The sequence below is a fragment of the Bacillus sp. SRB_331 genome, assembly GCF_003264175.1.
GTDB lineage: Bacteria > Bacillota > Bacilli > Bacillales > Bacillaceae_G > Bacillus_A > Bacillus_A mycoides.
This window is the reverse complement of sequence record NZ_NADV01000031.1, coordinates 1-57671: the sequence shown is the minus strand read 5'-3', so window position 1 is coordinate 57671 and position 57671 is coordinate 1. Positions and strand designations below refer to the sequence as shown.

The window sequence follows — 57671 nt, the reverse complement described above, 5'->3', positions numbered from 1 at the left end:
CGAACGATAATGTCTCTTTTTTCTGCTAGTTGCTTTCGTAAAGGAACTATATGAGACTGAAATGGTATAGTTTCGAAAAATTGCTGCATAAGCCACTGCGGGAATATACTCATTCCTAATTCCATTTGGTGACGCGCATCTGATAATCGCTCGACTACAGACTGCGGAGCGACAAGCCAGCCAACTCGTAAACCTGGCGCAATCATTTTTGATAAGGAATGTACATAAATGACAGTTCCGTTTTCATCAATCGATTTTAAAGTAGGGCAAGGTTGTTTCTTTTCTAGCGTAAGTAAACTGGACGGATCATCTTCCACAATCGCAATTCGTAAGTCTGCGCAAAGTGATAACAGTTTTTTTCTACGGTTTGGATGCAGCATTGTTCCCGTAGGGTTTTGGAAATTTGGATTTAAAAAGATCATTTTAATACGATGCTTTCTATATAACTCTTGCACATCGTCTGGATTAATACCGTGTTCATCGACAGGTAATGGAAAAATACGAATACCTGCCGATTGGAATAACGGTAATGAATAACAGTGTGAAGGGCTTTCGAAAGCGACTGCGTCACCTGGATTTAATAAACATTGTACGATAAGGTGAAGTGCTTGTTGGGCGCCAGATGTAATCATAATCGATTGTTCGGTCGCTTCAACTTTTAAATATTCCCTCATATATTTTACGACCGCTTGCCTTAGCGGGAGATAGCCCTGCGGATGATCGTAACTTAATGACTGCGTTAACGGCTGCTCTCGTAAAATCGTTTGTAGTTGATCGTGAGGATAGAGGTTACAACCGAGCTCTCCATTTGCGAAGTCAATCATGTTTTCATTTTGTTGTACTTCTGCCCGAATATGACGAAGTAGCGGTAAGTTTGGTAAAAACGTACCACCTTCTACGAAACCTCTCCAGTTCGGTGTTAATGTTGGAGAAACACCCCACATATGTGTACTCACACGTGTACCTTTACCGGTCGTACTTTCTACGATTCCCATTGCGCGAAGTTCATTATAAGCAGTCGTTACCGTACTGCGGTTTACATTTAACTGCGTAGCTAATTTTCGTTCTGAAGGGAGGAAGCTACCTGGGGGAAGCTCTCCGTATGTAATACGTCTTTCAATAAAATCAACAACTTGCTGATAAATAGGGATTTTACTGTCGTTATCTAGCTTCCATTCCATACAAACGCCTCCGCATCTCTTATATACATTAAGTATAACAAATTGGCTGGGTAAAAAAACAGCCAATTGGACGGTGTTTTATCCAGCCAATTTTACTATGCTAAATAGGGAAGGGGAGATTCGGATGAAACGATGGCAAATGGAGTGGCTCCTAGTATCAGTTGCATTAGTATGGGGAGCAAATTATACAATTGGAAAGTATGGCGTGGCATTTATGTCATCCATTCAATTTAATAGTTTACGATTTTTAGTAGCATCACCGGTATTATTACTTATTACATTTTTAATGGAACGCTCATTACGTATTGAAAGAAAAGATTGGTTACGATTAGTAGCAGTCGGTATCGTTGGTACGGCAATGTATCAAACGATGTTTATGCTATCTGTAAAATATACTTCAGCAACGAACGCCTCATTATTAATTGCGATGTCACCTATTTTTACAGGAATATTAGCAGTATTGCACAAACAAGAACGTTTTTCGATGAAAGTACAAATTGGTTCAATAGTAGCATTTATTGGTGCAGCATTCGTTTTATTAACAGGGCATACAGGAGGAGCTACATACGAGTATGCATGGCTCGGAAATGTAATTGGATTAGTTGCAGCAATTGCGTGGGGATGGTATCCAATATTAGCACAACCCCTTATTACAAAATACTCCGCAATGAGAGTCACATCATGGTCTACTTTAATTGGAATTGTACCGCTTGTTGTATATTGTTTATTCAACGTAAATACGTTAACGTGGCCAGTAGATATGCCAAGCTGGGGATCACTAGCATATTCAATCGTCTTTGCGACAATCTTCGGACTTGCAATGTGGTATGTCGGTATTAGTAAAATAGGCTCAACGAAAGTAATGGTTTATATGTATCTCGTACCATTGTTCGCAGTTATCTTTGCGGCAGTAACAATCGGAGAGCAAATCAATATGATGCAACTCGTTGGCGGATTTATTATCTTTATCGGCTTATATGTTGTAAAAAAAGGCGGAATGAAAAAGCCTGCTCTCAATTTGAAAAAAGTAAGCTAACAGTAAAAAGGATCTCTTTCATATAGAAGGAGATCCTTTTTTATTTCGAAATAAAAGTGCTTGTTCAATGGCCCATTTTTGATGATCATGAATGAGAAGCTCTACGGCGTGTAATGGAGACATCCACTTTAAAACATGATCCTCTTCACAGTTATCAGTTTGCTGATGTATCATATTTGCGATATAAAAGAAACCATCATTTAAATAATATGTATCTTCCTTTTCCGCATAAAAATATCGTGCTGCATTACCGATATATTGATCAATTTCAATTGCCCAACCTAACTCCTCTAGTAATTCACGATGTAAACATTCTTCTTTGGTTTCTTTACCTTCCATACCGCCACCTGGTAAAAAGAAGCGTTCTCCTTTTTGGATAATAGCTATGTTTGAAGCAGATGAATTAAAAATAACCGCATAGCAACTCGGCCGTAATACATAATGAACGGTGGGATTTTTAGAACCAAATGTGGGTTTTGAAATCATAAAACACGACCTTTCTCTATAAAATACATAAAAGGGATAATAAGGTAAATGTCGAATTATATTAAGATAATCATAGTTGATTGGAGTGATATCAAAATGATAAATCGAAAATGTTCAAGGTGTAAAGAAATAACAGGTACAATACATGGTGGTAAAAAAATTAAGGAAGAATTTTTGTGTGAAGATTGTCTTCAAAAAGGAATTGCGAGCGGGGAAATCGAATTATCACAAGTGGAGAAAGAACAAACTTCGTATCTTTCTATAAAAATATTAAAAATAATGAGTGTTATTTATTTAATCGTATCTATTATAACAGCTTTTTCTGCTGAATCACTTATACAGGATCCAGGGTTTGGTGGCGTATCATTTTCAATATCAGGTGCGATTGGTGTTATGATACTTGGATCGATATTCCAATCTGTTCTTGTATTTTGTGGTATTTGGGTATTCATTCTTTTAGTAGAAACGGTTATTAAAATTTATGAGAAAATGAAGTGAGTGAGAGGGAGAAACACATGCGAGTAAGAAACATCCAAGGGGAAGATTATGTAAAGGTTCATTCTGTTTTAGATGATTGGTGGGGCGGAAGAGACATGGCTAGTATGTTGCCAAAGTTGTTTTTCGTTCACTTTCAAGAAACGAGTTTTATCATTGAAGAAGAGGGAGAAACGTTAGGTTTCTTATGCGGATTCTTTTCGCAAACACATAAAGATGAAGCGTATGTTCATTTTATAGGTGTAAATCCGAAATATAGAAGAAGCGGAATCGCATCGACACTGTATTCTTATTTCTTTGATGTCGCTCGTGCAAACAACCGTAAAGTTGTAAAAGCAATCACGTCACCGGTGAATAAAAAGTCGATACGATTTCATCAAGAAATTGGTTTTAAAATTGAAGCTGGGGATGATGAGATAGATGGTGTATCCGTACATACAAATTACGATGGTAATGGCGGGAGTAGAGTTTTATTTTTAAAAAATATGTAAAGTAGGCTAACGTGAAGTTAGCCTTTTTGTTGTGAGGAGGGATAAGTATGGAGAGTTCTCAAAGTAGAAATGAGTATTTACAGCGCATATATAAAGTTCAAGATTATATAGAATCAAACATAAATGATTCGCTTTCCATTGAGGAGCTAGCTAATGTGGCAGGCTTTTCGAAATTTCATTTTCATAGAATTTTTAAAGGGATGATGGATGAGCCGTTATCTCGGTATGTGAATCGTTTGAAATTAGAGAGGGCAACACACCTTCTTACTTATCGTACAGATATGACGATTACAGATATTGCGTATTACTTCGGGTTCACAGATTCAGCAGTTTTCTCCCGGACATTTAAAAGTCAGTACGGAGTAAGTCCATCTCAATATCGAAGCCACAATAGCAAGAATTGCAAAGACGTAAGTGAAACTTCTCAATACAATGAATGTAAGAAGGTTCGAGGAGAGGTTGAAATTATAACAGCGGATACCGTAAACGTTGCATACATACGACATGTAGGTACATATAAAGACTTAGCTATAGCTTTTCCAAAAATGATAGAAAAATTATTTCATTACGCATCGGAGCAAAACTATTATGTATTCGAGGATACGAAGGTATTAACAATTTACCACGATCATCATGAATTTACTGAGGACTATCATTTAAGAACAAGTTTATGTATAACAATTCCGGATGAGTCCGCAGTAGGAACGAGCGAAATTGGAATAATGGTAATACCTTCAGGGAAATATGCGGTAGGTCATTTTGAGATACGCCAAGATGAATATAAAGGAGCATGGGATTTCTTATACGGTGAATGGTTGCCAAATAGCGGATATAAACCGAGAGATTCATATCCTTTTGAAGTGTATAAAAATGACCCAAGGCAGCACCCAGAACATAAACATATAGTCGATATATATGTACCTATCGAACCTTTTTAATCATAGATTAAGGGGGAAGAAGAATGAAAACGGCTGAACAGTTAGATTGTGTTGTAAAAGAAGAATATAAAAATATTAATGGTATGTTAGTAGTGCAGAAAGGTAATGTTGTTTTTGAAAACTATTATAATGGTTACGGTCCAGGTGATGCATTTCATGTAGCATCGGTCACAAAAACGATAATCTCTGCGTTAATTGGGATATGTATAGATAAAGGATATATCAAAAGTGTTAATCAAAAAGTAATAGAGTTTTTTCCTGAATATAATCTTAAGGTATCTGAAGTAACAGTGCGGCATCTACTTACAATGACAGCTCCATATCCTTATGTGGATTGGCAGGAACCGTTAGAAGAATTATGTACACAACAGGATTGGGTAAAGTATACGTTAAATAGAATTGGGAACGGTGGGCAAATTGGAGCTTTTAAATATTCATCTGCAGGAGCTCATTTACTATCAGCAATTATTACGAGGGTAACAGGGAAAAGTGCTCGTGAGTTTGCGAATGAATACTTATTTCAACCAATCGGTATGAGAGAAATTCCAAACTACAATATGAAAGCATTTGGATTCGATGACTTATTCGGAAAAGATGTGAAAGGATGGGTTCACGATCCAAATGGTATTTCGACGGGCGGCTGGGGACTAACGTTAACAGTTAAAGATATGGCTAAGTTTGGAAAGATGTATTTGAATGAAGGTATTCATAATGGAAAGAAAATTCTTTCAAAATCATGGGTAAAAGAATCAACAGCAATGAATCCGAATCAATATGGCTACTTATGGTGGTTACGAGAAGAGGATGCGATCTATTCATACTGTGCAATGGGCGATGGTGGGAATATGGTTTGCTGTATACCGGAGAAGGAATTGGTGGTGGTGATTGCGTCTGAAATTGTACCGGAAGCGGTGGATAGATGGGAGCTAATTTCGAAATATATTCTTTCTTGTATACAGATAAATAATTAAATTTAGTAAAAAAGATGATGTTAATTGGGATTTCACACCATATTTTTCGCTATTATGAATAAGTAAGAGATAGAAAGAGAGTTTTCTAGATGGATTAAAGACGTTGTGTGAAAGGTGAGGGTATGATGTTCAAGTCTAATATTGTAGAAATTATTTCAGCATTAGTATCTATTATCGGCGTGTATATTCTTATAAATGCAACAGAAATGGGGAGTAATGCAGCCGGTGCATCTGTTACAGAGCAAGGCGGTCATATGGATACAAGTACATATTTAGCTTTATTACAGGGGTATGGAAATTCGTATACAATTCTAGGTGCGATTTGTTTATTTATGGGATTGCTCAGTTTAATTTCGATAATTTCAATTCAAGTATATAAAAGTAAATAGAGGTTAAAAAAGCAATGCTTCTGTCAATTTGGCAGGAGCATTGCTCGTATAACTAAGTATTTTCATAGATGTGTATTTACCACTATGACTTAGTTGAAATATTTTTCAATCCCTCTTTATCGTCTTCATTACTGTCGAATTCGATAAAAAGTTATGTCACAAGTTGCAAATTTGGATGACGTTATATTAACTATAGAAAAAAATGAAAAATACCCGTAACTTTTTACAAGGAAAAATCGTTTAACAAAAGAAAATGTTTTTAATCATGCGCTTGATTGAATGGGGGAAAAAGAATGAAGATTCTAATACTAGGTGGTACACGTTTTTTAGGAAGAGCTTTCGTAGAAGAGGCTTTAAAAAGAGGTCATGAAGTTACATTATTCAACCGTGGAACAAATAAAGAAATTTTTCCTGACGTAGAGCAGTTAATCGGTGACAGAAATGATGATGTTTCAAGTTTAGAAAATCGAAAATGGGATATGGTCATAGACACGTGTGGATTTTCTCCGCATCACATTAGGAATGTAGGAGAAGTACTTAAAGATAATATAAAGCATTATACATTCATCTCAAGCCTTTCCGTATATAAAGATTGGATTCCGCATCACATAAAAGAAGAATATATATTACAACCTGAACCACCAAGTGATAAGGTAAAAGCTGTAGAGAATGGTGAAATATCTCCTTACGAGTATTACGGTGCGCTCAAAGTATTATGTGAAAAAGAGGCAGAGAAGTATTGGCCGGGGCGTGTTTTCCACGTAAGAGCAGGACTTCTTTCGGGAATGTTTGATTATACAGATCGGCTTCCATACTGGGTTCAGCGCGTAGCAAAGGGCGGGAATGTGTTAGTGCCAGGAAGAAAAGACCGTCCAGTACAGTTAGTGGATATAAAAGATGTCGCAAGCTTTGGACTAAGCATGGCAGAAAATAATAAAGCAGGTACATTCAATATAACAGGTCCGGATTATAAATTAACGATGGAAGAGCTATTAAATACGTGTAAAAAGGTTACGAATAGCGATGCTGAATTCGTTTGGGTTGATGAGTCGTTTATGCATGAGAATAAAGTGCAGCCATGGACAGAGATGCCATTATGGCTTCCTGAAACTTTTTCATTAGAAGATGAAACAGATCCGTGGAAAGGTGGATTCTCTATTAATATAGAGAGCGCAGTTAAAGAGGGTCTTACTTTTAGAAGGTTAGAAGATACAGTTAAAGACGTGTATGAGTGGATGAGAGAAACGAAAGATAGGGAATTAAAGGCAGGTATTTCAATTGAAAGAGAAAAGGTGCTGTTAGATAAGTGGTATGAAATAAAGAGAGGTTAAATAAGAATCCTATGAAAAAAGGACTCTGTCCATTGGTTAAACAGAGTCCTAATATTCATCTACCACTCAATCGGATCTTCCCCGTACACTTCCCATAACTTAGGAAACATATTTTTTAATCCTTCCTCGTCATCTTCATCCCAATCTAATTCGATGTCAACTTCCTCAAATTCTTCATTTGATAAGACATGGTATAGTGTAAAGTATGTATCATCTTCATCCCCAGTCTTCTCCATATATACTTCTTGTCCGAAGTATAGCGTAAGTTCTTCAATTTCTGGAACATCATACTCACTCAAATTTTCTAATACAGGAATTAACCGTTCTGGATCTTCAATACATGCTTCGTATGTTTCTTTTCCTTGATATAATAACCATCCGCGGAAGTAATCAAAACAATCATCCGAACAACCGCCTAAAATAATATAAGCAGCTGCCCATAAACGAGACGTATAGGAATCTTTCAAAATACGGTGCATATGTGTATCAAAAGCTACAATTTCATGTACTGTACGTTTAGCAAGGTGAGAAGTAAGCCATTCTATTTGTTCTTCTTGGTCTTCACCTTTCGTTTTTGCACGATTAAGTAGTTCCCAAAATTCTTCTTCTGTTATCGTTTTTTCCTTTATGTAATCTTCCTCAAGGCACGGGTCTGTATATCCTTTTTTTCGTTTAGAAGCGATTAGTTTGTTAGCTTCTTTTATACATTCTTCTTCTGTTTCAAACTCTTTCGCTTTTACACTACCAGCTGTGCCAATTTTTCCGTAAAACACAACGTAGTCTCTATCTTTCACAATGATTTTCCAAAACTTATTTGATTTCTCATTTTGCTGGATTAATAACGTTTCCATTCGTACCCCCATATTGCTTTTCTAGTGTGCATTGTGATTGTAACATATGTATATATATTTATAATGACAGAAAGTTGAATTTAATTTTTGGAAAGTTCGAAAATCATTGAACGGAATAGAAAAATTTAGTAATCTTATTTGTACAGTATATACATAATAGTTTAGTAATAATTCGATATTTAATATATAGGGGGCATTGGGATGGATCTTACATTTAAAGTAGAGGAAACATGTTTTAATTACCGAGTCGGAGCAATTTGTAAACAGGGTAATAAGATTCTCATTCTTCAAAATGAAGGCGAAGATTATTGGTACGTACCAGGCGGGCGCGTGAAAATGCTAGAAAATAGTGAAGATGCATTAAAACGAGAGCTTGCAGAAGAACTAGCTGTTCCTATTGAAGTGAATAGATTAATATGGTCAGTTGAAAATTTCTTTACACTTTCTGAACGAAAGTTTCATGAAATTAGTTTTTATTATGAAGTAGAGCTACATGAATTACCTGCGAATGGAGCGGATCAATATATTTTGGAAGAAGAAGGTAGAAGGTATATATTTAAGTGGGTGCCGATAGAAAAATTAGATACATATAACTTACAACCAGCATTTATAAAAGAAAAGGTAATGGATATATCAGTTCATACAGAACATATCGTTTTACAAAAGTAAACATGTCCGGAGGGGAAAACGGTGAAGGGGACTAAAAAGGAAATACATATAGACGACAAAGTCATTCGTTACACACATATCGAAAGGGGTTCCAGTGCGGTTTGTTTTATGTTCTCAGGTTCAGGCTACAATTATGACAAGCCGTTATTTTATTATGCAACGATGCTAATGCTTGAAAATAAAATAGATGTAGTACATATTCATTATTCCTACGATGGACAGTTAATGGAAAAACCAATGGAAGAAGTAACGAAAGTAATGATGGATGATATTAATCCTATCATTAATAAATTGCTAAGAAGTGGACAATACAACGATTCGATGTTTTTAGGAAAATCACTTGGAACGATCCCAGTGGCGAATGATTTAATGAAGAGAGAAGAGTTTTTACAATCAAAAATGATATTATTGACACCTTTACTGACGTTTGAGTCGATTTTTGATTCTATCTTACATAGTCATCACGACGGGATTTTAGTAATGGGAGACAAAGATCATCAATACAATGCAAGTCAAATTGAGCAATTAGATCAATCGAATCTAAAGATTGAGGTTGTCAAAAATGCAAACCATTCTTTAAATGTTGGGGAATTTGAAACAGAGAATTCAATTACAGTTATAGCAAAAATGATAGGGAAACTTGAAGAAATAATAAAAGATTGAATGAATAATAATTATTAATTTACATGCAAAAGAGGTGCTTATTGCACCTCTTTTTTATGTTCAAATTTTAATGCCTATGAAGCGACGTCCGCATTAAAGAGGAATATTACTTTTCTATTTCCTATAAAAAGCGGATAACAATTTTTAATAGTAGTTATTACAATTTAAATACGGAAAATTCAGAAAAATTTTCAGGAACTTAGGAGGAGGTAATTGAAAGCGTTTACGAATGTTGGAGTACAAGAAAGGGAAAATTCCCATATAAGGAGGCTATTAAGATGAAATCGATTAACCCGATGAATGTGATAGACGAGAGTCGTATTCATTCCATGCATATTTGGTTAATATTTTGGTTATTTATCGTAATTGCATTTGATGGATATGATGCTGTTATTTATGGAGCAACAGTACCTTCGCTCATTAAAGAGTGGGGAATATCGGATGTTACAGCAGGGGCAATTGGTAGTTATACAGCTATAGGAACGGCAATTGGTGCTGCTTTCTTTGGTTTATTAGCTGATAAAATAGGTCGTAAAAATATCATACTAGTAACTACAATCTTATTTAGTCTATTTACATGTCTAGCTGGTTTTGCGAACGGTCCTGTAATGTTTGCGGTTTTCCGTATTATCGCAGGTATAGGGCTTGGCGGAGTTATGCCGAATGTAATTGCTATAGCAACAGAATTCTCGCCGAAACGAGTTCGAACTGCTATCGTATCTTTTATTTTTTGCGGATATTCAGTTGGAGCAATGGCAGCAGCACTTACAAGTCGTTCCCTTCTTACGACAGCAGGATGGGAGCCCGTTTTTTGGTTAGCAGGAATTCCGTTATTGTTTATCCCGTTTTTAATGAAAAGTATTCCTGAGTCTGTGGGTTTTCTTTTAATGAAAGGAAAAATAGAAGAAGCTAAAAAAGTAATAGCTAAGGTAAATCCACAATTAAGTAAAGATGTGGCAATTGAATTTACAAAACCATCAACTAAAGAAGCTGGTTCTCCGGTTGTTAAGTTATTTGAGGAAAAGCGCGCCGTAAGTACAATTATGTTTTGGATTTCATGTTTCAGTGCTTTCGTACTCATTTACTCTATGAGTACATGGTTACCAAGGCTTATGATGCAGTCAGGGTACGATCTTAAATCAAGTCTCACATTTACGGCAGTCATGCAAATTGGAGCTATTGTTGGAACACTCATATTCGGTCCAATAGTAGATAAAATCGGATTTAAAAAGGTACTTGTCCCATTATTTTTCTGTGGAGCAATTGCGTTATCACTCATCGGATTTGTAAATAATATGTTTTTAGGGTTTTTGTTAATTTCAGTGATTGGCGCTTCTTCTGTCGGACTACAAAATATGTCAAATGCATTCGTTTCTCAATATTATCCTAGTAATATGCGCTCAACAGCAGTAGGAAGTACAATGGCCTTTGGGCGTCTTGGAGGTGTGGTAGCTCCGACGTTGGTAGGTATTCTTCTTTCCATGCATTTATTGCCTCAATATAATTTTGCGGTAATTGCGACTGCTGCTGTAATTGGTGGTATAGCGTTGTTGTTTGTTAAAGAAGAACATGGGATTCATTATAAAGAGAAAAAAGAAATCGTTAGTGGAAATAACAATGTAACTACAGCCAAATAGTGAATGATCAATCCCGAGGATATATTTCTTCGGGATTCGTATTTGTTTAGTGAATAATCGGAATGTTTACTTTTCTTTTGTGTAACGTTTCTTATACAATAGAGAGAAAAGGTGAAATGGGGGATGGGGCGTGTCTAGTAATAAGAGAGAGAGATTAATGAAAAGAATAGAATATCATTTGCGAAATACATCACGCCAGCTTATTAAAATCGATACGGAAGAAGAGGCGCTTCAGTATTTAACTCATTCCTTTTGCGCAGAATTACATTGTGATTTCGTTGCTGTAATTATTAATGAAGGAGGACAGTTTTTGCCAAAAGCGTGGAGTGGAAATTTAACTTCTTTAGCTTCAGCGTTTCCTCTTCATGCTGATGAATGTTCTTCCAAACTACAATATCAAAGCATAACGGATCAAACGGCAGATGAACCAGAAGTGTGTCTTCTATCTGAAACATTGAAAAGTGCTGGTGCGGAGACTTGGTTTACCGTCCCGTTAAAAGATGATATCCAGCATTTTGGGTTTTGTATTGTCGCCTTTTTAAATCATGTCCCGCTTTTAGATATGGAAATATCATTTGAAGAGTTCGGAAAAGATATAGCAGTGGCAATAGCTGTCGCAAGGCAAAAAGAGTCGCAGTTGAAAAAGATTGAAGGCTTTGGATGGATTAGCAAAAATCTGTCACTAGATGTGCCGTTAGAAAAGCATGTATATGAAGTAACTTCTAAAGCGGGAATGGAAACAAATTCGCATTTTGCATGTGTTTACTTGTATAACGAGACGGAAAATTGTTTTGTCCTACAACCACCATCATATGGAGAAATGAGAAGGCCATACAAAATTATGGTTGAGGATAAATATGTATTAAAAGAACACTTTCCATTTTTTGAAACGATTGGTGGTGAACAGTTTACTGCTCCAATCATTATTGATATGAAACCGATTGGGGTATTACACGTTGAAAAGAAATGTGAAGGGGTTTTTACGGAGGCAGATTCAAAATCACTTGAAATGATTGCAAATCATTTGGCCACTATACTAGATAATGCAAGATTATATAATGGCGAGAAAGAACATAAGCAACGTCTTCATTTTCTATTAGATTATCAGCAAGCTTTATTAAAAGAAACGGTCGATGATAATAATTTTGAAGGTATTACAACAATGCTTGGTAGTCTGTTTCAGGATACAGTATTTATTTTTGATAGATTTATGCAACCAATAGCATTTAATGATGAAAAGGATAGTCGCTTAGCAGAACATTTAGCTGAACTAACGAGAGAAGAACGTAAAAAGCAAAGATTTACTGATACTTTCCAAATTAATGATCCGAATAATAGTGATTATTGTTTTTCGTTTTGGATTATTAATGGGGGCGGTAATTTTTTAGGTTATTTAGCAGTACGAAGATCTAGTGGAGGGATGGATGAATTTGATCAATTAACGGTTGATTTAGCCCGAAATATATGCTCCATCCAGTTTATTAAACAAAAACTAGTTCTAGATACGAAAGAACAGATGAAAGACAGTTTTATTAGTAAATTATTAACTGAAAAAATTGAGGATCGAGATAATATTTTGCAATATGCTAATTTATATCAATGGAATCTTTTCAAAAAACATCGAGTAGCGGTATTATCAATTTCACTCGATGAGAAAGAATTAAAGAAAGGAAACCTACTCGAACAACAAGCGAAAAAGTCACTTATATGGGACTTGATTAAGACGCGTCTTCCAGAACTCGGGACAGGCATTTTAGCAGTATCCCATAATGATGAGCAACTTTTAATTGTTCCTATTGAAAATCAGAAAAAAATCGCTGATACATTTTGGGAATCGATGTTTTATAGCATAAAAAAATGGATTGGCTCATCACCTATAGGCTGTCGTGTTTTATTAGGGATTGGCGGTGTTACAAAACAATTGGAAGACTATTATATTAGTTATCAGCAAGCTATACAGACTTTAAATATTTTAGATAGTCGCTTTCGCAAACAGGGGTTTGCGCTATTTGAAGATCTAGGATCGTATGCCATTTTACATCATTTAAACCATCCAACCGCTGTAGATCTTTTTGTAAAGAAACAAATTGGTCCACTGATTGAATATTCAGAAGGGAAGAATATTGATTTATATAATACATTACATGTGTTCTTACAAAACAATGGAAATGTAAAAAGTGCTGCAGAAGAACTTTTTATTCATAGAAGTTCTCTCTTGTACAGGTTAGAAAAAATTGAATCGCTCATTTCAGTTGATTTAAATCATGCGGAAGTGAGGTTTAATTTAATGATGGCATTAAAGCTTTATGATATGCATGGGGAAGTAGTAGGATAATAGAAGTTTATATTTTCAGTGATGTGCTATTTTGATAAAAGGAGGTTTCACTTTTATCCGAAATCTCTTTTATCCCACTGATTAAAGTTGCACTTTATTTTTATATAATTGTTTTTCAAAACTTGTTACACTATATAGGTATTTAACGGAATTATAGAGTTGAAGGTGATATACATGAAGAAATATAAAATAGGAGAAGTAGGAAAGGAATTTGGAGTTTCAATAGATGCTTTAAGGTTTTATGAAAAGAAAGGGTTCCTAAAACCACAAAAGGACAAAGATAATGGTTTTAGATTTTATACATATGAGGATTTTGGAGTATTTTTAGCAATTAGAAGTTTTAGACAAATGGGTTTTCATGTTAAGGAAATTGGATCGGTTTTTAACGGTTTAGAATATGATGACATAATGAAAAAATGTAATGATAAAATAGCTGAAAAAAATGAAGCGATAAAACAGTTAGAGTTAGAAACAAAGCAAATAAATGAATTTATGAACTTATTACAAGAATATAAACAAGAAGATAAGCGATGGGTTATAAAACAAGCTGAGACTTATTATTTTCTCAAACATGTTCATTTAAATGAAGGAACATTATATACAAATCCCTTATTAAAAAAGTGGTTGAATTTCTTGCCAACAGTTTCTCCAGCATTATGTATTCCACTTGAAGAATATAGAGTGAAAAATATAGATAACAGTTATTGGGTAATGGCTATCTCTGAATCAAAGGTGAAAGAATGTCAATTACCTATAGATGATTCGGTTATTCAAATACATATGGGAGAGTGCTTGAATTATTTATATGAAAAAGACGTGGATGAACCGTTATCATCGTTGATATTAGATGAATCATTCCATATTATGCAGGAACAGGGATACGCTCTTAACGGAGATGTTTTATGTCGATACGTTTGTGAAACAAAGAGTCAAGACAAAACAGTTGAACATTATATTATTATGATTCCTATTATGAAATCAAATAATGCAAGGTGACCTCGTAAATGTGAAGTAGAGAAGGAAATGAAAAAGGTGCATGTAATTGTTAGACACAGTCTACAATTACATGCACCTTTTTTTGGGAACAAAAGAATTTTCACGCGGTGTCCAGTTAAGTTTATACAAAATAAATGAATTAATTAAATTAAGCTATTGACCCTAGTCTTAGACCATAGTTTATATTGAACCTATAAAGAAAGCGCTTGCAGAAATGAAGAGTATGCAAAGCACTTAAAATAAATATTGGAGGTTTTTAATATGAGAAATATCGTACTTTTATGTAATGCAGGTATGTCTACAAGTATGTTAATGAATAAAATGAAAGGGTTTGCAGAAACGGCAGGTTATAACTGTGAAATTAATGCTTATGCATTAACGGAAGCACAAAATGTTGGCCCAGCAGCTGATGTGATTTTATTAGGACCACAAGTTCGATATGCATTAAATAATGTGAAAAAACAATTGCCAGAAAAGCATATTGAAGTAATTGATATGGCAGCTTACGGCATGTTAGATGGGAAAAAAGTAATTGAACGAGTGAAAACCATTTTAGGTGATTAAAAGTTTCTGCATTTGGAACGATTAACGAGCTTTATACGATTTATGTCAGTTATGAAAAGTACATATTTTGAGGGAGGTCATCGTCTGAAAAAGATAAAGAAATTTCCAATTTTATGTATGGTAATAGGGAGCTTGGCAGGTGGTTTGGTACTTTCAGGATGTTCATCAGAAAGCAAAGGTAAGGCTTTAAAAGACTTAGATATAACACTTATAACGAATGTTCTTCCGTATGGGGAAGTAGGAGCTACCGTCGTTTGTGACTTTGGAGATACAATAGATAGCTCAAAATTAACAAAAGATAGTTTCAAAGTTGAGGTGGAAGTGAATGGGAAACCTCAAAATAGAAAAATAAATAAAGTGTATACAAATAATAAAGCTGAAGTATCAGAAGCTTCAAAAGACGGACAATACGTTGTGATCGAATTAGATGAAAACGATAAACATGCATCTACCTCAACATTTGATGAAGAAAAATTTTTAAGTACAAGAGATAATTTAGATTATAAGTTAACTCTTACGAAAGAAATTAAAACAAAAGAAGGTGCAACTTTTAAAGCATCCGAACAGAAAAATAAAATTTCAAATGTAGTTACTCCTGTTGTAGATGATTTTAAAAAAGGGGTATATCAAGATGCTTCTGGAAGCAAAATGCAATATAGACTTTTTGAGCCTAAAAAAGAGCCTAACAAAAAATATCCACTAGTCTTATTTTTACATGGATCAGGTGAACGAGGAAATGACAACTATATGCAAGTCGTAGGAAATGAGGGCGCTGTAGCATGGGCTAATCCAGAACAGCAAAAGAAAAACCCTGCATATGTGTTAGCTCCTCAGGTTGAGGTAACTGAAAATCTTACAGCATATTGGACCGAGGAACCTAACTATACTACTATGTTTAATTTACTAAAAGAAACCATTGATAAATATGATATTGATAAAAATCGCATATATGTTGTTGGTATGTCCAATGGTGGAATTGGAACTTGGAATGTTATTAAGAAGAACCCGGATCTTTTCGCAGCTGCTGTTCCGATTTGTGGAATAGGAGATTTGCCGGGAAATAAGCTTGTTAGTGAATATGAACCGATGAAAGATACTTCAGTATTCAAGGATATTAAAGATATGCCAATTTGGGTCTTTCATGCAGAAGATGATCCGCTGGTTGATGTGAGATATAGCAGAGATGCTGTACAAGCTATTAAAGAACTAGGTGGTTCTTCGGTCAAATATACAGAATATCCAACTGGAATCGTTAAACCAATGGGACATTTCTCTTGGGTACCAGCGTTGCAGGATAAAGAGATGATAAAATGGTTGTTTAATCAGTCAAAATAATTTTTAAATATCTTTATTATAAAAATATCATTCTACTCATGTGGTGGGTCCATGCATATTTTTATAAGCCCATAAGGAGAGTCCATAATGAATAAAAAAATGTTTTCGTTCTGCCTAATAGCTTCTTTGTCCGTTTCTCTATTTGGGTGTTCACCTAATAAAACAGAACAAGTTAAGGAGAAAAAAGAAGAAAAACCGGTTGAGTTTTATTTAGTAAGACATGGAAAAACGATGTTAAATACGACTGATAGAGTACAAGGTTGGGCGGACGCACCACTTACAAAAGATGGTGTTGTAGTAGCTGAGAACCTTGGGAAAGGGTTGAAAGAAGTTAAGTTTGAAAAGGCATATAGTAGCGATAGTGGACGTGCAATAGAAACAGCGAAAATTGTATTAGATCATAGTGGAAATAAAGATATGAATATCAATCAAAGTAAAAATTTGCGTGAAGCGTGTTTCGGTGAGTTTGAAGGGGAGTTAAATCATACTTTTCGGGAAAAACTTGCACAAGATAATAATATGACCTATGAAGAATTTATGAATAATTTTGACATCGATATTATGCAAAAAACTGCAGCGAAGATTGATAAGAGTAAACAGGCTGAAGATACTGAAACAGTCACAAAGAGAATGAAAAAAGAAGTTGATCAAATTGCAAAAGAAGTAGCAGAAGATGGCGGCGGTCAAGTTCTTGTCGTATCACATGGTATATCTTTAATGGACCTGTTATATTCAATATCTCCTGAATCCTTAAATGAGGTTGAAGATGGGTTAGGAAATGCAAGTGTTTCAAAAGTTGTGTATAAAGACGGGAAATATAAAGTTCAATCTGTAAATGATATGAGCTATGTAGAAAAAGGTAAAAAATAGACTTAATAAAATATGGAAAAGTTGGAGGTAATTATGAACCTGTTAGAAGGGACTAAAAACGGACTAGAACGAATCATCACACCACTAACAAATTATCTCGGAAATAGTAAAGTAGTAAATGCTATTACATCAGGGATGATGATGACAATTCCTGTTACGATCGGTGTTACATTATTTGCTATTTTAGGTAATCTACCATTTGAAGGGTGGAAAGAATTTTTAATTCAAATTGGTTTATATACGCATATGCAAGACATGATTAGTGCGACATTAAGCTTGTTAGCAGTGTATATGGTTGTCATTATCGCTTATTCCTATGCAAAAGAGGAAGGCATGAATGGAATGACAGCTGCTGTTATAGCGCTAGGTAGTTTCTTATGCTTAATGCCAATGTCTATTAAGGTAGGAGAAGAACAGATTCCGGCTATTTTAAATCAGTACTTAGGTAGTGATGGGATATTCGTTGCCATGTTTGTCGGGGTTTTCACAAGTAAACTGTATTGTTCATTAAAAAGGAAAAATATTGGAGTGAAATTGCCAGAATCAGTACCTCCGATGGTAGCTGATGCGATTAATCCTGTGTTTATTTCAATCATCATTTTCACGCTTATCTTCTTTATTAGAGTAATATTTGGCTATACGCCATATGAAAATATTTTTAACTTTGTAAGTCAAGTTATAGCGTTACCTGTAAAATTCATTGGATCGTCTGTTTGGTCAGTAATTGCTATCTTTACATTCATGAATATATGTTGGTTCTTCGGCTTACACCCAGCACCAATCATAAATGTATGGTATAGTGCGACAGCTCCATTATTTACGGCAGCTATTACAGCTTTTGCTTCAGGAACACCTTTTTCGGAAATTCCTTACTTAGCATTTACTTTAATGCATTTTGCAGTCGTTATTGGTGGAACAGGAAATACGTTAGGTTTAGCAATAAATCTATTATTTGCGAAATCAGAGCAATATAAATCACTTGGGAAAATTGGTATCGTTCCAAATATCTTTAATATAAATGAGCCAATTGTCTTTGGATTACCGCTTGTTCTAAATCCAATCTACTTTATTCCATTAATAACATCTTCAATAGTAGGCGGATTAATTGGTATCGTATTCCTTAAAATTACAGGGATTTTATCTAACTTTAATCCACTTATTGAATTACCATGGGTAACACCAGCACCATTTGCAGCTTATATTTCTGGTGGTTGGTTACTATTCATCATGACAGTATTAATTATTATCTCTCAAATTCTATTATACTATCCGTTCTTTAAAATGGGAGATAAGAAAGCTTATGAAGCAGAACAACAAGCAGCAACTGAGCAATAATCATGTATCCCGCAAAAGCCCAATTGGTGTGGGCTAGTAATCAGTGGGTATGAACAAAACCCCACTGATTGTTTTTTCGAATTATAAAAATAAAAAATGTTAGGAGAATCATTATGGAACAAAATGAATTAGTAGTATTTCAAATTATATCAGCAGTAGGTAGTGCACGATCTTCATATATTGAAGCAATTCAAGAAGCAAAACAGGGTAACTTTGAACAGGCAAGACAATTAATGACAGAAGGCAGCGAAACCTTTATTCAGGGACATAGAGCACACGCTGGATTAATCAGTAAAGAAGCAAGTGGTGAAAAAGTAGAAGTAAGTTTATTGTTAGCACATGCAGAAGATCAATTAATGAGTGCAGAAGGATTTAAAATAATAGCGGAAGAGCTTATTAGTGTGTATGAAACATTTTTAGTGAAACAAGTTTAATATAAAGTGAAACTTTAATCAATGGGGTTTTACTGCCCACAAATAGCGGGATAAACAAACTATAACAATACTATTTTTGAAAGGGAAAGGTAAATATGCTCAATACTACATTTAAAAAAGACTTTTTATGGGGAGCTTCCACAAGTGCTTACCAAGTAGAAGGGGCCTATAATGAAGATGGAAAAGGCCTTTCTGTTCAAGATGTGAAAGTTATTCCTGAAGGTACGTCAGATTTTACAGTTTGTAGTGATCATTATCATCATTTTAAAGAAGATGTGAAGCTTTTTTCTGAATTAGGGCTAAAAGTATATCGTTTTTCAATAGCTTGGACTCGAATTCTCCCAAATGGTACGGGAGAAGTGAATGAAAAAGGTATTACATTCTATAGCAATCTTATTGATGAATTGCTGAAGCATGATATCGTACCGTTAATAACGATGTATCATTTTGATTTGCCGTATGAATTAGAGAAAAAGGGTGGCTGGAGTAACCGTGCTACTATCGATGCTTTTGTTACATATTGTGAAATCCTTTTTGAACGTTTTGGAGATCGGGTAAAGAATTGGTTAACAATTAATGAACAGAACATGATGATATTACATGGACAGGCTGTTGGGACATCGATAGTATCTCAAAAAGAGCTATATCAGCAAAATCATCATATGCTTTTAGCAGAGGCAAAGGTAACAAACTTATGTCACGAGATGATACGTGATGCGAAAATTGGTCCAGCACCAAATATTAGTTATGTGTATCCGAAAACATGTAAGCCGAATGACATTATTGCAGCTCAAAATTGTAACGCAATTCGTAATTGGTTATACCTTGATATGGCTGTATATGGTAGATATAACAATATAGCGTGGAATTTCATGAAAAGCAAAAATATCGAACCAGTCATTCTAGAAGGAGATATGGAGATTCTATCTAGTTCAAAACCAGATTATATAGCTTTTAACTATTATTCTTCTATTACTGTTAGTGAATATGATGAGAACTTTGTAATTGATGAAGCTGCTGATCAACAAATTGAAGTAGGTGAAGAAGGGTTCTTCATGGGTGACGATAATGAACATCTAGAATTAACCGATTTCGGTTGGGAAATCGACCCAATTGGCTTCCGAGTTACATTAAGAGAAGTGAATGATCGTTATAACTTGCCAATTATCGTTACAGAGAATGGGATAGGTGCTTACGACAAAGTAGATGAAGATGGATCAGTGAAAGATCACTACCGAATTGATTATTTGAAAAAACATATTGAACAGATGGAATTGGCAATTGCAGATGGAGTGGATGTAATTGGTTATTGCCCTTGGGCGGCAATCGATTTAATTTCTACGCATCAAGGTTTTAGAAAAAGATATGGTTTTATTTATATAAATCGCGATGAAGATGATTTAAAAGATTTAAAAAGAATAAAGAAACAGAGCTTCTATTGGTATAAAGAAGTTATTTCATCAAATGGAAAAGAACGATAGCATATAGTTTCGAATTTCACATCATAGAGTGCGTACCTCAAGGTAAAATTATTTATTTTGAGGTGCGCACTTTTTTATCCCGCTATTTGTGGGCAGTAAAACTCCCATCTCAAAATTCAGCTGGAGCAAAGCAGTTAGGTGGGAGTCGGGCTACCAGTAAACCCCGACTGATTAAAGTTTCACTTTATATGAAAAATAACTGTACCTCTTACTAAATGGAAAATAATGCAGTTTGAACCGAAATGAATACCCTCAAAATGTATGAAAGAAATATATGTATTTCCTACACTATGTATATACAAAAACTTTTTGAATATAGATATAATTTATTTACAGAATATTAAAAAAGTTGAGTAGGAGGATGAAAGATGTCGATTCAAACAATTGGTATTGTCGGTGCAGGATCTATGGGTTCTGGCATTGCAAATTTAGCTGCATTAAATGGATTTACAGTTATTTTACATGATATTGAAGATCGTTATTTAGATAGTGCAATGCAACGTATGAATGGTTTTATGACTAAGAGTGTTACAAGAGGAAAGATGACGGAAGAAGATAAAGAAAAGGCACTTGACCGAATGCGGCTCACTACAACTTTAGAAGATATGAAAGATGCGGATGTAGTTATTGAGGCCGTGTTAGAGAAGTTAGATTTGAAGAGGGAAGTGTTTGCAGCTCTAGATCAAATCGTTCCTGAAGGGGTTATACTTGCAACAAATACTTCATCTATGTCGATAACAGAGATTGCTTCAGCAACGAACCGTCCAGAACGTGTGGCGGGCATGCATTTCTTTAATCCCGCACAACTTATGAAACTTGTAGAAGTTGTTCGTGGTTATCGAACGAGTGATGAAACAGTCAAAGAATTGAAAGCGCTATCTAAAGAGCTTTCGAAAGAACCAGTTGAAGTAAAGAAGGATTCCCCAGGATTTATTGTGAATCGAATTATGATTCCGCAATTTATAGAGGCAATTAAATTGCTAGAAGATGGCGTTGCCTCTGCAGAAGATATTGATAAGGCTGTTACACTCGGTCTTAATTATCCGATGGGGCCATTTACACTTCAGGATTTTGCAGGTGTAGACATTGGTTATCATGTGATGGAGTACTTCAAAGAAGAATTAAATAATGATCAATACGCGCCGCCGCTGCTTTTAAAACAACTAGTTAGAGCAGGTAGACACGGCAAAAAAACAGGTGCAGGTTTTTATGATTATGAATAAAGAATGGGGGATTAAGTTATGAATTATGAGTTTTTAATTTGTGAAATTGAAAATAGAGTTGCGATCGTTACAATTAATCGACCACCTGTAAATCCATTGAATACACAAGTGTTTCATGAACTTTCCGTTCTATTTGGTGAACTAGAGGCAAATGAAGAAGTACGAGTAATCGTTCTTACAGGAAGCGGAAGGAAGGCGTTTGTCGCAGGCGCTGATATTAATGAAATGGCAGCACTTGATCTTGTCGGTGTAAATAAAATGAATAAGACTTCACGAACAGTATTTAGCAAAATTGAAAATATGTCAAAACCAGTTATTGCGGCGATAAATGGATTAGCTCTTGGCGGTGGTTTTGAACTCGCACTCGCATGTGACTTACGTATTTGTTCGGATCAAGCAAAATTCGCTTTTCCAGAAGTGGGACTCGGAATTATTCCTGGAGGCGGAGGTACACAGCGTCTTCAAAAAATTGTCGGCCAAGGTATAGCGAAAGAATTACTTTATTTCGGAGATATGTTTGATGCTCATCGTGCGTTCGATTTACATATTGTCAACAAGGTAGTACCTGCGGAAGAGTTGTTTGAGTTTGCAAAGGGATGGGCATATAAATTGGCAAAAAAACCACCAGTAGCACTTCAAATGTTAAAAACGGCGGTAAATGTAGGGAGTAATGCTGATCTTGAAACAGGCTTAATAATTGAAAGCACCTGTTTTGGAAATGCGTTCGCAACAGAGGATCGTAAAGAAGGATTACAAGCATTCGTTGAAAAAAGAAAACCAGTTTATTTAGGGAAATGATGAGGTGAATGGGATATGAAAGAGATTGTTTTATTGGAGGGAGCTAGGACTCCGTTCGCTGAAATTTCGGGATCGTTCAAAGGATTAAATGCAACAGAATTAGGGGCAATTGCCGCTAAGGAAGCAATACGAAAAGCTTCTATATCTGCTGAAGATATTAATCAAGTTGTATTTGGTAATGTTCAGCAGTCTAGTAAAGATGCACATTTATTGGCAAGGCATGTTGGATTAAAAGCCGGAGCACCTATTCATGTCCCAGCTTTGACGATTAATCGTCTTTGCGGAACTGGTGTTGAATCTATTTTAACGGCAGCTCGTTATATTCTTTGCGGAGAAGCAGACGTTGCACTTGCCGGAGGAACTGAGAACATGAGCCAAGTTCCTCATGTAATACCTGGAATGAGATGGGGAAGTCCACTCGGCGGTCCGGCTTTAGAAGATTGGTTATGGGATGGTCTTTATGATACGTATGGTAAATGTACGATGGGAGAAACAGCCGAGAATTTGGCTGCAAAATATAACTTAACGAGAGAAGAAGTAGATCAGCATGCACTCTCTAGCCATGAACGAGCTCTTTTAGCAAGGGAAAAAGGATATTTAAAAGAAGAGATTGTTCCAGTAACAGTGAAAGGAAGAAAAGGAGAACAGCTTATACATGAAGATGAGTATATCCGTCATACGAGTCTAGAAAAATTAGCGAAATTAAAACCCCGTTTTGCTGAAAATGGTGTCGTAACTCCAGGTAGTGCAAGCGGGATGGTGGATGGTGCAGCGGCAGTTGTTTTAGCATCTAGTGATTATGCAAATGATAGAGGTTTAAAACCGATTGCTAAGCTCATTTCTTGGGCTGTTGTTGGAGTAGAACCGAAGTATATGGGGATTGGACCGGTTCCAGCTATTCAAAGTGCATTAGAAAAAGCGAATCTAACTTTAGCAGACTTAGATTTGATTGAAATTAATGAAGCATTTTCAGCGCAGTACTTAGCTTGTCAAAAAGAATTAGGGTTCGATCTTGATAAAGCGAATGTAAATGGAGGGGCAATTGCGATAGGCCATCCACTTGCTGCGAGTGGAACAAGAATTTCTCTATCCTTAATTTATGAATTAAGAAGAAGAAATAAAAAGTATGGGGTATCCGCTGTTTGTATTGGCGGAGGGCAAGGAATTGCAGCGATTTGGGAAGCGTTGTACTAGAAAAACCAGGGAGAGTCCTTCCTGGTTTTCCTACATCGTTTGTCCTGCTATAAGTATGGGATAAAAAACGCGAGCTAGTAGGTAAGACGATAGAAAGTGAGTGAGAGAATGAAAAAGAATAGGAACTTATTAGCGGTGTATGAGCTGTTAGAATCTGTTACTTCATCTCATGGTGAAAAAGAAGCGATATATGATTTAACGAGACGAATTACATACAAACAATTGAAAAATGAAGTAGATTGTTTGGCTACTGCATTTAAGAGACTAGGAGTAAGTAAAGGAGACCGTATCGCCGTATCTCTACCAAACTGGTCCGAAACAGTAGTAATTTATTTTGCAGCAGCAAAATTAGGAGCAATAATCGTTCCTTTTAATCCAAAATATAAATCATATGAAATTGAATTTATATTGAAAAGTTCAGCTCCGAAGTTATTAATAGCATCCGGAGAATTTGAAAAGAATGTTGGTTTTGAAAAAGTACTTACTATGGTACAAACAGCTATTACAGTACGGTTTCCGCAAGAGAATCTCAGTTCGTATGAGCAGTTAATGCGTACAGAAACAATAGATATTGAACAAGTAAATATAAATGTGAATGAAGATTTGTTTTGTATATTATATACGTCAGGAACGACGGGAACCCCAAAAGGTGTAATGGTTACACACCGTGCTGTTGTACAATCTGCACAAACGATAGGAATAGAGCTGCATTGTACACAAGATGATGTATTTATTATTTCAGCACCACTGTTTCATATTTTCGGTATGGCAATTAATATGCTTTGTGCAGTAGCGATGGGAGGACGAATGATACTACAAGAAAAATTCCGTCCGCGAGAAACTTTACAATTAATTGAACAAGAAAAGGTAACCATCCAAAAAGGCGTACCAACAATGTTTATAAAAGAACTAGAATTAGAGGATTTTAATAAATATGATTTATCTTCATTGCGTGCTGGATTAGTTGGAGCTTCACCTATTCCGGCAAAAACAGTGACGGAGATACGAGACCGGATGGGCATTAACCTTTGTCAATCATTTGGGATAACTGAAACGGTTTCTATTACGATGACCTCGTATGGTGATACAAAGCAGAACATAACAGGAACTCTTGGAAAGGCTATCCCAGGAGTAACATTGAAAATTGTCGATGAAAATAGAGTAGCGCTCCCGCCAGGGGAAGTGGGCGAAATCGCAGTTAAGGGATTTGGAGTAATGAAAGGTTATTATAATATGCCTGAACAGACAAAACAGGTTTTGGATAATGATGGTTGGTATTATTCAGGAGATTTAGGCACCCTTGATCATCAAGGATATTTAAGGTTTGTAGGGCGAAAGAAAGAGATGATTATAAGAGGTGGCTTAAACGTTTATCCACAGGAGATTGAAGCAGTCATTATGAAACATCCAAAAGTAATCGAAGCTGCAGTTGTAGGTCTTCCAGATAAAGTGCTCGGGGAAGTTGCGTGTGCGGTCATACGGTTAAAAAATGGAGAAGTAAGTTCAGAAGAAGAAATGAAACTCTATCTTAAAGAGAAAATGGCAATTTATAAACTACCAGAGAAAGTGATCTTTACTGATGAATTCCCTGTAACAGCAAGTGGGAAAATTCAAAAGTTGAAACTGAGAGAACAAGTATCTTCAAATATTAGTCCAACAGTTTGATAGATAGGAGGTAAAGGCATAATGGAAGAATATACTTTTCAAGTGAGATGGGGAGATACAGATGCTGCGGGCATTGTGTACTATCCTAATTTTTATAAATGGATGGACGAAGCAACTCATGAATATTTTAAAAAAATTGGTTTTCCTTCCGCCGAACTTTACGAAGAACAACAAATTGGTTTGCCCTTACTAGAAGCAAAATGCCAATTTAAGTCACCTCTTCGTTTTGAAGATCAAGTAGTTGTGAAAAGTACTGTGAACGAATTGCATAATAAAGTTTTTACAATTCAGCATGTTTTTGTAAAAGGGGAACGGGTTGTAGCAGAAGGTTATGAAACTCGTGCATGGACTTCTTTCAAAGAAAAAGCGAAAGCGCATCCAATACCTGAGGATATTCGGAAGAAGATGATGCCGGAGATAAAAACTGTAGGGAGTTAAAGAAAGAAGAGTGAGGAAATCATAATGGGAAATTGTTAATAAAGGGGAGATATTGATGGGAAAAGAAAAAAAATATGATGCCATTGTTGTTGGTGCGGGCCCGGTAGGACTTGTAGCAGGACTTGCATTACAAAAGAAGGGGATATCAACTTTAGTAATAGAGGGAGATTCATTCGGAAGACCACGTCCAGGAAGTAGAGCAATTTATTTACACAGTGCTTCGTTAAAACTACTGGAGGAGACTTCAGAAGGCCTCGGTTTCACACTTGCTCATAACGGAATTATTTGGCCTGTAAAACGAACGTTTTATAAAGGGAAAGAAGTATATGTACGAAATTACGGTAAGGATGAAAATCTTAATTTTAACCGATTGCCTCATTTCACAGCTCTTCATCAAGATGAGATCGAAAAGCATATGTATGAGGCATGTATAAAAGCGGGCGTGGAATTCCTTTGGGATGCCCCGGTTAAGAAGTTGCACATTACAGACTCTGAAGTAGAAGTAACAATCACAAATGACGAAATCTTAAAGGCGCAGTATGTAATTGGATGTGATGGAGCACGTTCAATTGTAAGAGAGCAAGCGGGATTACAGTTTGAAGGTCCCCGTACAGCAGATACTTTTATCGTCGTAGATGCAAAAGAAGATGAAATAAATCCACTTCCTTTAGAAAGAATATTCCATTACCAGCATCCAGCTATGGAGGGAAGAAATGTAATGTTTGTTCCGTTTAAAGGTGGATGGCGCATTGATTTACAACTGCTTGAGTCAGATAACCCAGATGATTATACAAATATTGAAAGTGCTAAGAAATGGTTGCCGAAAGTAATGGATGCGAAATATGCGGAGAGGATTACATGGGTGTCTTCTTATCGTTTCCATCAAGTAGTGGCAAATTCGTTTACTGATGCAAAACGTCGTGTTCTTCTTGCTGGAGAAGCTGCGCATTTATTCGCTCCATTTGGTGCACGTGGATTAAATTCTGGAATTCCAGATGCTGTTCTTGCTGCGAGAGGTATTGAGAAAGCACTACAATCTCATTCTGAAGAAGAGCGAGTGTGCGCGATTGAAGCAGCTGCAAACGAACGCCGAATTGCAGCGAAATGGAACCGCGATGCTTCAACCACTGCGCTTCATCACCTTCAGGGAAATTCTCCTGAAATGAACATGAAACGCGACATTGCTGCCTCAATGGTATCTATCGTTCTGAGGCTTGGAAGATGGCTTGATGAGGGACCATACGGACCGAAATTTGGACCTCCTGAACTGACAACGAAATATTAAAATTATAAAAAAAATTAGATGAGTAACGAGAACAAGATGAAAGGAGCGATAAGAAATGGTTTTGTCTCAATTCATGAATGAAGAAAAGTATGGTTCTCATGCCCGTTCTACAAATGGAATGATTGAGCGGTTAATGACGATGAACTGGTATAGGAACATTGGACAGCAAAATCTAGAGGCTGAGAAGAAAATAGATCAATTTATGAGTTCTCTAAACGTTAGTGAATATGAAATCAAATGGATTTCAAGAAACCAATTACATGAGACAATCGGGCGGATTTCCTTTGAAGGTAATGCTTTATGGGGGGCACTAGCAGAAGTGCCAGATCAATTGAAAGAAAAAATTGTACGCGCTGGTAACGAAAAACTTCTTGTAGATGTAGTAGATAAAGTACCAGAAGCAATCTTTCATGGTGTTTATAAAGAAGTTTTTAAGCATTTCGGAGAGGAAAAAACAGTGAAATTTCTCGTCGGGCATGCGATGTATGTAAGTGTTCTTGCATGCGCTGCTGAATTAGCTGAAGAAAAAAATGTATTGCTGCCAATTATAGAGTTAATAGAAATGGGACATGTACCACTTGGTCCAGAAGGAAATACTTTATATCTTTTATAACAAAGAGTAAGGCTGGAAAGTTATACGTTACTATCGTTCAGGGTAGAATTTTCATTCATTTAAAGGAAAGGGAGATTACTATGAAACTTGTTACTTTTACACGTAATGGAGAAACGAGAATTGCTGCGTTAGAGAACGGAAATTTGATTGATCTGCATGCTGCTTTTAAAGCGAAATTGACAAGCGAAGGAAACCTTCGGGCCGCTCAAATTGCAGAGGCGTATATACCAAAGGATATGAATGGATTTTTACAAGGTGGAACGGAAAGTATGAATTTAGCAAAAGATGCAATCGCTTATGCGCTTATGAAAAACCATGAAGATAAATTGGTTTTTGCAGAAGGTGAAGTGAAAATAGAAGCTCCAGTACCTGCGCCAGGAAAAATTATATGTGTAGGTCACAATTATCGTGAACATATTTTGGAAATGAAACGCGAATTACCTGCATTTCCAGTCATCTTTGCGAAGTTTGCCAATACAGTAATCGGTCCAGAAGATGATATTCCGTATTACCCGATTTCTGAACAACTAGATTACGAAGCTGAATTTGCTTTTGTAATCGGAAAGCGTGCTCGAAATATTTCAGAAGGAGATGCCCTCCAATATGTAGCTGGTTACACAATTGCGAATGATATTACTTATCGTGATATTCAGCGCCGTACGATTCAATGGCTTCAAGGGAAGACAGTTGAAGGAAGTGCTCCGATCGGACCATGGTTAATTACTTCAGATGAATTAACGAACCCATCTGGCTTGGAAATAGTCTTAACAGTGAATGGAGAGACACGTCAGCAATCTAATACTGCTAATTTAGTATTCTCGGTGCAATATCTCGTTTCGTTTTTATCCGGTTTAATGACACTAGAGCCAGGGGATGTCATTTTAACAGGTACGCCAGGTGGTGTAGGTGTTGCACGTAATCCGCAAGTATTTCTTAAAGATGGAGATCTCGTTCGTATTGAAGTTGATGGAGTAGGCGTACTTGAAAATAAAGTAAGACAAACAGTAGAGGTGCCAGTACTATGACGAAAAGCTTGCAAATCCACGCAGCCGAGTCTGTTTATGAATCAATCGATAAGATCAAGACTATTGTTAAGTCTTTGCCAGAGGAAATCATCTATTGGAAACCTTCAGAAGATGAATGGTCAATTATGCAAATTATTACACATGTAGCGGAAGCTATTCCGTATTGGGCAAAAGAAATTAACAATATTAAAGTAAACCATGAAAATGTATGGGGCCGCGGTTTAACAGATGGAGTACGTCTACAAGCAGTATCAGAAGAGAATATAAACAAAAAATCTATAGAAGAAGTCATAGAGCAGCTGTCTTCTATACCACTCATCATAGAAAATGTACTAAACACATTAACAGACGAAGAGTTAAATATTCAGGCTCCAAGTCGTAATCCTCGTTTTAACAATAAGCCGATTGACTTTATCGTGAATCACCTCATCGTAGAACATACAGAAAAGCATTATAAACAAATCGAACGGAATTTATGTAAATTTAATGAGCGATAAAGGGGGCAAATAAAATGGCGGAAAAAAATGCTTTTTTTGAAAGTACACTCGTACAAGATTTCAATCGTGATATAGAACAATATCATCTCGGACCACTTTGGAACGCGATCCCAGATTTAATGAAACATACACCTGAGCCTCATGCACAAGCGTACCTTTGGAAATCTGAATTGCTTCAAAAGAAGTTAACGGAGGCGACACAAATATTTACACCAGACCGCGGGGGAGAACGCCGGGCCATCTACTTTCAAAATCCTGGACTTAATTATAGAAAACCTTGGGGATGGGCATCGACCACCCAAACATTATATGCAGCGGTTCAATTAATACAACCTGGAGAAACCGCTCCGTCACATCGGCATGTTCAAAATGCATTACGTTTCGTCATGGAAGGAGAAGGGGCTTACTCAATTGTGCAAGGAGAGCGTATTTTCATGGAACGAGGAGACTTTTTAACAACTCCAAATGGACTGTGGCACGGACATGGTCACACAGGTGACAAACCGATGATTTGGATGGATTGCCTTGATATTCCGACCATTTATTATCTCGGCGGTACGTTCTTTGAGCCGTATCCAGAAAAAATTGAACAGCCAAACGTGCCGGACAATTATACTGCTCAGCGTTATGAAGGTGGAATGGTTCGACCGATTTCCGACCGATATGCAAAGAAAGCTCCACTTAGTTCATACAAATGGTTAGGGACGGAAGCAGCGCTTAACGGATTAAGTCGTTTTGAGCCAGATGCTTACGATGGTTATGCTGTTGAATATATAAATCCATCGAACGGTGAAACAGCGTGTCCAACGATTGCAGCTTGGATGCAAAAATTGCCGAAGGGATTCAAAGGAAAAGCGCATCGTCATACGCATGCATCAATCTATCATGTGCATGAAGGGGCAGGATATACGATTATTAATGGTGTTCGCTTTGACTGGTCGAAAGGAGACTTCTTTGTTGTACCAAACTGGGCATGGCACGAACACGTTGCGCTAGAAAATAGTTATGTATTTTCAACAAACGACCTGCCTATTTTAGAAAAGTTCGGGTTAGAGCGGAAACAGGAATATGAGAATAATAACGGATATCAAACGATCACTGGAGAGTTTGAACCAGCTCTACCTTGATATTGTATAAAAAAGTGCCCTCTAGTAAAGAAAATATCATACAAGAGGGCACTTTTTCTATTTGTTAATTAATAAGCCTTCAACACATGAAGTAAATAATCTTTCCGATTTAGCGGATTAAAGTCAACACGTTTTCGAGTAGGGAAGGGAGCCGTCAGCTTTGTGAAACCAGTTGGCTTTGTTGTGAAGATACCTTCTCCTTCTGTAAATGAATGGAGCATTCGTTTAAAATTCTCTGTTTTCGCAATAGGTAACGATCCAGTTAAGTGATAAGAATCATTATGCAATATAGGCTCTGCGAAAGTTGCTGGGATGGCAGCTAGTTTATACATTGCGGTACTAATTGCGTGCTCAGGAACAGTTAATTCGAATTCATTTAATGGTTCATATACACAAGTTTCAGCTTGTTTTAAAGCATCCATTAATACGAGTGGTGTTAAATTTCTAAAGTCACTCGCTGTTGTAACAGGGCTTGCATAGCCGGTATGTGTTAATGTGACGATAATGTCCGTAACTTCCCATCCAAATAAACCTTGTTTTAACGTTTGAAATACTGTATCTTCAATCGCTTTATGAAATGCTAAAGGCAGTGATCCAAGTTCAACACCTAAGTTATACGTTATGCCAGAGTTAAGTTCACCACGTTCAACTTTGAAACCGATTGTTGCGTAAAAAGGATTCTCTTTTTCGCCCATTACATCAAAGCTATTCCCTATGCCAATTGGTTTTTCAATACATACAACTCGCGTGTTTGAAAAGGTAACTTGTAAATTGTATTTTTCATAAAGTGTTGTTTCGATAACTTCTTTTTGTACTTCACCGAAAAGGCGAATGTATAGTTCATTATGAACATCGTCTTTCCAAACTTTAATGAGAGGATCTTCTTCGCATAGCTCCATAAGTGCAGCGTATAAATCATGAATTCGCTCTTTTGCTACTACATCAATAGCAGCTTCCATTTGTGGTTCGGCAAAGTGAATATCCTTTATATAATCCGTCCGCTTACCGATAATATCACCAATTTTAATATTCATAAGTCCCCACACTTTGCAAAACTCTCCGCTTTGAACAGTAGAAGATTGAACGGCATCTCCATTATGAAACATGCACATTTTTTTAATCTTTTCCTTATGTGGTAGAGACTCACTACGCTGAATATCAACATATTTTCTAACGTGTAAACAACCAGAAAATAGTCTTACGTAAGCAATCTTTTCGCCAGAAGATTCACGTTCAATTTTAAAAACAACACCGGATAATGTTTCATCTTGTGCCGATTTAGTAGCTGGAATTAAGGCTGAAATATTTTTAAGTAATTCAGTTACTCCTATACCTGTCATTGCTGAACCAAAAAAGATAGGAAACACATTTGCTTGCTGTATTTGCTTTTCGAGTTCTTTTCTTAATAGTGCATCCGGTATTATTTCGTTATTTACATATGACTCAAGCAATGATTCGTTAAATGGTGCTAATCGTTCCATACAATCGTCATAGGATTTATATTCAATAATCCGTACTTCCTTTGTACCTTCGTTTTCTACAAAGTAGAAGGGGCATGCTTCATTTGAAAGAAGCTCTTTTATTTGTTTCACAACTTTTTCAGTATTTGCGCCACTACGGTCTATTTTATTAACAAATAATATAGTAGGTATGTTTAATTTCTGTAATATCCGCATTAAAATCTTTGTTTGTGCTTGCACACCTTCAACGGCAGAGATAACTAAAATCGCACCGTCTAAAACGCGGAATGATCGCTCCACTTCAGCGATAAAATCAGCATGTCCAGGTGTATCAATAACATTTACTTTTAAATCATCAATAAAGAAAGAAACGACAGATGCTTTAATCGTAATTCCGCGTTGTCTTTCTAATTCCATTGAGTCAGTTTGCGTATTGCCACTATCTACTCGGCCAACTTCTTTAATCACATTCGTTTCATAAAGAATACGCTCAGTCAAACTCGTCTTGCCAGCATCTACGTGCGCGACAATCCCTATATTTATTGTTGTCATATATAAATATCCTCATTTCATTTTCCATTTTCATTTCCTCATTTCTATTTGTGTATTGCCGCATTACAATCACTCTCCAGTCATTTGAATTATTACTATTATAATGTAATTTACATTTTTTGTAACGCGACAAAGCGCCTTAATTTGGAAAAAATAAAAATGAAAACAAAATGCTTGCATTCTAAATCGATATAGATTATATTAATTGACATATCAACTATTGATACATCAAATGTTTTTTGTATTGGATGTAAAGGAGGGGTAATTTGACAAGTTCATGCTCAAAAGAAGCAATAATTTTATATAAATTACACTTTCTAAATAAAGAAGTAAGTTCGAAGTTTGAAGGGTGTACGGGTATGAGTCAATCTAGACTAGAGCTTATACTTCAGTTATATGAAGTAGATGAAATTAGTCAAAAAGCACTTCAGCAAGAAGTGAATATTGATAATGCCGCGATTACGAGGCATTTAAAACAGCTGGAAGCAAACGGAATGATTACAAGACGTAAAAATCCAGATGATAACAGAATTACGTTAGTTTCTCTTACAGAAGAGGGGCGAAATAAAATTCAAGTGTATCAAGAGGAAAAAGAGCGTTTCGCTACTTCAGCATTTAAAGGATTAAGTGAAGAAGAACGCGACAATCTTTTAACGATGTTAGACCGCATTCAAGAAAATATAAAAGAACTTTAAAAAGGGAGAATACAACTATGACTAACTCAGTAAAAACAAATGATTTTAACGAAATTTTAACAGGACGCCGTTCAATCCGTAAGTACGATTCTTCAGTGAAAATTAGCAAAGAAGAAATGACTGAAATTCTTACAGAAGCAACACTTGCACCATCTTCAGTAAACATGCAACCATGGAGATTCCTTGTTATTGAAAGTGACGAAGCAAAAGCAACACTTGCGCCACTAGCGAAATTCAATCAATCTCAAGTAGAAACATCTTCAGCGATGATTGCTGTATTTGGTGACTTAAACAACTTTGATAACGCAGAAGAAATTTACGGTACAGCAGTAGAGCGCGGACTTATGCCAGCTGAAGTAAAAGAAGATCAAATGAAAAAACTTTCAGGTTACTTCTCAATGGTTACACCAGAAGTAATGAAAGATACTGTACTAATTGACGGTGGTCTTGTAGCGATGCAATTTATGTTAGCAGCACGTGCTCACGGCTATGATACTTGCCCAATTGGTGGATTTGAAAAAGACCAAATCGCAGAAGCTTTCGGATTAGACAAAGAGCGTCACGTACCAGTTATGTTAATTTCAATCGGAAAAGCTGCTGACAGTGGTTATCCATCAGTACGTCTTCCAATTGAAAAAGTTGCTGAGTGGAAGTAATTTTATAACAAAACAGAAATAAGTGAGATATGAGAGGGGAAACACCATGATTATTATTCACGCAATATTTCAAGTAGATCCAGCAAAACAACAATCATTTTTAGAAGAAATTCAGCCACTACTTCATGGTTCAAGAGAAGAAAGTGGAAATGTATCTTACGATTTATATAAAGATACTGAAAAAGAAAGTGTTTATACGATGGTAGAAGTATGGAAAGATGAAGCAGCAGTTGCGAGTCATAATACGAGTGAACACTTCACATCTTTCGTTAGTAAAGCATCACAGTTTTTAACTGCTCCGCTTGATATAAAGGTTTATAGCGGTGGACTAGTAAAATAATATGGTTATAGAAGATGACTTTGGCGTATGCTGAGGTCATCTTTTTTATTTTGATAGGAATATATTTACTTCTAACGTAATGTGTTGTAATTTGGAAAATAAATATTCTTAATTTTAAAAATATTTAAAGGTGGTAGTGAAATATATGAACATATTAAAGAAAATCACTAACAATATTTCAAAGGTCATTATAGGAAAAGATGAATCGATTGAACTAGCAGCTATAGCTCTTATAGCAAGAGGACATATTTTATTAGAAGATGTACCTGGGACAGGGAAAACAACATTAGCGAAAAGTTTGGCTAAAAGTGTGGACGCTAAGTTCCAAAGAATTCAATTTACAGCTGATACTTTGCCTGGAGATGTTATTGGACTCGAATATTTTGATGTGAAGGAATCGGATTTTAAAACGAGGTTAGGGCCTATTTTTGCAAATATAGTATTAGTAGATGAAATTAATCGAGCTGTGCCGAGAACGCAATCTTCGTTACTTGAAGTTATGGAAGAACGTACCGTTACGATTGCGAAACAGACACATTCATTACTAGAACCTTTTTTAGTTATTGCAACGCAAAATCCTCTTGAATCGGCGGGTACATTTCCTTTACCTGATGCTCAATTAGACCGATTTTTACTTACTATTCGACAAGGTTACCCTACGAGAGAAGCAGAAAAGGAAATGATGAATCGGTTCCAAATGAATGATCCATTAGAAACGCTACATTCTATTATTTCAAGTGAAGAAATAATAAATATACAAAAACGTGCAAGGGAAATGTTAGTAGGGAATGATGTGCAAGATTATCTTCTTGAAATTATTGAAGCAACCCGTAAGCATGAGTTAATTGAAATTGGTGTAAGCCCGCGAGGCACATTGGCATTTATGCGGGCAATCCAAGCACGAGCAATATTAAATGAAAGAGATTACTGTACACCAGATGATATAAAACTACTAGCTGCATCCGTTTGTGCTCATCGTTTAACGTTAACGATTGAAGGGGAGATGAAAACGACAAAAGAACAAATCATGAAAGAAATTCTTCATACGATTTGTGTGCCAGTGGAGAATGTACGATGAATCAACAGCTTGTGTATACACCTTTAGCGGAGCCTTTCGTAATAGGAGTTATGTCAGTTGTAGCCGTTATTTTATGTGTATTTTCAAGTAATCTACTCATATTATCCCTCGTATTTTTGTATTTAATTTTAATAGGTGCTACGCATATATACATTCGGAAAGTATCTCGTTTTAACTGGGAATACAATCAAGGAAATTCGAATGTCTTTATCGGTGAAACGAACACGTGCAAAATGAAAATTTCAAACAAGTCGATATTTCCTATTCTTAATATCGTATTTCGATTTAAATGTGAAAATAAGCTAACTTGGAATCATGATGAAATAAACAAAAATCATAGTACAGGTTCAAATTATTATATGAATTTTAGTTTAAAAGGAGGAGAGTCAATTTCATTTGATTTGCAAGCTGTAGCTTTAAAAAGAGGAATCGCGAAATGGGAAGAAGTTGAAATTGTTATTACTGATCCCTTTGGATTCATAACGAAACATATAACATATAAACAAGTTGATACGCCGTCCTATTTAGTTTTACCAGCCGTTCCGAAAATACAAGTTCCTGAATTACAAGAATGGTCACGGGGATTTCGAAAAGCGATGTCTTCCCCGCTATATGATGAAACGAAAGTAATGGGAGTGAAATCTTATGAAAATGAAGATTTTCGTTCTATACATTGGGGTGCAACGGCAAAAACAGGGATGATAACTGCGAAAAAATACGAACGAACACAATCAGATAAATATGCGATTTATCTCAACTTGCAAAATAAAAGCGGTATTTCTTTGAGAAATGATACAGAGGAACTAATTGAATTAACGGCAGGCATATGTAAACAACTGCTTATGCAAAACTGTTCATTTGAAGTATGGATCAATAGCGTGAAAGATAATGGATTGTTGCATATAAAGAACGGTCATAATCGGAAACATTTGCAAAATGTATTAAAGGTACTTGCCTCTATATCGGATCAAGATACGCCTGTATCATCTTCTTATTTTTATACAGCAGGATTTCGTCGTAAGGAATTGGATGCAGTTCCTTTAATTCTTGGTACTTCCCCAAGGAAATACACCAGAACGAATAAATGGGTTGTAATAAAAGAATAAGAAGGGGTTTATGTCATGGCTAATAAAGAGCGACATATGAAAGTGAAGTTGTGGAGTGTTAGAGTTTTAATACTACTTTTCTTTATGGTGAGTGCGATAACGTTATCAAAAGGTGTTGTGCATGTACAAGACATAGTAAAAGGGCTTTTTTCTAGTAAGACGGAGACAATATCGGAAAGAAATTATGATTTTACTAGTTTAGACGAACAGTTTGATGAACCTGAAAGAATTATAGATGAAGAAACAGGAGTTGTAGATACAAGAACAAAAATAGATAGGAAAATTCCACTTTTTGTACGAAAAAATTCATGGACTGATGTGTTTTCTGTTCTTTCAAATTCATGGATTAGTGTCGTTTTTTATGTAATTATTGCAGTGGTCATTCTATATGCTTTTTATAAATTAATGAGGAAAAAGGTAACGAAATCAGAAATAGAACAGGATAAAAAATCGATAACAAAAGAAAATACGGATAGAACCGAAAAGAACAAGAAAGTGAAGCATCAGTTTGAACAGCCGTTACCTAAAGACACGATAAGGAAAACGTTAGTTGAATGGGAAAGAACTTTACCATTTCATGAACAGAGAAGGTCTTATGAAACGATACAACAATGGTTAAAACGAATATGTCGAACGAGAGATATTATTCCGATATATGAGTCTGTTCGTTATGGTGAAAAGACGTATACGGAGTTAGATGTTAAGAAGACTATGCGGTGGATAGAGCGGGATGGAAAAGGGCGATATGAATAGTAGAATGTATTATATCAAAATAAAATGATGGCTGAGTTAATCTGAATATGAAAGTTATATAAGTAAATAAAATTAGCTGTAAATTAATTTTATTTACTTATATTTAATTGCATGTTAATGTATACTTAATTTTTTAATATCTCTACCAATGGAAAAAGAATATACAAGCTATATGGAACTCTTTGTAGAGTATTGCTTCTTTAATTGTTCATGAGTGTATCTTTGCATTATTAATATAGAATGAAAAAAGGATGCATTAGAGCTAAACGATTAACGGGTAGCATGTTAATAAAAAATTACATGAGTTTAGTAAAAACTTATAATTTATTTTTAAGGGTGTGAAAATATAATGAAACCGGTATTGAAAAGCATACTTATTTCCTTTGCTTTTTCTGCAGTAGGGATGTGTTGGCTGCTGTTCATATTATTTAGAGGAGGCGGAGACTGGTTATTGTCTTGGATAGGTGTATTAATGGCATATTTATCTTTATACACTTTAATAGATTTATATTGTAAAAATACATACGAAAAAACATTAAATATAGTGCTTATAAAATCAACAGTTACTACCTTTAGTTTTGGAGTATTAGGAATCATATTTGGTATAATACACGAGCTATTAACACCATGGAGTCTCAGTTTAATGGTTTGGTATTGGTTGCTAATTCTACTTTTATTTTTAACGACCATAACATTATTAGTTATTTTAGTATTTGTAAATCGTAAAGATCAAAATTTCCCCGGGGTATATAGATTACTTATACTTCTAAATTTACTTCTTACGTTAGGACCAGTATTGTGGCCACTATTTCTTACTATTCTTGGAAATGGTATGAATGCTAGTGCAGGATGGTAAAACTGAATAAAGATTAGTAGTTTAAAGAAGTGAATGAAATGAAAAGTTGATATAGGGTTTTAAGTATGTAAGAGAACGTGTTTTGATAAATTGAAAACACGTTCTTTTTTATTGTTAATCTTAATATGAACTCCTTAAATTTATAAGATAATTCGATTGGGAAAAAGATATGTTATTGGAACAAACATATATGTACCTTTGAAACGAACACAATTAATGAATCATCTTAAAAATAATAAAGACGAGGTGAAATGAAAATAAGGGCAGTTAAGTGGGTGTCCTTATTTTATATGCCTTTTTTATTTTCATGCATAGCTCTTTCTCAGTTTATCGTATCAAAATTTGAATGTAAGTATTTCGTAAGGAATGGATAAGAAAAAAGAGAGTTTTATCATATAGGATTAAAGTATAACTTGAATTAATCCGATATTAATAGAGGAGAGGGAGCCTTATGAAAAAATGTAATTCAATTAAGTTAGCAAGTTTGGCAGTTTTATTAGCGGGTACTACTCTATTCACACCAGGTTTTACTGTGAAAGCAGAGTCTGTTCAAAATTTATCTAGTCCGTCACAATCACATGATCAAAAGAACCGAAATGGTTGGAAACAAGTAATGCAGGAAACAGTTCAGCTTGGAACCCCAGGAATATTAGCGAAGACGTCTAACAACGGAAAAACTAGTAGTTATACAGCTGGCGTGGCGGATTTAAATACAAAGCAACCGATAAAATCGGAATATCGCTTTCGGATTGGTAGTGTGACTAAGACTTTTACTGCCACGACTGTTCTTCAATTAGTAGGAGAAAATCGCATACAACTTGACGATCCAATTGAAAAGTGGCTACCGGGTCTCATTCAAGGAAATGGGTATGATGGCAATCAAATTACGATACGTCAACTTTTGAATCATACGAGTGGTATAGCTGAATATTTAAAGTCAAAAGACGCTGACATAATGAATTCGAAAAAAACGTATACAGCAGAAGAAATAGTGAAAATGGGACTTTCTCTACCCCCAGATTTTTCGCCAGGTAAAGGATGGGCGTATTCAAACACAGGATACGTAATATTGGGAATGCTTATTGAAAAAATAACTGGAAATAGTTATGCGGAAGAAATTGAAAAGCGAATTATTGAACCTTTGGATCTGTCAAATACGTTTTTACCAGGGAATTCACCCGTTATTCCAGGAAAGGATCATGCTCGTGGGTATATGAAAATAGACGAAACAAGTGAATTGAAAGACATGACGTATTATAATCCAAGTCTAGCTAATTCAGCTGGAGATATGATTTCTAATGCGGACGATTTAAATAAATTCTTTTCATCTTTACTTGGAGGTAAGTTACTGAAGGAAAAGCAGCTAAAAGAAATGCTTACTACAGTTCCTACAGGGATTAAAGAACTTGGCCATGGATATGGTCTTGGAATCTATGAGACTAAGCTTCCAAACGGTGTTTCAGTTTGGGGGCATACAGGAGGGATTCCTGGATTTACCACTTTTGCTGGGGGAGCAATTGGAGGCAAGCATACATTGGCTATTAGTATTAACTCTTTAGGTGCGATTGATATTAATACGCAGTTTAATACAATGATGCAAATTGAATTTAATAAATAGATGAAAAGAAAGCGAATGGGATCCTGCTTTAGTTGTAAATAAAAGAGATGCTTTTTAATTTCGCAAATAAGGACAGTATTAGCATTCATGGTATGGCAGCAATCAAGTATATGTAGAACATAAATACGGATACAAGTGTAATTCAATCTTATAGTTTAGTATAAAAAAGGATGTCGGTTACAAGACATCCTTTTTATTGAGGATCAAAGAGGTATGTTTATAAATTTTGAAAATTGTTATTTTTGTAATCATTCCATATAATAAAGGGTATAGGGGATATACAGGGGAGTTATGAATGGAGAATACTTTAGTTAGTTAATTATTTTTGTTTTAATAAATAAAAGTAAATTGATGTGGAGTGAAATACATTGGGACAAAATCAGTTTAGATGGAGTAACACACAATTACGAGAACATGTTGAAGTAATAGATGGCACAAGAAGCCCGCACATTTTATTCAAGAATGCAACATATTTAAATTCCTATATGCGCGAGTGGGTGCAAGCAAATATTTGGATCTATGATGACCGCATTATATATGTAGGAGAAAAACTACCAGAGCAACTACACGAATGTGAAGTCGTTGATTGTGATGGAAAGTATGTAGTTCCTAGTTACATAGAACCGCATGCACATCCATATCAATTATATAATCCAGAGACTTTAGCAAATTATGCGATGCAATTTGGCACAACTACTTTAATCAATGATAATTTAACTTTGTTTTTCACATTACAACGTGAAGTAGCGTTTCGTTTATTAGATGAATTTAAAAAGATTCCAGCAAGTATGTATTGGTGGTGTCGTTTTGATGGACAGACTGAACTACAAAATGGGGAATCTTTATTTAATAGTGAAGAAATAATGGAGTGGCTGAAGCATGAAGATGTTCTTCAGGGTGGCGAGTTAACAGCATGGCCAAAACTATTAAATGGCGATGACGAGATGTTAAATTGGGTACAGGAAACAAAGCGGTTACAGAAAAAAGTAGAAGGTCATTTTCCCGGTGCGTCTGAAACGACTTTAGCGAAGTTAAAACTGTTAGGTACAGATTGTGATCATGAAGCGATGACAGGGCAGGAAGCTTTCGCTCGTCTTATGCAAGGTTACACGGTTTCTCTTAGGAATTCTTCCATACGTCCAGATTTAGAAGTTTTACTGAAAGAATTGTTGGAACTAGGAGTAAAGCAGTTTGATAGATTTATTTTCACAACAGACGGCTCACATCCTTCGTTTTATGAAAATAGAATGACAAATGTTATGATTTCTACTGCGATAAAACAAGGAGTGCCAGTAATAGATGCTTATCATATGGCAAGTTATAATATCGCTCGTTATTATAATATGGAACATCTACATGGTTCAATTGCGACAGGTAGAATTGCCAATATTAATATTTTGGAAAGTAAAGAAAACTCGGTTCCAATAAGTGTAATAGCAAAGGGGAAATGGGTGAAGCGTGATGGAGTAAATAAAAATGAATCCTTACTTATAGATTGGAGTAAATTCAAAGTAACTCCATTATCATTAGACTGGTCTTTAAAGAAAGAAGATATGATTTTTTCTGAAACAACAGGTATAAAATTATTAAATGATGTTATTTCAAAACCATATGTAACTGAAGTCGACTTAAACGGTGAAGAACTTTCTATTGAGCATGATGAATGTTTCCTTATGATGATTGCTCGTGATGGCACTTGGCGAGTGAATACAGTTGTGAAAGGTTTTGCGAATGGATTAGGAGGTCTTGCTAGCTCTTATTCCGGTACAGGTGACATCATTCTTATTGGAAAAAGGAAAGAAGATATGCTTACAGCTTTTCATAGAGTAAAAGAGCTTGGTGGCGGTATGGTAATAGCGGAAAGAAATGAAGTGTTACACGAAATTGCATTACCGTTGCTCGGGATTATGTCCGATTTAAAAATGAGCGCATTAATACATAAAGAGAAAAAGATGGTGGAATTACTACAAGAGCGAGGATACGCCTTTAACGATCCTGCATTTACGATTTTATTCTTTTCTGCGACGCACTTGCCTTTTATAAGGGTAACACCTATAGGATTATATGATGTGAAAAGTAGTAAGGTACTTGCTTCGCCGGAAAATTTAATAAACTAATATTAAAAGGAAAGATCCTATAAAAAGTATATTTTATAGGACCTTTCACATTACTAGCATAAGAATATCTTAAGCCTCAAATAATATAGTATCTAAATTACTTGAGGTGATGTTTAAATATGAAAAAACTATTGTATGTTTTAAGTATATTTATTTTGTGTGTATCTATTCAACAGGTTGTACATTCTCAAACAGATGTACCAAGGCTTTCTTCGGATTGTCTGGAAGAAAGTAAAATACGTGATGAAAAGTATGTGAGAAATATAATGAAGGATATTCAATCCGCTTTTAATTTGAAGATTGATGAGAGTGGGTTTATGGAAGTCAGTAAAAGAGATTTAGACGCTGCACACTTCATGTATGGTGGACGGGAAAATGATACTTATTATAATTCGTTAACTAAAGCTTTTGAAAGTGGTGGATATAGAGGAGAGCCTAGGTTGTTTGTAAAGCCGCTTGAAGCATTTTTACTTTATAAAGAAATAGACGATACAAATGTTATGAAACATCTTAAACTTGAAAAAGGGGAGTGGATCGTTACCGAAACGAAAAAGAAGCCAGGAAAAATAGTGGAATACAAACCGTTACAATGTGAAAAAGATTATCTGAAAAAGAGAAATGAATAACAAAATACTTATTAATGCTGTTTTTATCAAACGATATTTTCTGTTGATTTGAAATAGGAAAAGGTAAACAAACATATTAGCTTTATGTAATATGTTTGTTTACCTTTTTTTGAGAGATTTAAAAATTTGGGATGTTGTTAGTTGAAAATTATTTACTGGCTAATGAACATAACATTCAATGAATTTATTCTTCATAAAAATTAGATTTTGTGTCAAAAGATTTATACAGTGCTGAACCATCTATGTACATTTTATTCTACAGTATTAATAAAAGAATGTTGGCTATTCATAAGAAATAGCATTGGCACAGTTTTTGCTTGTATTAAATGTAAGGAAGGGGAATTGTATGTAAGGAATCTGTATTCGTAATAGTATAAAACAAGCTACTATTGCATCATTGATCATACTTGTATTTATAGCGGAACTGTAAATACATACAAATAAGTATGTTCTGGTTTTAATATTCTGAATTTTCTTTAAAGTTATTAGGGGGCAATGGTATGGTTAAATATTCGAAAATTTCTAAGCTGATTCTTGGTGTGGGACTAGTGACAATATCATGTAATGGTTTGCAAATTCAAGCAGAGACAAAAGAGAAAAATGTGAAGAGCGTATTACAAATGGAGCCGGTAGGAATACAGAAATCTGTTGATGAGTTGGCGCACTCTTCAACAGTACAAGAAAATGCATCTTTTACAAAACGGTTAAAGTTATCGGATTTATCGCAGCGTCCGCTAGCACCAAACGAGGATGTTAAACCGTTAGCTGAAGAAAAAAAGTATTCGATGGCTGAGTTAAATCAATTAAGTAACAAACAATTAACTGATCTTCTTGTGACGATTAAATGGTATCAAATCCCGGAGTTATTTCAGTTTAATAGTGATAGTCTCAAGTTCTATCAAGATGATAGCCGAATGCAAGCAATCATTAATAAACTAGCAGAACAAGGTCAAACTTATACGAAAGATGATTCAAAAGGGATTGAAACGTTAGTAGAAGCTCTACGTGCAGCATTTTATTTAGGTTTTTACCATGATGAATTAAGCAAACTAAATGAGCGTAGCTACCATGATAAATGTTTACCGGCTTTAAAAACAATTGCAAAAAATCCGAATTTCAAACTTGGTACATCAGAACAAAATAAAGTTATTTCATCATATGGGAAATTAATTGGAAATGCATCGGCTGATGTTGAAACGGTTTTATATGCAGGTGAAATTTTTAAACAATATAACGATAATCTTGCAACTTTCATTGAAGACCGAACGAAAGGAGACGCTATTTATGAGTTGATGAAGGGAATTGACTTTGATATTCAGACGGATATGTACACGACTGGAAAAGAGCCAAAAGATACGATGTGGTATCGCAATATTGATAACTTTATTAATGAAGTAAATCGTTTTGCACTAATTGGTACTGTAACAAATAAAAACGGATGGTTAATTAATAATGGAATTTACTATGCTGGTCGATTAGGCAAGCTTTATAGTACACCAACAAAAGGCCAGCAAGTTGTTACAGAAGCGATGCGGATTTATCCACATTTAGGGGAGCAATATTTTGTTGCAGCAGAACAAATTACTACAAATTACGGAGGAGTAGATGCGAACGGAAAAACAATAAGTTTAGATCAAATTCGAGAAGAGGGTAAAAAGAAATATTTACCGAAAACGTATACGTTTGATGATGGAGCTATTGTCTTTAAAACAGGGGATAAAGTTAGCGAAGAGAAAATTAAACGTCTATACTGGGCGGCAAAAGAAGTACGCTCTCAATTTTATCGTACAGTTGGTAGTGATAAACCACTTGAAAGTGGACATGTTGATGATGTGTTAACGATGGTTATTTATAATAGTCCAGATGAATATCAATTTAACCGTCAATTGTATGGATATGAAACGAATAATGGTGGAATGTACATTGAAGGAACGGGAACTTTCTTTACATATGAACGTACACCAGAGCAAAGTATTTATAGTTTGGAAGAATTGTTCCGCCATGAATTTACACACTACTTACAGGGAAGATACGAGGTTCAGGGATTATGGGGCCAAGGGGAAATGTATCAAAATGAACGTTTAACATGGTTTGAAGAAGGGAATGCAGAGTTTTTTGCAGGTTCAACGCGATTAGATAGTGTAGTACCACGAAAAAGTATAATTGGTGGATTATCTTATGATCCTGCAAAACGTTATACAGCAGCACAAACATTAAATGCGAAATATGGAACGTGGGATTTTTATAACTATTCGTTTGCATTGCAATCATATATGTATAATAACCGTCCTGAAATGTTCGATAAAGTGCATGATTTAATTCGTGCAAATGATGTTTCAAGTTACGACGCATATCGTTCTACATTAAGCAAAGATAATAAATTAAATGAAGACTATCAATCTTATATGCAAATGCTTATTGATAATCGCGATAAGTATACAATTCCACAAGTATCAGATGAGTACTTAGCGCAGCATGATCCAAAATCGATTTCGGATGTTACATCAGATATCACAAATGAAGCAAAGTTAAAAGATGTGAAGGTAACAAAAAATAAATCACAATTCTTTAATACATTTACACTACAGGGGACATATACAGGAAGTGCGGCAAAAGGAGAAATTGAGGACTGGAAAGTGATGAATCAAGCAACAAATGATATGTTGAAACGTCTTTCAGGAAAAGAGTGGACTGGATATAAAACATTGACTGCTTATTTTGTAAATTACCGTGTTAATAATGATGGACAATTTGAATATGATATTGTATTTAGCGGAGTGAATACGGAAGAAGGTACGGCTGTAGAAAAAGAACCGAATAATTCATTTGATACAGCGAATCCACTATCTTTGAACACTTTATTAAGAGGAAACTTAAGCGATCAAGATCAGGGGGATAAATTTGTTATCGATGTAAAGGATCAAAAAGATTTACAGATTTCTGTTACGAACGAACAAAACCTTGGAATGAACTGGGTATTATATTCTGAATCAGATCTAAATAATTATGTAGCTTATGCAACTAAACGTGATGGAAACAAATTGCTTGGAAATTATAATGCGAAGCCAGGGAAATATTACTTAAGTGTATATAAGTATGGCGGTGGAACAGGGAATTATACAGTGCAAGTAAAATAATTTACTATAGTTTGTTTTGAAAGGCTACTTATCGCATTTTTTAGTTAAATAAAGTATTTAATGTTAAACATTAAACTACTTCAATATACCCCTGTTCTATAATTAGAACAGGGGTATATTGGTTTTATATTTTTAAATTATATAACCTCATTGGATTTTGACAAGAAAATAATTAATATAGATTTGAATTCTCATTCATAAAGCATGTTTTAATCTTCTTAATGCTCTTTCATTTTTGTCCCAATGCTTGTTTTCAAATCAGTTGATACTTGATCGAAATACCCCAAAACTATCTTCCTAATATCATCGGATATAACGTTCAAATCACTAGCTAAATTTTCAGCAAGGTGTTCTTTCTCTATTTGTGTTAACTTTTCATAAAATTCACCAGCCTGCCCAAAGTCATCTTGCTTAGTTATAGAAGTTCTTTCAAGTGTGCCTTCAACATATCTTCCGTCACCGCTTGTTACTTGATTAGCAGGTGTCCAATCTTGCTGCTGGTTAATCGTTAATTTACGAAATTCAGGACCAATTCTTCGTCTTTGAGAATCGCTATAAATATTAGCGCGGCCTTGCAACATTTTATCGTCAGATAGTTCTGCACCATCTAGTAAATTAGAAGGAGAGAAGGCGACTTTTTCTACTTGTTCCATATAATTTTCAGGATTTTTATTTAATACCATTTTACCGACTGGTATGAGAGGGTACACCTTTTCGTCCCATACTTTTGTATCATCTAAAGGATCATAAGAAAGATGTGCTTCATCTTTTGGATCCATGAGCTGGACGTATAAACCATACTCCACTGATTTACCAGCCTCAATTACATCATATAAATCTTTCCCACTATAATCCGGATTTTCAGCAGCTAGTTTATTAGCTTCCTCACTAGTAATAAATTGTACACCTTCAAATGGATACCAATGATATTTTACATACTTTCGATTACCTTCATCATTTCTCCAAACGTATGTATTTACACTATGTCCTGGGATGTGGCGAAGACTCTTTGCCGTACCGGCATCAGAGTATAAACGGACAACAAAATGAATGGATTCGGGTGCTCCAGCGACAAAACTCCAAAATCTATCCGGATCTATTAAGTTATTTTTAGGTGAAGGCAACAACGCTTTAATCGTTTCAGGGAAACGCATCGGATCACGAACAGAAAAGACAGGAATGTGATTACATAAAAGATCGAAAATGCCTTCTTTTGTATAAAATTTTGTAGAAAAGCCGCGTACATTTCTAGAAGTATCTGGTGTTCCTTTCGTACTAACAGCTAACGAAAACCGTACCATAACAGGAACTTTCTCATTTGAATGTTGTAAAAAACTCAGCTTTGTATGTTCAGACATCGGATATATCGTTTGAAAATAACCGAATGCCCCAAAACCTTTTACATGAACAGGTCTTTCTACAATTTTTTCATGAATAAATTCTTGTAACGTTTCGTGTAGTACACTATCTTGCTTTAGAACAGGTCCACGTGAACCGACAGTTTGAGAGTGAAGTTTAGCTGGTTCATTAAGTTCTCGATGTTTATTTAAGTCTTCTCCTAATAAAGATTGCCTTTGTTTATCATATTTTTCATTCATCGATATAGCCTCCAAATTTTTTTCGTCGATTGTTACTAAATATGATTCTTTAGTCTTGATTATGTATTACATACAAAGTTCAAAGTAGTAACATACCGCTAGATGAAAAAAACGTATATGTAGTGGACCTGTTGAAATAGAAGAAATTATGGAAAAATGAATATCGGAAAGAGAAATAACACGTTTTAGTAAAAAGGTGGAAGAGAACCACTATTAAAATTACAATCTTAAAAATGAATTTATACATGACTTTATAGAGAATGAACATAAATAAACAGGGAAAATAACTAGGAGGAATTTAAAATGTCGGATTGGTTTCAATTAGATAAAGAATATATGATGCCTACGTATTGTCGTACGAAGGTTGCAATAGAAAGAGGAGAAGGGTGCAAGCTTTATGATGTGGATGGTAAAGAGTATGTAGATTTATTTTCTGGTGTCGGAGTGAACGTATTAGGGTATAATCACCCGAAAATCGTGCAAACGACAATGGAACAAGTTACGAAATCTCTGCATCTTCCGTTTCATTTTTTAAACCCAGTTGCGATTGAGTATGCAAAGAAATTAGTTGATTGCTCTTTAAAAAATGGAAAAGTCTTTTTTACAAACTCTGGTACGGAAGCGACAGAAACAACGTTGAAATTAATTGATAAATATAGAGCGAATACGCATGAGGAACGTGAAGGAATCGTAGTGCTGAAGAATAGCTTCCACGGGCGTACGTTAGGGGCACTTCATTTTACGAGACAAGAAAGTGTATATCAAAATTTCCCTAAAACATCGATTCCTGTATATGAAGTAGAGCGCGAGAATATAGAGCAATTAGAAGAAACAATTGTTAAAGAAAATCCAATTGCGATTATGCTAGAGCCTGTATTAGGTAGCGGGGGGATATACCCTTTATCGGGTGAATATTTACATGGTGTTCAAAACTTATGTGATAAATATAATGTCATTCTTATCGTTGATGAAGTTCAAAGTGGTATGGGGAGAACTGGTAAACTATTTGCTTATCAAAATTTCAATATTACACCGGATATTATTCAAATTGGTAAAGGAGCAGGAGGCGGGATACCGCTAGGGGGAATCATTGTAGGTGAAAAGCTATGTGATGTATTTTCACCAGGAGATCATGGTACAACGTTTGCTCATTCTTCAATGGGAACAGCTTTAGGGTTAACGGTTTTAAATACATTGATTGACGATGGTTTAATGCAAGAAGCTTATGAAATGTCACTATATTTAAATGATAAATTGCGAGAAATTCAGAATGAAAATTCTTATTATATTCAGGAAGTACGTCATGCTGGAATGATGTTTGGAATTAGTTTGAATGATACGAATACAAATGTAAAGAAATTACAGGTAGAGCTAATGGAGAAAGGGATGTTAGTTGACGTTACACAAGGGAACATCATCCGTTTACTTCCTCCATATATAATTACAAAAGAAGAGATTGATGCATTTATTTATGAGTTTATCTCCTGTATTCATAGCTTATCAGCTATAGCGAGTGTTTAAAAAATTTTATAAAAAAGTACCTTATTTTTAATTCAAATAAGAAGAAAATAGGGGTGAAAAAAATAAATTTACATATTAAAATAAAAAGCTGAAAAAGGTACTCGTATAGCGCCTTCTTCAGCTTTTTAAAATAGTAAATTACTTAACATAGGAAGCATCTCATTGGACAAATAATTAATTATATGAAACAATAATAACAGATAAGGAGACGTTGCTTTTCCTTAAGTGCTTCGTATTGAATTTATTCTAGTAAGAGAAGGTGTGCTTAAAGAAGTTAAATTAAATAAGGAGCTGTTTTACTATATGCAACAAAATAATGATTTAAATTTTGAACCTCAAGACGTTAATATTGTCAATTCTAAACAAGCGAAAAAAGCAGTTATTGCTACTGGCATTGGGAATGCAATGGAGTGGTTTGACTTTGGATTATACGCGTATTTAGCGGTAATTTTAAGTCAATTATTCTTCTCAGGTGTGGATAATAGTGGTTTGCAACTTGTACTAACATTTGGTACATTTGCGGCGGCCTTTCTCGTTCGACCAATCGGAGGTATTTTCTTTGGTAGAATAGGAGATAAATACGGCCGAAAGATTGTTTTAAGTACAACTATTATTTTAATGGCACTTTCTACATTATTCATCGCATTACTACCAACCTATGAACAAATTGGTGTATGGGCACCAATACTACTTTTAATTGCTCGAATGATTCAAGGCTTCTCTACAGGCGGCGAATATTCAGGAGCAATGGTTTATATCGCAGAATCTTCTCCAGATAAAAAGCGTGGTATACTCGGTAGTGGTCTTGAAATTGGAACACTCTCAGGTTACATTGCTGCCTCGGTAATTGTTACCATTTTGACGTTATTATTAACAGATGAGCAAATGCTCAGCTGGGGATGGCGTATTCCTTTCTTAATTGCTGCACCAATTGGTTTGGTCGGTTTATATTTACGACGTCATTTAGATGAATCTCCAATCTTTCAAGAGATGGAAAAAGCACAAGAGGAATCTGAAGACAACGAACAATTTTCATTTATGGATATATTAAAATATCACAAAAAAGACTTCTTATTAAGCACAGTAATTGTTGCCTTCTTTAACATTACAAACTATATGATCCTTTCGTATATTCCTTCTTATCTAACGCAAGTACTAAAAGTCAAAGAAACAACTGGCTTATTAATTATTTCAATTACGATGGCACTTATGATTCCACTGGCACTTTATTTCGGTAAATTAAGTGATAAAGTAGGTAATAAACGCGTAGTGCAAATTGGTTTACTTGGTTTAGCATTATGTTCAATTCCAGCATTTTTATTAATTGGTAACGGACATATTGTAGCCATGTTTGCGGGTATTTTCATTTTAGGTTTCTTCCTTAGTGTTTATGAAGGAACATTGCCTTCGTTATTACCAGCACTCTTTTTCACCGATGTACGTTATCGTGCGCTTTCTATCTCCTTTAATATTTCTGTATCTATATTCGGTGGTACAACGCCGCTTGTATGTTCATACTTAGTTCATGCTACTGGTAATCCACTGGCACCAGCATTTTATTTAACAGGTGTAAGTGTAATTGGATTAATTGTGTTTAGTGTACTGTTTGTCACAACATCAGGACGTGCACTAAAAGGTTCTTACCCAACTGTAGAATCGAAAAAAGAAGCACATCAAATTGCTAAAGAGGATCCTGAAGAAACACTTTGGTGGCATGAAGAATCTTTAGAAATTGAAGCAGGAAAAAAAGCATAATTTGTGAAAAGCAACGTGGACTTGTACACAAAAAGACTCCTAGTTTAATAGGAGTCTTTTTGTATACATCATTTTCTCTTCTTCAAACTCTTCTGATACGCATAAAGCTTATAAACCTCTTCCTTAAATTCATGCAGAAGTACAGTGTTTTCACCATTTGAATAACGCACTGCATTATACGCGTCTATAATAATATGACTCTGAATATTTACCTCTTCTTCAACATTAATTCTCTCTAGCCAAGCTTCAACAGTTTCTCCTCGTTCTCGGTTTAAAGGAGGAGATAGCTTACTCTCGAGTTTGAAAATCTCTTTTCGAATTTCGTTATGTGGTGGTTTATTTCGTTTGAAGCGTTTTTGGCTAATGCCTTCTTTATCAGTAATGATTGTAGATTCAAAGACAGGCATATTTGGTAAACTTAAATGTTTTCGTTTTTTTACTATTTTCCAAACGACGTAAATAGCGATGGCTGTACAGGCTATTATTGTAATGCTATTTATGAGAGTTGGATCAAAAGGACGCTGCCCCAATTCCTCTTTAATTTGAGGATCTTTTAAATTTCCTTTATTCGACCAAAAGTCGTCTGTATCTTTTAATGCAGCTGCCGAGAACAATGGATTTAAAGCATAACCAAATCCTAAGGCAACTACTTGTATGATATAAGAAAAAAGAAGCCGAATATAAGGAAATACCGGAATAAGTAAAGCGCTAATTATTCCAATCGTAATAATAGAAGTGAAACGTAATAGCTGTTGATTACGATTGGAACCTGTTAACCAAAATGTAATCATAATGTGTAAAGTTAATAGTAACAATTTCCACAATGGCGGAAAGGGGGCATAAAATATAGCTGAAACGACAAACCATACAATACCGCCTAACGATTTTTGTACTGGATATCCCGGTCCAACAGAGTGTACGATAAAGAAAAACAGTGGTAATAATATTGTGCCTAAAATAGAGAAAGGTAGAAATAAAGAACAACCGATTATTTGAATAACTAACAGTAGTACAAAACCTGTTGTTTTTTTCTTCATAAATTTATGAATAAGAAATACTCCTACATAACCGGTCACTAAAAATATAGCAATACCAATGAGCTCATCTCTTTCCGTTAATAATGAAAGAAGGAGGAGCAGAATAAAGTCATTAACGTGATAGAGCCAAGTTTTCAAGCTTTTCCACCATCCCTTCATTATTAATGAGGAACGTAGGCTGAGATAGAAGAGGGAGCTCCTTTTTCTGCAAACCAATGTATATAATTGTAGATGAGCGTTCCCTTTTTCTCGTTACATAGTGAAGAAATCCTTGTTTCGGAAGTAGCGTACTATCATCTGAAATACGTGCTAATTCTTCTAACGCTTTGGCGTAATGTGTTTGTCCTTCGTTTAATGGTAAAAGCAAAGGGCCACCTTCTGCTAAAACGCTAATAAATAACTCAAACGGAATTTGATGCTTCGTTGCGTATTGGCAAATGTACGTTGTAAATGAAATAAGATCTTCTACATTCTCTTTCCAACCAAACCCGCGATCAGCAGCTAAAGAAAGACAAATCGTCCAACTATAATTTTTTACAGGTTCATATTGCTTTGCTTGTAACGCCTGCATTTTAGCAGATGCTTTCCAATGAATAGAGCGGAAAGATTCACGTTCATATCGTTTAACACCGATAATGGATGTTTCATCATTGTAAAAAGAGAAATTCGTTCGATACGAACCTGTTAATAGTTGCTGAAGTTCTTGTAAACCGGCTACCTCTTTAGGAGAAGGGTACACAATAATTTCAGTCTTTAACTTATCGAAAACAGGTAAATGTACAGTTAAAAGATGAAAAGGATCTTTTAAAACACATTCGAACTGTTCAATTTGAAACACACCACGCTTCGTTGCGGTTAATGTTAAATCCCATTTTTGTGTTGAATGAGCAGGTTGTGAAAATGGGAAAGAAAATAACGTTTTCGATATTTGTTCAATCCCTTGATCTTTATGCTGTATAAGAGATGAATTTAAATGAAAATAACAAACGCCGTTAACGAGTGGTATATTTGCACCATTTTTTAAATGAATAAAAAACTGTCCAGATTCATCAGGGAAAAGCCGAGTTGTTTGTTTTTCATTTATAACTTGAAATCTTTTCTCTATGTAAGCGACATATTTATAAATGAAAATCGCAAATAAATAGTAGAAGAAAAAGAGAAACATAATAATTCGTTGCGGCAGAAAAAACGTAAATAGTATAGCGCCTGGCACAGTTAATTGAATAATATGGAGTTGGAAAAATAAAGGTACAGTTACAACGCGCTGTCCATTCATGCTTGTTCAATCTCCACAGGTACGTCAACTTCTTTTAAAATCCTTTGCATTAATTCATTTTTTGTCGTACGTAAAGCTCCTTCCATCGATAAGACGATACGGTGATTCCAAACGGAAGGAACTAAAAATTGTATATCTTCAGGTGTGCAGTATTCTCTGCCGCGTAAAAAGGCTAGTGCTTGAACCGCACGTACTAAAGCTAATGTAGCACGCGGGCTTACACCGTTAGCAATGTAATCATGATTTCTTGTAGCGTGAGCAAGCTTAATAATGTAATGTTCTAACGGTTCTGATACGAAAATTTCTTTCACTTGTTTCTGTGCTTCTAAAATGTCTTCTAAAGAAATGACAGATGTGACGCTTTCTAACGGTGCATTGTTACGAAAACGGCGCATCATTTTTAATTCATCTTCAGGAGACGGATAACCAATTGAAATCGTCATTAAAAAGCGATCAAGTTGTGCATCTGGAAGAGGGAAAGTTCCTTGTGATTCAATCGGGTTTTGCGTCGCAATAACAAAGAATGGTTTCGGAAGAGGAGTAGACTGCTTTTCAAGCGTTACTTGTCGTTCTTCCATCGCTTCTAACAAACTAGATTGTGTTCTCGGCATCGCACGGTTAATTTCATCTGCAAGTAATATGTTTGTCATAACTGGTCCAAGTCTTAATTCGAATTCACTAGTTTTTGGATTGAAATATTCAATACCTGTTACATCACTCGGAAGTACATCAGGGGTAAATTGAACGCGAGAAAAATTACCACCAATGCTTTTAGAAATTGTTTTTGCTAGTAATGTTTTTCCAGTACCAGGTACGTCTTCAAGCAGTACATGTCCATCAGCAAGCAGTGAAACGAGGAGTAAATCAATTACATTTTCCTTACCGACAAAAACAGATCCTATGTTTTCTTTCAATTTATTTATCATATGTATCATTCCTTTCAAAATAAAAGCGGATATTTCTATATTTTAACAAATTATTCAGAAAATTGATATGATTTTTTAATTCAAAGAAATGGATATTTAATTTTAATATTATACTTGCATATTTTGGAATATGATTATACAATATCGTTATACGATGTATCGCAAGTCGATATATCATGAAGCGATGTATCGGAGGTAGTTATAATGAATGCGAAAGCGCAAAAATACATTCCATTAACTGAGGCGACATATTACATATTGTTGTCACTTGTAAAGCCAATGCATGGTTATGGAATTATGCAAATGGTAGAAGAGATGACAAATGGGGAAGTAAAGCTCGGTCCTGGTACTTTATACGGGAATACTACGAAGTTATTAAAAGAGAAATTGATTTTTGAAGTTGCCTCTACAGACAGAAAGAAGTGCTATGAGTTAACACCGTTTGGGAGAGAAGTGTTAGAGCTAGAGTATAACAGGTTACAGAGATCTGTAAGAAATGGAAACAGTATATTAGGGGAGTGAATGGAAGATGGAGACAAAGAAGGTATTTAAATTTTTTACGGCATGGAATTTAGAAAAAGAAGAAGTTTTTTTACGAAAGATGCATCAGCAAGGCTGGGCGTTACAAAAATATAATATGATGTATACGTTTAAGAAAACCGAGCCGAAAGATGTAATATATAAAGCGGATTTTAGATTGGTTTATAGAGATTCAAAAGAAAAACAACAAGAGTACTTCGAAATATATGAAATGTCTGGTTGGAAACGCGTAACGAGTTTTACAAGATGGAATTATTTTTGTAAAGAAGTAGAAGAGGAAAATGAGTTACCTGACATATATTCAGAGAAGGAAACGAAGGTGCAAAAAATGAAGGAGTTATTACAATTTTTTGCATTTATTTCAATAGCTATGTTACCGTTAATGTTTAACACATTTTTAAATTCAACAGAATCAATAGTGCCAATGTGGGCGAAAGTTATGATGGGGCTTGTTAGTTGTATGTATGTTTATTTCTTTATAAGGATCTCTTGGAAAATTAAGAAATTGAAAAGCGAAATATTATAATAAAGAGTGGATTTTAAAAGAAGATGATTTCGTAGATATTATACGGGAATCATCTTCTTTCATTTCTATGTAATTTTATTTTGTTCACTCTTTTTTACATAATAAAAGACTGTATATTTAAGGCATAGAACTAACAGTTACAAAGATAATACTAGTAATAATACCTAAAAAAGTCATAAATGATGAAGAAACGATTAATAATAATGAACTACTGATTAATACTATTTTATTAGAGTTTTGATGTTTAAAGTGGTAATAAAGTAAAAAGCCGCAAACAGTAGAAACAATCCATATAGCTAGACCGTAAGGAGTTGTTATCTTCTTCCAATCGAAAATCCAAAAGTAGAGTATGATCATGTGGCAAACTAATAGTAGTAATGCGGATGGAATCATTAATCTGTTATTAAATATCATTTATTTCACCTCTCTTATGTAAATATTACCAGAAGAGTATGGAGTTTAAAATATAATAAGGAAGAAATACGTTTTGTACTACCTCATTAAAAGGAAAAATCCCTTAAAGAAAAATCTATTTCTATAAGGGATAGTAATGATTTTATGAGAAAGACTGATTTTGCGCAGGTTTTATAAATTGTTCTGGGTTTTCAACAAGCCCACATACAGCACATTGGACGCGGTAAGTAGGTCCTTGATAAGCCATATGAAAAGCGTTCATCGTTTCATTTGTGTATTCTTCTTCTACTTGACCAGTTTGCGGATTTAATTTTACTGGTTTTACTTGTTGCTCAAGAATATTAAAGCGCGTTCGGTTCGTTTTACAGCTTGGACATAGCATTGGTTCCATATGTATACACCTCCATTTGTAGCATTTCTTAAGCGGTATGATTTTATGCGAGTAAAAAAACTTTCTCAATATAAATAGGTGTTTATTATATTTAAAATTCAGAAAAAATAAAATATAATAAATGTAAGAACTGGTTATGTCCAAACCAAATCTCCTGTTTTATGCCAATAAGCTGGGGGGCCGAGAAATCGGCCTCATTTTTTTGTGCTCATTTCAATAAGGTACAAGGTTTTTAAAAACATTTGTCGAATTTTTAGAGGTGAAGGTTAAGGGGGAATAATTATGAACTTAAAAATGAAATACATTATTTTATATGTAGAAAAGTTTGAGCAATGTCTTCAGTTTTATAAAGAAATTTTAAGATTGCCAATAAGAGCAGAGCACGGTACATATATTGAATTTGAAACAGGAGCAACAATTTTAGCGATGAATACACGAGAGGATGTTAAGGAGTTAACGGGACTACCTCTTACAGAAGGTGTACTAAAATCCTCTCATTTTGAGTTAGGGTTTGTTGTAGAGGATGTAAAGGAAACGATTGAGAAATTAAAAGAACAAGGGGTGAAAGTTCTAGTTGAGCCAATCGTAAAACCGTGGGGACAAACAATTGCTTACATTGCCGATCCAGACGGTAATTATATTGAAATTTGTAGTTCATTAGAATAGAAGGAGAAAAAGAGGATGGGGTTTCCAAAATTAGAGACAGAACGTTTACTATTAAGAGAACTTACACTATTAGATGCAGAAGCGATGTTCCATTATTTTTCAAAAGAATCCGTTATTCGTTATTTTGGAATGGACTCTTTCGAAAATGTTGAGCAAGCGAAAACGACAATTCAAACGTTTAGAAAGCGTAATGAAGAGGGAAGTGTATTTCGCTGGGGAATAGAGAAGAAAGGCACGGATCAATTAATTGGTACGTGTGGGTTTCATTTAATTAACAATCATCATAAACGAGCTGAAATTGGTTATGAGCTAGATGATACATATTGGGGACAAGGATATGCAACCGAAGCACTGCAAGCAATGCTAGCTTACGGATTTGAAACGTTGCACTTTATAAGAATTGCAGCTGTCGTATATATAGAAAATGAAGCTTCCCGTAATTTATTAAAAAAAATCGGATTTCAAGAAGAAGGATTACTTCGAAAATATATGATTCAAAATGATGTTGCTCATGACACGGTCGTTTATTCATTATTAAAAGAAGATTGGCAAAAGTAATGAGCACAAATGAAATAATGAAGGTTATTAAGGACCATAAAGATGAGCGATTTATATTAGGTATAGACGGACTAAGTCGTTCGGGTAAAACAACGTTGGTTAAAAAATTAGAAGAAAATATGAAACGAAATGGAATCCCGTTTCATATTTTTCATATTGATGATCACATAACCGAGCGTAACAAGCGATATCATACTGGATTTGCAGAGTGGTATGAGTATTACAACTTTCAATGGGATATCGATTGCTTGCTGCGAAACCTTTTTCAAAAGTTACAAAGCGCTATTGAATTAGAATTACTTTTTTATCATGATGGAACAGACTCATGTGAAATGAAAGAAATACAGCTTCCTTTAGTAGGTGTAATAATTATAGAAGGAGTTTTTCTGCAGCGAAAAGAATGGAGAGATTTCTTTCATTATATGGTGTATTTGGATTGTTCAAGAGATACAAGGTTTCTACGTGAAAGTCCAGAAACGCAGAAGAATCTTTCAAAATTTCAAAGTAGGTATTGGAAAGCTGAGGAGCATTATTTGGAAGCGGAATTGCCGAGGGATAGGGCGGATTTAGTAGTTACAAAATGAAGCTAAGTATAAAGAAGTGCATGAAAAATTTGATAGTAAGATGAAAATCGCATTATCAGAGGAGAAAATGAAAGATCTTATTCCTGTAATTGAAAAAGCTGTTTTTTGTTTTAACCAAATTATGGTTATTCGTGCTAGTATGAACACATAGCTATATAAAAGGGGTGGGTATTATGAAAACCGAAATAGTTCCCAAAAAGAAGTACAGTATAATAAGCTATATATCTTTACTCATCGGAATTATGTGTTTTTTATTCGTTTTTATAACTCCGACGAGAATAGCGAATGCGGGAAATATAGTTGGAGATTATGTAACGATTGCTCTTACAGGTGTAGGTATTATACTTTCAATAATCACAATGACGAAAAAAACAGAGAAAAAGGGGATAGCTATTATTTCATTAGTACTGTCCTCATCATTTTTTATATTTTGGATCATCGCGATTATCTTATTGTTTACTGGTCAAATAAATTTTGCGCCGTAATGAGCAATAAAAAGAGTCCTTCATTAATGAACTGTACCCCGAATCAT

57 protein-coding genes and 1 pseudogene (1 of these 58 running past the window's edge) are annotated in these 57671 nt (G+C 35.1%); 48 read left to right on the top strand and 10 right to left on the bottom strand.

Annotated features, from left to right (window positions below; genetic code table 11):
- Positions 1-1181, bottom strand: the 5' portion of a protein-coding gene (gene pdxR / locus B5P42_RS21595) for a MocR-like pyridoxine biosynthesis transcription factor PdxR (protein WP_113735182.1). It extends 262 nt beyond the left edge of the window; the window shows 1181 of its 1443 coding nt (coding positions 1-1181); its start codon is at positions 1179-1181; the stop codon falls past the left edge of the window.
- 124 nt (positions 1182-1305) lie between these two features.
- Between pdxR and B5P42_RS21590 the strand changes: the two genes are divergently transcribed.
- Positions 1306-2217 (top strand): DMT family transporter, encoded by a 912-nt coding sequence (locus tag B5P42_RS21590; RefSeq protein WP_113735181.1) that lies wholly within the window; start codon positions 1306-1308, stop codon positions 2215-2217.
- A gap of 18 nt (positions 2218-2235) precedes the next feature.
- On the opposite strand, the gene B5P42_RS21585 is transcribed toward B5P42_RS21590, so the two are convergent.
- Entirely contained in the window at positions 2236-2703 is a 468-nt protein-coding gene (locus tag B5P42_RS21585; RefSeq protein WP_113735180.1) for an NUDIX hydrolase, read from the bottom strand.
- A gap of 96 nt (positions 2704-2799) precedes the next feature.
- Here B5P42_RS21585 and B5P42_RS21580 point away from each other — a divergent pair, with 96 nt between their 5' ends.
- From B5P42_RS21580 to B5P42_RS21555, 6 genes are all read left to right on the top strand, one after another.
- The gene (locus B5P42_RS21580; protein ID WP_113735179.1) at positions 2800-3201 is read left to right on the top strand and encodes a DUF3980 domain-containing protein; all 402 of its coding nucleotides are present in this window, start codon (positions 2800-2802) and stop codon (positions 3199-3201) included.
- Between the two features lie 17 nt (positions 3202-3218).
- Positions 3219-3689 carry a GNAT family N-acetyltransferase gene (locus tag B5P42_RS21575; protein ID WP_113735178.1) on the top strand — a complete coding sequence of 157 codons (471 nt, stop codon included), beginning with the start codon at positions 3219-3221 and terminating at the stop codon, positions 3687-3689.
- Between the two features lie 47 nt (positions 3690-3736).
- The gene (locus tag B5P42_RS21570) at positions 3737-4627 is read left to right on the top strand and encodes an AraC family transcriptional regulator (protein WP_113735177.1); all 891 of its coding nucleotides are present in this window, start codon (positions 3737-3739) and stop codon (positions 4625-4627) included.
- A 23-nt stretch (positions 4628-4650) separates the two neighbouring features.
- Positions 4651-5598, top strand: coding sequence for a serine hydrolase domain-containing protein (locus B5P42_RS21565; protein WP_113735176.1), 948 nt, complete (start codon positions 4651-4653; stop codon positions 5596-5598).
- A gap of 122 nt (positions 5599-5720) precedes the next feature.
- The gene (locus tag B5P42_RS21560) at positions 5721-5987 is read left to right on the top strand and encodes a hypothetical protein (RefSeq protein WP_113735175.1); all 267 of its coding nucleotides are present in this window, start codon (positions 5721-5723) and stop codon (positions 5985-5987) included.
- A 293-nt stretch (positions 5988-6280) separates the two neighbouring features.
- Positions 6281-7318 (top strand): SDR family oxidoreductase, encoded by a 1038-nt coding sequence (locus tag B5P42_RS21555; RefSeq protein WP_113735174.1) that lies wholly within the window; start codon positions 6281-6283, stop codon positions 7316-7318.
- Positions 7319-7377: 59 nt separating this feature from the next.
- Here B5P42_RS21555 and B5P42_RS21550 read toward each other — a convergent pair whose 3' ends face one another.
- A complete protein-coding gene (locus B5P42_RS21550) occupies positions 7378-8169 on the bottom strand; it encodes a DUF4240 domain-containing protein (RefSeq protein WP_113735173.1) in 792 nt (263 codons plus the stop codon).
- A gap of 201 nt (positions 8170-8370) precedes the next feature.
- Here B5P42_RS21550 and B5P42_RS21545 point away from each other — a divergent pair, with 201 nt between their 5' ends.
- From B5P42_RS21545 to B5P42_RS21445, 21 genes are all read left to right on the top strand, one after another.
- On the top strand, positions 8371-8838 hold the full coding sequence (locus B5P42_RS21545) for an NUDIX hydrolase (protein ID WP_060750394.1): 468 nt from the start codon (positions 8371-8373) through the stop codon (positions 8836-8838).
- 21 nt (positions 8839-8859) lie between these two features.
- On the top strand, positions 8860-9501 hold the full coding sequence (locus B5P42_RS21540; protein ID WP_113735172.1) for an alpha/beta hydrolase: 642 nt from the start codon (positions 8860-8862) through the stop codon (positions 9499-9501).
- 278 nt (positions 9502-9779) lie between these two features.
- Positions 9780-11138, top strand: a complete 1359-nt coding sequence (locus B5P42_RS21535) for an MFS transporter (RefSeq protein ID WP_113735171.1) — start codon at positions 9780-9782, stop codon at positions 11136-11138.
- Positions 11139-11268: 130 nt separating this feature from the next.
- Entirely contained in the window at positions 11269-13473 is a 2205-nt protein-coding gene (locus tag B5P42_RS21530) for a helix-turn-helix domain-containing protein (protein WP_107886682.1), read from the top strand.
- A 174-nt stretch (positions 13474-13647) separates the two neighbouring features.
- Complete coding sequence (locus B5P42_RS21525; RefSeq protein ID WP_113735170.1) at positions 13648-14469, top strand: MerR family transcriptional regulator; 822 nt, start codon at positions 13648-13650, stop codon at positions 14467-14469.
- Between the two features lie 261 nt (positions 14470-14730).
- On the top strand, positions 14731-15033 hold the full coding sequence (locus tag B5P42_RS21520) for a PTS sugar transporter subunit IIB (RefSeq protein WP_044438172.1): 303 nt from the start codon (positions 14731-14733) through the stop codon (positions 15031-15033).
- Positions 15034-15075: 42 nt separating this feature from the next.
- Complete coding sequence (locus B5P42_RS21515) at positions 15076-16368, top strand: prolyl oligopeptidase family serine peptidase (protein WP_113735169.1); 1293 nt, start codon at positions 15076-15078, stop codon at positions 16366-16368.
- An 87-nt stretch (positions 16369-16455) separates the two neighbouring features.
- A complete protein-coding gene (locus B5P42_RS21510; RefSeq protein WP_113735168.1) occupies positions 16456-17238 on the top strand; it encodes a histidine phosphatase family protein in 783 nt (260 codons plus the stop codon).
- Positions 17239-17271: 33 nt separating this feature from the next.
- Positions 17272-18573: a PTS sugar transporter subunit IIC gene (locus B5P42_RS21505; RefSeq protein ID WP_113735167.1), complete on the top strand. Its 1302-nt coding sequence runs from the start codon at positions 17272-17274 to the stop codon at positions 18571-18573.
- 113 nt (positions 18574-18686) lie between these two features.
- Positions 18687-19007, top strand: coding sequence for a PTS sugar transporter subunit IIA (locus tag B5P42_RS21500; RefSeq protein ID WP_113735166.1), 321 nt, complete (start codon positions 18687-18689; stop codon positions 19005-19007).
- A gap of 95 nt (positions 19008-19102) precedes the next feature.
- Positions 19103-20488: a glycoside hydrolase family 1 protein gene (locus B5P42_RS21495; protein WP_113735165.1), complete on the top strand. Its 1386-nt coding sequence runs from the start codon at positions 19103-19105 to the stop codon at positions 20486-20488.
- A gap of 368 nt (positions 20489-20856) precedes the next feature.
- Positions 20857-21711, top strand: a complete 855-nt coding sequence (locus tag B5P42_RS21490; protein ID WP_113735164.1) for a 3-hydroxyacyl-CoA dehydrogenase family protein — start codon at positions 20857-20859, stop codon at positions 21709-21711.
- An 18-nt stretch (positions 21712-21729) separates the two neighbouring features.
- On the top strand, positions 21730-22509 hold the full coding sequence (locus tag B5P42_RS21485; protein ID WP_044438180.1) for an enoyl-CoA hydratase/isomerase family protein: 780 nt from the start codon (positions 21730-21732) through the stop codon (positions 22507-22509).
- Positions 22510-22524: 15 nt separating this feature from the next.
- Positions 22525-23703: an acetyl-CoA C-acetyltransferase gene (locus B5P42_RS21480; RefSeq protein ID WP_113735163.1), complete on the top strand. Its 1179-nt coding sequence runs from the start codon at positions 22525-22527 to the stop codon at positions 23701-23703.
- A gap of 108 nt (positions 23704-23811) precedes the next feature.
- Complete coding sequence (locus tag B5P42_RS21475; protein ID WP_113735162.1) at positions 23812-25368, top strand: class I adenylate-forming enzyme family protein; 1557 nt, start codon at positions 23812-23814, stop codon at positions 25366-25368.
- Positions 25369-25389: 21 nt separating this feature from the next.
- The gene (locus B5P42_RS21470) at positions 25390-25806 is read left to right on the top strand and encodes an acyl-CoA thioesterase (protein WP_044438184.1); all 417 of its coding nucleotides are present in this window, start codon (positions 25390-25392) and stop codon (positions 25804-25806) included.
- A gap of 55 nt (positions 25807-25861) precedes the next feature.
- Complete coding sequence (locus B5P42_RS21465) at positions 25862-27091, top strand: FAD-dependent oxidoreductase (RefSeq protein ID WP_113735161.1); 1230 nt, start codon at positions 25862-25864, stop codon at positions 27089-27091.
- 55 nt (positions 27092-27146) lie between these two features.
- Positions 27147-27704 (top strand): hypothetical protein, encoded by a 558-nt coding sequence (locus tag B5P42_RS21460; protein ID WP_078175731.1) that lies wholly within the window; start codon positions 27147-27149, stop codon positions 27702-27704.
- 80 nt (positions 27705-27784) lie between these two features.
- Positions 27785-28729, top strand: a complete 945-nt coding sequence (locus tag B5P42_RS21455) for a fumarylacetoacetate hydrolase family protein (protein ID WP_113735160.1) — start codon at positions 27785-27787, stop codon at positions 28727-28729.
- Positions 28726-29226, top strand: a complete 501-nt coding sequence (locus tag B5P42_RS21450) for a DinB family protein (protein ID WP_088031472.1) — start codon at positions 28726-28728, stop codon at positions 29224-29226. Before B5P42_RS21455 ends, B5P42_RS21450 begins: the two co-directional genes overlap by 4 nt.
- Positions 29227-29240: 14 nt before the next feature.
- Positions 29241-30353: a cupin domain-containing protein gene (locus tag B5P42_RS21445; protein WP_088031471.1), complete on the top strand. Its 1113-nt coding sequence runs from the start codon at positions 29241-29243 to the stop codon at positions 30351-30353.
- A gap of 68 nt (positions 30354-30421) precedes the next feature.
- Here B5P42_RS21445 and B5P42_RS21440 read toward each other — a convergent pair whose 3' ends face one another.
- Entirely contained in the window at positions 30422-32365 is a 1944-nt protein-coding gene (locus B5P42_RS21440) for an elongation factor G (protein WP_113735159.1), read from the bottom strand.
- Between the two features lie 266 nt (positions 32366-32631).
- On the opposite strand from B5P42_RS21440, the gene B5P42_RS21430 reads away from it, so the two are divergent.
- The 11 genes from B5P42_RS21430 to colA all read left to right on the top strand — a co-directional run bounded on the left by B5P42_RS21430 (position 32632) and on the right by colA (position 45347).
- Complete coding sequence (locus B5P42_RS21430) at positions 32632-33060, top strand: MarR family winged helix-turn-helix transcriptional regulator (protein WP_000204168.1); 429 nt, start codon at positions 32632-32634, stop codon at positions 33058-33060.
- Between the two features lie 17 nt (positions 33061-33077).
- Positions 33078-33716 (top strand): nitroreductase family protein, encoded by a 639-nt coding sequence (locus B5P42_RS21425; protein ID WP_088292137.1) that lies wholly within the window; start codon positions 33078-33080, stop codon positions 33714-33716.
- Between the two features lie 46 nt (positions 33717-33762).
- Entirely contained in the window at positions 33763-34056 is a 294-nt protein-coding gene (locus tag B5P42_RS21420) for a putative quinol monooxygenase (RefSeq protein ID WP_088031467.1), read from the top strand.
- A gap of 145 nt (positions 34057-34201) precedes the next feature.
- Positions 34202-35134, top strand: a complete 933-nt coding sequence (locus B5P42_RS21415; protein ID WP_113735158.1) for an AAA family ATPase — start codon at positions 34202-34204, stop codon at positions 35132-35134.
- Entirely contained in the window at positions 35131-36240 is a 1110-nt protein-coding gene (locus B5P42_RS21410) for a DUF58 domain-containing protein (protein ID WP_113735157.1), read from the top strand. The genes B5P42_RS21415 and B5P42_RS21410 overlap by 4 nt, the downstream gene beginning before the upstream one ends.
- Positions 36241-36255: 15 nt before the next feature.
- The gene (locus tag B5P42_RS21405; protein WP_113735156.1) at positions 36256-36993 is read left to right on the top strand and encodes a signal peptidase II; all 738 of its coding nucleotides are present in this window, start codon (positions 36256-36258) and stop codon (positions 36991-36993) included.
- Positions 36994-37342: 349 nt separating this feature from the next.
- Positions 37343-37849, top strand: a complete 507-nt coding sequence (locus tag B5P42_RS21400; protein WP_113735155.1) for a DUF3902 family protein — start codon at positions 37343-37345, stop codon at positions 37847-37849.
- 451 nt (positions 37850-38300) lie between these two features.
- Positions 38301-39467 (top strand): serine hydrolase domain-containing protein, encoded by a 1167-nt coding sequence (locus tag B5P42_RS21395; protein ID WP_113735154.1) that lies wholly within the window; start codon positions 38301-38303, stop codon positions 39465-39467.
- A 368-nt stretch (positions 39468-39835) separates the two neighbouring features.
- Positions 39836-41584, top strand: a complete 1749-nt coding sequence (locus tag B5P42_RS21390; protein ID WP_113735153.1) for an adenine deaminase C-terminal domain-containing protein — start codon at positions 39836-39838, stop codon at positions 41582-41584.
- A 119-nt stretch (positions 41585-41703) separates the two neighbouring features.
- Complete coding sequence (locus B5P42_RS21385; protein ID WP_113735152.1) at positions 41704-42210, top strand: hypothetical protein; 507 nt, start codon at positions 41704-41706, stop codon at positions 42208-42210.
- A 500-nt stretch (positions 42211-42710) separates the two neighbouring features.
- Positions 42711-45347, top strand: coding sequence for a collagenase ColA (gene colA, locus B5P42_RS21380; RefSeq protein ID WP_113735151.1), 2637 nt, complete (start codon positions 42711-42713; stop codon positions 45345-45347).
- A 218-nt stretch (positions 45348-45565) separates the two neighbouring features.
- On the opposite strand, the gene B5P42_RS21375 is transcribed toward colA, so the two are convergent.
- The gene (locus B5P42_RS21375; protein WP_113735150.1) at positions 45566-46945 is read right to left on the bottom strand and encodes a catalase; all 1380 of its coding nucleotides are present in this window, start codon (positions 46943-46945) and stop codon (positions 45566-45568) included.
- Positions 46946-47248: 303 nt separating this feature from the next.
- Here B5P42_RS21375 and B5P42_RS21370 point away from each other — a divergent pair, with 303 nt between their 5' ends.
- Both B5P42_RS21370 and B5P42_RS21365 read left to right on the top strand, forming a co-directional pair.
- Positions 47249-48466: an aspartate aminotransferase family protein gene (locus B5P42_RS21370; RefSeq protein WP_002127942.1), complete on the top strand. Its 1218-nt coding sequence runs from the start codon at positions 47249-47251 to the stop codon at positions 48464-48466.
- Positions 48467-48769: 303 nt separating this feature from the next.
- Positions 48770-50221 carry an MFS transporter gene (locus B5P42_RS21365; protein WP_012261183.1) on the top strand — a complete coding sequence of 484 codons (1452 nt, stop codon included), beginning with the start codon at positions 48770-48772 and terminating at the stop codon, positions 50219-50221.
- Positions 50222-50289: 68 nt separating this feature from the next.
- On the opposite strand, the gene B5P42_RS21360 is transcribed toward B5P42_RS21365, so the two are convergent.
- From B5P42_RS21360 to B5P42_RS21350, 3 genes are read right to left on the bottom strand one after another with little or no spacing between them, the layout of a single operon-like run.
- Positions 50290-51396: a DUF4018 domain-containing protein gene (locus B5P42_RS21360; RefSeq protein WP_078203517.1), complete on the bottom strand. Its 1107-nt coding sequence runs from the start codon at positions 51394-51396 to the stop codon at positions 50290-50292.
- Positions 51371-52534, bottom strand: a complete 1164-nt coding sequence (locus B5P42_RS21355) for a DUF58 domain-containing protein (RefSeq protein ID WP_113735149.1) — start codon at positions 52532-52534, stop codon at positions 51371-51373. The genes B5P42_RS21360 and B5P42_RS21355 overlap by 26 nt, the downstream gene beginning before the upstream one ends.
- Complete coding sequence (locus B5P42_RS21350) at positions 52531-53460, bottom strand: AAA family ATPase (protein ID WP_012261180.1); 930 nt, start codon at positions 53458-53460, stop codon at positions 52531-52533. The genes B5P42_RS21355 and B5P42_RS21350 overlap by 4 nt, the downstream gene beginning before the upstream one ends.
- A 204-nt stretch (positions 53461-53664) precedes the next feature.
- On the opposite strand from B5P42_RS21350, the gene B5P42_RS21340 reads away from it, so the two are divergent.
- Positions 53665-53982 (top strand): PadR family transcriptional regulator, encoded by a 318-nt coding sequence (locus B5P42_RS21340; RefSeq protein ID WP_113735148.1) that lies wholly within the window; start codon positions 53665-53667, stop codon positions 53980-53982.
- A 7-nt stretch (positions 53983-53989) separates the two neighbouring features.
- Positions 53990-54526, top strand: coding sequence for a DUF2812 domain-containing protein (locus B5P42_RS21335; RefSeq protein ID WP_113735147.1), 537 nt, complete (start codon positions 53990-53992; stop codon positions 54524-54526).
- Between the two features lie 117 nt (positions 54527-54643).
- Here the strand turns inward: B5P42_RS21335 and B5P42_RS21330 are convergent, their stop codons facing one another.
- Positions 54644-54940 carry a hypothetical protein gene (locus tag B5P42_RS21330; protein WP_078184927.1) on the bottom strand — a complete coding sequence of 99 codons (297 nt, stop codon included), beginning with the start codon at positions 54938-54940 and terminating at the stop codon, positions 54644-54646.
- Positions 54941-55082: 142 nt separating this feature from the next.
- Positions 55083-55331, bottom strand: coding sequence for a hypothetical protein (locus tag B5P42_RS21325; RefSeq protein ID WP_000433610.1), 249 nt, complete (start codon positions 55329-55331; stop codon positions 55083-55085).
- 282 nt (positions 55332-55613) lie between these two features.
- Between B5P42_RS21325 and B5P42_RS21320 the strand changes: the two genes are divergently transcribed.
- The 5 genes and pseudogenes from B5P42_RS21320 to B5P42_RS21305 all read left to right on the top strand — a co-directional run bounded on the left by B5P42_RS21320 (position 55614) and on the right by B5P42_RS21305 (position 57624).
- Positions 55614-55997 carry a VOC family protein gene (locus B5P42_RS21320; RefSeq protein ID WP_113735146.1) on the top strand — a complete coding sequence of 128 codons (384 nt, stop codon included), beginning with the start codon at positions 55614-55616 and terminating at the stop codon, positions 55995-55997.
- A 15-nt stretch (positions 55998-56012) separates the two neighbouring features.
- A complete protein-coding gene (locus B5P42_RS21315; RefSeq protein WP_113735145.1) occupies positions 56013-56555 on the top strand; it encodes a GNAT family N-acetyltransferase in 543 nt (180 codons plus the stop codon).
- Positions 56555-57139, top strand: coding sequence for a kinase (locus tag B5P42_RS21310; protein WP_113735144.1), 585 nt, complete (start codon positions 56555-56557; stop codon positions 57137-57139). Before B5P42_RS21315 ends, B5P42_RS21310 begins: the two co-directional genes overlap by 1 nt.
- A pseudogene (locus B5P42_RS33555) lies at positions 57129-57239 on the top strand (DUF3887 domain-containing protein); the annotation flags it as partial. The gene B5P42_RS21310 and the pseudogene B5P42_RS33555, both read left to right, overlap by 11 nt.
- A 73-nt stretch (positions 57240-57312) precedes the next feature.
- Complete coding sequence (locus B5P42_RS21305) at positions 57313-57624, top strand: hypothetical protein (protein WP_113735143.1); 312 nt, start codon at positions 57313-57315, stop codon at positions 57622-57624.
- Positions 57625-57671 lie beyond the last annotated feature (47 nt).

What these genes read in the sequence shown, in the direction of transcription:
- B5P42_RS21450 (WP_088031472.1), top strand. Translation starts at nt 28,726, where the DNA reads ATGACGAAAAGCTTGCAAATCCACGCAGCCGAGTCTGTTTATGAATCA.
- B5P42_RS21465 (WP_113735161.1), top strand. Translation starts at nt 25,862, where the DNA reads ATGGGAAAAGAAAAAAAATATGATGCCATTGTTGTTGGTGCGGGCCCG.
- B5P42_RS21565 (WP_113735176.1), top strand. Translation starts at nt 4,651, where the DNA reads ATGAAAACGGCTGAACAGTTAGATTGTGTTGTAAAAGAAGAATATAAA.
- B5P42_RS21470 (WP_044438184.1), top strand. Translation starts at nt 25,390, where the DNA reads ATGGAAGAATATACTTTTCAAGTGAGATGGGGAGATACAGATGCTGCG.
- B5P42_RS21455 (WP_113735160.1), top strand. Translation starts at nt 27,785, where the DNA reads ATGAAACTTGTTACTTTTACACGTAATGGAGAAACGAGAATTGCTGCG.
- B5P42_RS21495 (WP_113735165.1), top strand. Translation starts at nt 19,103, where the DNA reads ATGCTCAATACTACATTTAAAAAAGACTTTTTATGGGGAGCTTCCACA.
- B5P42_RS21355 (WP_113735149.1), bottom strand. Translation starts at nt 52,534, where the DNA reads ATGAATGGACAGCGCGTTGTAACTGTACCTTTATTTTTCCAACTCCAT.
- B5P42_RS21560 (WP_113735175.1), top strand. Translation starts at nt 5,721, where the DNA reads ATGATGTTCAAGTCTAATATTGTAGAAATTATTTCAGCATTAGTATCT.
- B5P42_RS21550 (WP_113735173.1), bottom strand. Translation starts at nt 8,169, where the DNA reads ATGGAAACGTTATTAATCCAGCAAAATGAGAAATCAAATAAGTTTTGG.
- B5P42_RS21425 (WP_088292137.1), top strand. Translation starts at nt 33,078, where the DNA reads ATGACTAACTCAGTAAAAACAAATGATTTTAACGAAATTTTAACAGGA.
- B5P42_RS21510 (WP_113735168.1), top strand. Translation starts at nt 16,456, where the DNA reads ATGAATAAAAAAATGTTTTCGTTCTGCCTAATAGCTTCTTTGTCCGTT.
- B5P42_RS21420 (WP_088031467.1), top strand. Translation starts at nt 33,763, where the DNA reads ATGATTATTATTCACGCAATATTTCAAGTAGATCCAGCAAAACAACAA.
- B5P42_RS21310 (WP_113735144.1), top strand. Translation starts at nt 56,555, where the DNA reads ATGAGCACAAATGAAATAATGAAGGTTATTAAGGACCATAAAGATGAG.
- B5P42_RS21340 (WP_113735148.1), top strand. Translation starts at nt 53,665, where the DNA reads ATGAATGCGAAAGCGCAAAAATACATTCCATTAACTGAGGCGACATAT.
- colA (WP_113735151.1), top strand. Translation starts at nt 42,711, where the DNA reads ATGGTTAAATATTCGAAAATTTCTAAGCTGATTCTTGGTGTGGGACTA.
- B5P42_RS21400 (WP_113735155.1), top strand. Translation starts at nt 37,343, where the DNA reads ATGAAACCGGTATTGAAAAGCATACTTATTTCCTTTGCTTTTTCTGCA.
- B5P42_RS21440 (WP_113735159.1), bottom strand. Translation starts at nt 32,365, where the DNA reads ATGACAACAATAAATATAGGGATTGTCGCGCACGTAGATGCTGGCAAG.
- B5P42_RS21375 (WP_113735150.1), bottom strand. Translation starts at nt 46,945, where the DNA reads ATGAATGAAAAATATGATAAACAAAGGCAATCTTTATTAGGAGAAGAC.
- B5P42_RS21575 (WP_113735178.1), top strand. Translation starts at nt 3,219, where the DNA reads ATGCGAGTAAGAAACATCCAAGGGGAAGATTATGTAAAGGTTCATTCT.
- B5P42_RS21500 (WP_113735166.1), top strand. Translation starts at nt 18,687, where the DNA reads ATGGAACAAAATGAATTAGTAGTATTTCAAATTATATCAGCAGTAGGT.
- B5P42_RS21570 (WP_113735177.1), top strand. Translation starts at nt 3,737, where the DNA reads ATGGAGAGTTCTCAAAGTAGAAATGAGTATTTACAGCGCATATATAAA.
- B5P42_RS21505 (WP_113735167.1), top strand. Translation starts at nt 17,272, where the DNA reads ATGAACCTGTTAGAAGGGACTAAAAACGGACTAGAACGAATCATCACA.
- B5P42_RS21385 (WP_113735152.1), top strand. Translation starts at nt 41,704, where the DNA reads ATGAAAAAACTATTGTATGTTTTAAGTATATTTATTTTGTGTGTATCT.
- B5P42_RS21330 (WP_078184927.1), bottom strand. Translation starts at nt 54,940, where the DNA reads ATGATATTTAATAACAGATTAATGATTCCATCCGCATTACTACTATTA.
- B5P42_RS21520 (WP_044438172.1), top strand. Translation starts at nt 14,731, where the DNA reads ATGAGAAATATCGTACTTTTATGTAATGCAGGTATGTCTACAAGTATG.
- B5P42_RS21475 (WP_113735162.1), top strand. Translation starts at nt 23,812, where the DNA reads ATGAAAAAGAATAGGAACTTATTAGCGGTGTATGAGCTGTTAGAATCT.
- B5P42_RS21590 (WP_113735181.1), top strand. Translation starts at nt 1,306, where the DNA reads ATGAAACGATGGCAAATGGAGTGGCTCCTAGTATCAGTTGCATTAGTA.
- B5P42_RS21405 (WP_113735156.1), top strand. Translation starts at nt 36,256, where the DNA reads ATGGCTAATAAAGAGCGACATATGAAAGTGAAGTTGTGGAGTGTTAGA.
- B5P42_RS21410 (WP_113735157.1), top strand. Translation starts at nt 35,131, where the DNA reads ATGAATCAACAGCTTGTGTATACACCTTTAGCGGAGCCTTTCGTAATA.
- B5P42_RS21335 (WP_113735147.1), top strand. Translation starts at nt 53,990, where the DNA reads ATGGAGACAAAGAAGGTATTTAAATTTTTTACGGCATGGAATTTAGAA.
- B5P42_RS21580 (WP_113735179.1), top strand. Translation starts at nt 2,800, where the DNA reads ATGATAAATCGAAAATGTTCAAGGTGTAAAGAAATAACAGGTACAATA.
- B5P42_RS21585 (WP_113735180.1), bottom strand. Translation starts at nt 2,703, where the DNA reads ATGATTTCAAAACCCACATTTGGTTCTAAAAATCCCACCGTTCATTAT.
- B5P42_RS21515 (WP_113735169.1), top strand. Translation starts at nt 15,076, where the DNA reads ATGTCAGTTATGAAAAGTACATATTTTGAGGGAGGTCATCGTCTGAAA.
- B5P42_RS21395 (WP_113735154.1), top strand. Translation starts at nt 38,301, where the DNA reads ATGAAAAAATGTAATTCAATTAAGTTAGCAAGTTTGGCAGTTTTATTA.
- B5P42_RS21485 (WP_044438180.1), top strand. Translation starts at nt 21,730, where the DNA reads ATGAATTATGAGTTTTTAATTTGTGAAATTGAAAATAGAGTTGCGATC.
- B5P42_RS21555 (WP_113735174.1), top strand. Translation starts at nt 6,281, where the DNA reads ATGAAGATTCTAATACTAGGTGGTACACGTTTTTTAGGAAGAGCTTTC.
- B5P42_RS21305 (WP_113735143.1), top strand. Translation starts at nt 57,313, where the DNA reads ATGAAAACCGAAATAGTTCCCAAAAAGAAGTACAGTATAATAAGCTAT.
- B5P42_RS21370 (WP_002127942.1), top strand. Translation starts at nt 47,249, where the DNA reads ATGTCGGATTGGTTTCAATTAGATAAAGAATATATGATGCCTACGTAT.
- B5P42_RS21365 (WP_012261183.1), top strand. Translation starts at nt 48,770, where the DNA reads ATGCAACAAAATAATGATTTAAATTTTGAACCTCAAGACGTTAATATT.
- B5P42_RS21490 (WP_113735164.1), top strand. Translation starts at nt 20,857, where the DNA reads ATGTCGATTCAAACAATTGGTATTGTCGGTGCAGGATCTATGGGTTCT.
- B5P42_RS21480 (WP_113735163.1), top strand. Translation starts at nt 22,525, where the DNA reads ATGAAAGAGATTGTTTTATTGGAGGGAGCTAGGACTCCGTTCGCTGAA.
- B5P42_RS21315 (WP_113735145.1), top strand. Translation starts at nt 56,013, where the DNA reads ATGGGGTTTCCAAAATTAGAGACAGAACGTTTACTATTAAGAGAACTT.
- B5P42_RS21445 (WP_088031471.1), top strand. Translation starts at nt 29,241, where the DNA reads ATGGCGGAAAAAAATGCTTTTTTTGAAAGTACACTCGTACAAGATTTC.
- B5P42_RS21535 (WP_113735171.1), top strand. Translation starts at nt 9,780, where the DNA reads ATGAAATCGATTAACCCGATGAATGTGATAGACGAGAGTCGTATTCAT.
- B5P42_RS21415 (WP_113735158.1), top strand. Translation starts at nt 34,202, where the DNA reads ATGAACATATTAAAGAAAATCACTAACAATATTTCAAAGGTCATTATA.
- B5P42_RS21325 (WP_000433610.1), bottom strand. Translation starts at nt 55,331, where the DNA reads ATGGAACCAATGCTATGTCCAAGCTGTAAAACGAACCGAACGCGCTTT.
- B5P42_RS21545 (WP_060750394.1), top strand. Translation starts at nt 8,371, where the DNA reads ATGGATCTTACATTTAAAGTAGAGGAAACATGTTTTAATTACCGAGTC.
- B5P42_RS21460 (WP_078175731.1), top strand. Translation starts at nt 27,147, where the DNA reads ATGGTTTTGTCTCAATTCATGAATGAAGAAAAGTATGGTTCTCATGCC.
- B5P42_RS21525 (WP_113735170.1), top strand. Translation starts at nt 13,648, where the DNA reads ATGAAGAAATATAAAATAGGAGAAGTAGGAAAGGAATTTGGAGTTTCA.
- B5P42_RS21320 (WP_113735146.1), top strand. Translation starts at nt 55,614, where the DNA reads ATGAACTTAAAAATGAAATACATTATTTTATATGTAGAAAAGTTTGAG.
- B5P42_RS21350 (WP_012261180.1), bottom strand. Translation starts at nt 53,460, where the DNA reads ATGATAAATAAATTGAAAGAAAACATAGGATCTGTTTTTGTCGGTAAG.